The organism is Algoriphagus sp., assembly GCF_029254265.1.
GTDB lineage: Bacteria > Bacteroidota > Bacteroidia > Cytophagales > Cyclobacteriaceae > Algoriphagus.
Genome location: NZ_JAQWXX010000023.1, coordinates 1 through 40,473 on the forward strand (window position 1 = coordinate 1; position 40,473 = coordinate 40,473).

The following is a 40,473-nucleotide window of genomic DNA, read 5'->3' on the forward strand; positions in this document are numbered from 1 at the left end:
TGCCGATAGCTATCGGCACGGCTTACTAACAGGCTTCACCAACTCGCCTGCAAGGGACTTCCACCCTCTGGAATAATTTGGTATCTTCGATACCAGATGCCCATGCTGGGCACACACAAAGCATATAGCTTATGGCGGGAGAACGACTGCCAGCAAGGTTTTCGCTTCGTAGCCAGCTTTGGTTTCATTGGACAGGAAAGTTCTTCGAAACCGCCACAAGCCATATGCAAAACGTTATGGTGCATTTTAATATGACAGACAAAAACACGAAATATCATTTATTTACATTAGGGACAGGGACTCTTTTTTTGACAACCTATTTCCTGCAAGACTACCTTTGGGAAAAAATATGGTTTTTTGCTGTAATTCCTTTAATGCTTTTAGGAATTGCCTTTTTTGTGTTTTTCGTTTTGTCAATAACTTATAAAAATCGAAAGGGCATTCTAATCGGGATTTTAATTTTAGGAATCATTTCGACATCAGAACTGATAAATTCAGAGGTGTTTAAAAGCAAAAAAATATTGGAAGCGACCCTGATGGACGATTTATCTGCAATTCATTTGACACTAAGAGCTGATAAGAAATTTGAAATGGTTTCTTCAAATATGTTTAATGAAGATTTCTATAAAGGGAATTACCATATTATAGACAACAAAATAATCTTTGAAGACAAACGATATAGTAATGATTTCATTCCTGATACATTGACAATCATTGGTGATAAAATCATCGTAAGATTTGATGAAAATGGGAATCCAGTTACAGACTTTGCTACATATTTTGACATTAAGAAAAACAGAATAAAAAACGCACCATAACAACTAGGTTTTCGTTGCGTGCGTAGCACGAACAATGATCCCGATAGCTATGCGGGACGCTGTTGCACTGCCTGTCCCGATAGCGAAGCGTATCGGGAGAACCGGAGAGGTTCTTATGGGGATTGAGTCGGGTTTTAAGTCTTTTATTTATGCAGGAAGTAGGTTTAAAAATGGGATGTTAGATTCCCGGTATCCTCAAAAGTTAGATTTTTTATAATTTATAAATCCTTCCTGAGATGTTTTGGATGTCATTTTTTATCGTTAGGACATAGTTATCCAATCCCCATCCTTTTTATTTTTTAAAAAGTAAGTGAATAGTAAGGAAGAAGTAATCATTTTTTCAGGACACGAATTGCTTCTTACTAAGATCCTTCACCAAGTCAACAGGACCGGATGCCAGAATACTTCGGTTCAGCCTTTTCATCCTCCGGAATTATTTGGTAACTTTAATACGCGATTCCAATATTGGGTACACACAAAACCTAAGAAATATGTCCCTCAGGCTTGATTTCTTAGTGGGAAGGCTAGCCGCAAAGCAGCCTAACATTTGGTTTAGAATTTTTAAAAACATTCGCATAATTTTTAAACATACGGCAATGAAAGATTCAATTATTGCAACCCTGCAAAAACACAAAAATGACTTTAAAAACACGGAAGATTTACAACCCTTAATCCAGGAAATAAAAGACAAAAGGATTGTAATGATTGGCGAGGCTTCACATGGTACGCATGAATATTACAAATGGAGGGCTAGAATTTCGAAAATATTGATGGAGGAACATGGGTTTGACTTCGTAGCCGTGGAAGGAGATTGGCCTCCATGTTATGAACTCAACCGCCACGTAAAAAATTACGCTGATGCCGAAGTAGCGACCGGAAAAGTATTCAAGAAATTTGAAAGATGGCCCTCTTGGATGTGGGCGAACTGGGAGGTGTACGAATGGGCGGAATGGCTTAGGCATTTTAATAAAGGTTTTCCCTTGAATAAACGAAAAGGCTTTTATGGATTAGATGTCTATAGCCTCTGGGAATCACTTGAGGCCATTATGGATTATCTGAAAAAAGAAGATCAAGCCGCTTTTGAGACCGCTACCACAGCAATGCGATGTTTCGAACCTTTTGGAGAAGGAGACGGACAGAAATATGCAATGTCAACAAGATTGGTACCCAAGGGATGTAGTGAAGAAGTAAGCCAACTGCTCTCTCAAATCAGAAGGAATGCGCCAAATTATAATACAGATCGAGAGCATGCTTTTAGCACCCAACAGAATGCGATAGTCATCAAAAATGCCGAAAACTATTACCGGATCATGGCATCTGGGAGTGCGTCTACATGGAACATGCGTGACAAACACATGATGGACACCTTAGACCGGCTGATGGAGTTTCACGGAAAAGCTGCGAAAGGAATCGTTTGGGCGCATAACACGCATATTGGAGATGCTTCCTACACAGACATGGGGGACCAAGGTTTGTATAACATAGGGGAACTTGGCCGTAAGGAATATGGAAAAAATAATGTCTCACTGATTGGCTTTGGAAGTTATCATGGAAGTGTTTTGGCTGGAAGATCTTGGGGAGCACCTGCAGAAAAAATGTACTTACCGATCGCTCCTGAAAACAGTTGGGAAGATTTGTGTCACCAGGCAGGAGAACAATTCCACATAAATTGTGAAGACCTGAAGTCAAATGCTGCACTACAAAGAAGAATTGCCCATCGTGCAGTGGGTGTAGTCTATAATCCAAAGCTTGAACGGTATGGAAACTATGTTCCGACAGTTATTCCGGAGCGATACGATCATTTTCTGTTCCTCAACGAAACGCAGGCATTGCATCAAATTGATATTTCTGTGGAGTCAGCAATGACTCCTGAAACTTTCCCATTTGGGGTTTAATCAAAAGCCTTGTTATGAGAAATAAAGAATATAAAGAAAAACGTGATTTCAGTAAAACAAATGAGCCATTTGGGGATAAGGGAAAAGGCAAAACGAACGAGCCTATTTTCGTGATCCAAAAACACGATGCCAGCCATCTCCATTATGACTTCAGAATTGAAATAGACGGAACACTGAAATCTTGGTCTGTCCCTAAGGGCCCGAGTACAGATCCCCATGAAAAGAGATTAGCTGTTCCCACCGAAGACCATCCTTTGGAATACGCAGACTTTGAAGGGATGATCCCTGAAGGACAATATGGAGGAGGAACGGTGATGATTTGGGATAGGGGAACTTTCGATAACATCGCGGAAGACGAAAAGGGTAAGCCAATCTCGCTCAAAAAATCATACGAAAATGGAACGGTAGAAATTTACCTGAAAGGAGAAAAGCTGAAAGGCGGTTACGCCCTTATCAAAATGAAGAGTGGCAATATGGAAGGAAACTGGCTACTGATAAAAATGGATGACGATAAGGCAGATGCACGTCGAAATCCTGTCAATACGGAAACGAAAAGCGTGAAAACAGGACGTAGCCTGGAAGAAATAAAAAAGGAAAAACCCAAATGAAAATCGAAGAAATTGAAATATCGAATCCAGACAAATTAATTTTTCCGGATAAGAAAATCACCAAGCTGGACATGGTGAAATACTACGATAAGGTCGCTGATAGAATGTTGCCTTTTCTAAAAGACCGACCATTGACACTTCAGCGCTTCCCAGACGGTATTGATAAGGAAGGCTTTTACCAAAAAAACGCCGGGGATTATTTCCCTGATTATGTCGAAACCGTTACAATAAAAACAGAAGAAGGAAGCAATACCCAGGTGATCTGCAATAACAAAAAAACCCTTATTTATTTAGCAAATCTGGGCACAGTGACTTTCCATATCTGGTTGGCGAAAAAGGACGATTTACATAAGCCCGATAAAGTGGTTTTTGATCTAGATCCACCAAAAGATTCTTTTGAAAGCGTAAAGGATGCCGCTGAAAAAATCGGGGAATTTCTTCGTAAAGAGGGCAAAGAACCAAAGTTGATGACGACAGGAAAAATCGGGTTTCATATCTGGTATCCCATAAGGCGCGACAAAAACTTCGATGAGCGCAGGGAAGAAGCGAAAGCACTTGCGGATAAAATGGAAGAAAAATATCCCGATATTCTGACCACCGCTATCCGGAAAAACAAAAGAGAGAATAAAGTTTTCATTGATTACCTCCGAAATGCATATGGTCAGACCTCAGTTTGTCCTTATTCACTTCGCCCCATATCCTCTTGCGGGGTGGCAACGCCTTTGGACTGGGATGAATTGTCAAAAATCAAAAAACCAGATCAGTATACTATTGCAAATCTTTTCAGACGCTTGGAGCATACAGATCAATCCATGTAGTATCTCCAAACTCAAGCGGTTTTTTATTCCGTAAATTCCCCGGAGCAAAAGTAAATTCACTTTATACCGAACAGGCTTCTAAGCCAAACTAATCCAAGCAAGGTAGACTAATCATGCCTTAATCAATATCAGAGACAACAGGTTAATGGAAAATAGTTTATTCAATAATTATCTTTTTGATCTCCTTGATTCTCTGGAACAGAATCTTTCTGCCTTTATAACAGACCAAAATCCCGAAAGTCTCCACCGTATCAGGATAGACCTAAAAAAAATAAAAGCCTTATTTTCCTTTGCTGAGTATATGAATAAAGAAAAATATGATGCTGCTAAGCTTAAGCCTCTATTTGGTGAAGCAGGAGAAATAAGGGAAATGCATCTAAACATTCAACTATTGAGTTCAGCTCCCCAACCTCCCAAAAGACTTATTACTCAGTTGAAGAAGGAAAAAAATATTCTCACTCAAGAGTTTATTGAAAATGGTTCAGGATATATCAAGCTTGTAAAGGATTTTAAAGGGGGAATTTGTTTTCCTGAAATACGGTGGCGAAAAAAAAGAATCATTAAGTACTTTAAAAAGGAGCAGAAAAAAACAAACGAAATACTCCAGAACATAGACAGAGAAGGCCTGCATGAATACCGAAAAAAAATAAAGAAACTGGTTTATGTATATAATGCCTTGCCAAAAAAAATTCAAAATAAAATTGACTTGAATGAAGCGGAAATTACGAAGCTGCAAAAGAGGCTGGGCGATTGGCACGACACTTATTCCGCGATTCATTTTCTTTCTAGAAAACCTTTACCTCTCAAGACAGCTGAATATGTTTTTAAGTTAAAAGAAGAAGAAAAAAGACGTTTTAATAAATTGGTCAAAAGCTTGATAAAGAAGCGGAAATGAAAGAGGCTTTAAGATGTCCTGCATGTATAATAGCGCCACCCCAAAAGCAACGATTCAAGAGAGTTTCTTGTCCTCCTAAATCGCCAACTTCTTGTAGGTATAAAGCAATCTATTTTAATCAAGTAAAATCGTCAAAACATTCAAAAGACTGCTTTTTTATATAGCCTCCCGGTTTCCTAGCCACCAAACTTCCCTTTCAGCATCGCCAGCTTGTCGGCCATCGAGCCTTCAGATTCTTTTGGCTGAGTTTTGACATCTGGCTTTTTTTCCATCTTTTTGCTACGCTCCGCAAATGGATCGGCCTTCATACTCAGCCCAATCCGCTTCCGGGCAATATCTACCTCCATGACGGTAACCTGCACTTTCTGATTTACTGATACGACCTCATTTGGATCTTTAATGAATCGGTCCGCCAAATGACTCAAGTGAACCAATCCGTCCTGATGAACTCCCACATCCACAAATGCACCAAAGGCTGTGATATTGGTAACCACACCAGGAAGCTTCATTCCTACTTTCAAGTCCGACATACTATTGACGCTTTCCTCGAAAGCAAAAACTTCAAAATTCGCTCTAGGATCTCTCCCTGGCTTGGCTAATTCCGCCAGGATATCCTGAAGTGTGGGTAAACCTACCGTATCGGAAACATACTTATTAAGCGAGATTTTATTTCGTAATTCCTCCGAGCTCATCAATTCCTCCACCGAAGCATTGACATCTTTCGCCATTTGGGCCACCAGTGCATAGCGCTCCGGATGCACAGCTGATCGATCTAGAAGTTGTTTGGCATGATTGATTCGAAGGAATCCCGCAGCTTGCTCAAATGCCTTTTCACCCAATCGGGGTACTTTTTTCAATTGAGCGCGGCTGGCAAAAGGTCCATTTTCATTTCTGAAGTCCACTATATTTTGAGCTAAGACTGGTCCAAGTCCAGACACGTAAGTCAGCAATTGTTTTGAAGCAGTATTCAAGTCCACCCCTACTCCATTTACCGCAGAGATCACAGTATCATCCAAGGCATTTTTCAAAGCATTTTGGTCTACATCGTGTTGGTATTGTCCCACACCTATAGATTTTGGGTCAATTTTCACAAGCTCTGCAAGGGGATCCATGAGTCTTCTACCAATCGAAACTGCCCCTCTTACAGTCAGATCCAAATCAGGAAATTCTTCTCTCGCCACATCAGATGCGGAATAAATCGATGCTCCTGCCTCATTCACCATTGTGACGATAACTGACTTAGGCAAATTAAGACGCTTGACAAAAGCCTCAGTTTCCCGACCTGCTGTTCCATTTCCAATTGCAATAGCCTGAATATTAAATTTCTCTGCTAGGCCTTTTACTGTCATTCCAGCCTCAGCTGTTTTTCGTTGAGGTTCATGAGGATAAATCGCCTCATAATGTAGAAACTGTCCCTGAGGACCTAGACAAACTAGCTTACAACCTGTACGGAATCCCGGATCAATTGCCATCACTGACTTTTCTCCCAACGGAGCGCCAAGCAATAACTGCTTGAGGTTCTCTGTAAAAACTTTGATTGCTTCTTCGTCTGCTTTTTTCTTAGTAATAAGCCGAACTTCAGTTTCCATACTTGGCTTGAGTAGTCTCTTGTAAGCATCTTTGATCGCCAATCTAACTTGATCTGCAGAGCTGTTTGAGGAATCTTGTAAGATTTCCTTTTCCATCAAATGGATTGCTGCAGCTTCTTCCGGGACAGTGTCCAATAGTAGAAAAAGCTCCTTCTCCCCTCTTCGCATGGCCAATACCCGATGCGAGGGAGCCGTTTTGATCGGTTCAGTCCATTCGAAATAATCCTTGTATTTGATCGCTTCTGCTTCTTTTCCAGGAATTACTCTGGAAGTAAAATTCCCTTCGGTCAAGAAGAGTTTTCTCATCTTTTCACGCAATTCAGCGTTTTCATTTACCCACTCTGCAATGATATCCCGAGCTCCTTGAAGTGCCTCCTCGATAGAATTGACCTCCTTTTCAGCATCCAAATAATTGCTGGCTTCAGATTCCAGATCAATGGATTTTTGGGAGAAAATTAATTCAGCCAAAGGCTCCAATCCTTTTTCCCGCGCAATCATCCCTTTGGTTCGTCGCTTTGGCTTGTATGGCAAATAGATATCTTCCAGCTTGGACATGGTTTCTGCTCCCTTCACTTTGCCCTCCAGCTCGGGAGTTAGTTTCCCTTGTTCCTGTATAGATTTGAGAATTGCTTCCTTTCGTTTATCCAATTCTCGCAACTGCTCCACCCGATCACGGATTCCCGCCACTTGCACCTCATCCAACTCTCCTGTAGCTTCCTTTCGATATCTGGAGATAAAAGGCACCGTACCTCCACCATCCAATAATTCTAGCGTAGCTTTGACTTGATTTGGGCGAATTTGCAATTCTTGGGCAATCTGTAACTCGTAATTCATGGGTACTATAAAGTAAAATTGAACCGCAAGTTAAGCCTCATTTTGAATCGAAAAACGAGAAATGTACTTCCTGTCACTAAGGCTTTGAAAATGTGCAGGTAAATTTGTGATATTAAAAATTGAAAGATTGTAAGATTTTAAAATTATAAAATTTGAATATCCTCGTTGAAAACGAAGCCTTAGAGATTCCTAGAAACCTAAAAAATTCGCTTTTACCTTGTAAATCGTAAATCACAGATGAAAATAGATTGGAAAAAAGAAATTAAATCTTGGGGCTTGATCCTCAGCTTGTTTGCCTTTTTATATTTCACAGGACTTCTTCCTGTGGTTCAAGGGGCCATCCAATCGGTTTTACTTTCGACAGGATTGATCAAACCAAAGCTGGAGCTTGTGGATTTATCAAATCAAGATTTTAATTATCGAGGTAGATTTTTAGACTTTGACGGAAATGAAATTTTGCTGGAATCTTACCGAGGTAAAACGCTATTTATTAATCTTTGGGCTTCTTGGTGTGGACCTTGCCGTGCAGAGATGCCGCATATTTCCGAATTGTATAAATCATTGGAAAATGAACCGAATATTGAATTTCTCTTGGTAGGATTGGATAATGACATTGAGAAAAGCAGAAATTTCCTCGACGGAAAAAGTTGGACTTTCCCCACTGCTCATGCCAGTTTTGGGTTGAATTCTTCGCTTCAAAGTCAGTCTATCCCCACCACCTTGGTAGTCAGCCCGGAGGGTAAAATCGTTTTTTACCAAGAAGGAATGAGCAATTTCAACTCCGATGAATTTCGGGATTTTTTAAAAAATCTGTAAGCCCTAATTAGATTAAAACTCAAAAAAATGAGCTATTTGGAAATCAAAAACCAAATAACTCATGGAAGATTTAATCCAGCTCAGAGCATTTCTTGAAAAAAATCTTCTAACTCTTTGCCCACCCCTTCAGGTAAGAAAAAACGAAGCTAGGCTTTTCGAGGTGGCAGGAACCAAAGAAACTATGCAAGGAAAACAGCTTGTTTCAGGCTTATACTTTGCGTCCATCATCCCAAAACCAAAGGATGTTCGATTCTATTTTTTTCCGATTTACACGAATCCTGAGGAATTCGAATGGATTTCCCCAGCGATGAAAAAATGCCTCAAAGGCAAAAGTTGTTTCCATTTTAAAAAACTTGATTATGAGCTTCAAAATGAGTTTTTTAAAATGATTAGTCATGGGGTAATGCTTTATGGTGAAAAAGGCTTGATATGAAAAATTGAATTTTTTCAGCTAAATCCGCTAAATTAAAGGGATTCAAAACCCATAGCCATGAAAAATTTACTCGGATTTTCGATTTTGCTACTTGCTAGCTTCACTTCTTTTGCACAAGAAATCCCATCCTCCGCTATCCAGATCAAAACCGCATTGATGGCAGCACCAGATGAAAAGAAAGATGGTGCGATGATTTATGGATATACCTCATCAGGAGAATGGACCGTACTTCGCAAAGGGACTAATGACTTGATATGTATCACAGATGATCCTGCTGGTAAAGGTTTTAGTGTGGCTTGCTATCACGACAGCGCCGAACCATTTATGGAGCGAGGCCGTCAATTGAAAAAAGAAGGAAAAGGCTTTCAGGAAATTTTTAACACTAGAGAGTCGGAAGGAAAAAGTGGAAAGCTAAAACTTCCAAAAGATGGGTCTACTCTTTATGTTTTGACTGCTGAAGCTGAAAATTACAATCCCCAAACAGGAGATGTGAAAGACACTTATTTGAGATATGTAGTCTACATCCCTTGGGCCACTTCCGAATCTACAGGACTTCCACTTAAAGCCTATGCACCTGGGATGCCTTGGATAATGGATCCGGGAACTCACCGCGCACACATCATGATTACTCCTCCTAGAAACTGATTTTAGCTCTTATTTCCCAGTTCGAAAGAAAAAAAAGCCAATCCTCAAGCTATTGGGGGGTTATAACTTCTTTTTTCTTTTAATTTGAACCATCTTTTCAGTCCCTATGAGCGAAAACAACCCAAAGGTAAAGGAAGCTAGTGTAGATAAAAATGAGGTCGTGGATTCCTTTCTGGAAGAATTTCACAGTTTCAATAGCGGTGTGGCAACCCAAAATTCTCCCACACAACTTTACACCTATCTCTGCAGCGATGGCGCAAAATTACTGGATGCTTATTGTCAAACTGGCGAGAAAACCCTAGAAATAGTGGGTTTAAACTCGGAGGTAACAGACCCTGATCTCTACCTGCTTCATTTTTCATTTCCTGATCGGTTCAAGACAGTATTCTTATTAGTACGTGACATCCTGCTTCAACTCAGTATTGCAAAACTTCGTGCTTTGGAAAACTTGGTATCCGAAGCAGAAGTGATTACACACTTTGAAGAGTCAAAACTACTTCTGACCACAGAATCTGAGAAATGCCTGAATTACTTTAGGTTGGAGCGAGAAACCATGCAGGCCAAACCTGAAGTTCTGAAGCGGAAATTAGAATCAGTTAAGCATTTCTCAAATCCCTGGAAAACCTATCAGGCGCAGTTTGAAATGCTTTCGGAACAGCTAAAAGAAATAGACCTCAATGATAATCGGCTTGAACAAACCATCGCGCAATTTCGACAGATCAGCGAACTAGTTATTCAAATGCGAGGCGATGTCCTCAAAATCAATGACCTTTTTGCTAATAAGGTTGAAAAATGCCTAGAATACCTCAAAGGGATTACTGATAAAGAAACCCTTGATCAAACCATTAAATCTTTTGATGAGCTGATCAATTTGGGTATAGGTCAAGAGATCCGTTCTGAAAGTACCATGCGAAATCTCGAAGACTCGGTCAATAAGCTCCCTTCACTTTCTATCCCTGTAAATTCTCAGGAAGGGTTTCTGATTTTGAAAAAAATTGACTTCAGAAAAACTATCCAAAAATGGATGGATTACGAGATCTTGCCCTACTTAATCGATCTTTGGGATGGTCAGGAAGCTACTTTTTCGCATATGATGCATGTGGTTACACAGATCAAAAGCAGTCTTCTCGTGGCTAAAAAAACCCAAAACCATAATGGTTTTAATGCTGAGACCGCCTCTCTAGATTCCATTTTGCAGGAGCAGAACACTGATATTTCGAATAGTAAAGAACTCGTAGCACATATTGAGACTGAACTTGGAAAGAAATTCAAAGTAACTGAAGTCTTTACCCAAGATGAATACCTCAAAGTACCACTTCAAAATAATTTCAACAGATTAACCAATAATAAACAGGGGAATCTAAGTTTGATCACAGCTAAAATCTCTCAGCTGTTCAAAAGTGTGGGCAAACAAGTCAAGGATGTCAAGGAAAAAACACCGCATCAGAAGCTTGAAATCGCATTGGAAATCCTTGAGACCAGAAATGAAAAGGAAACTCCTGATCATTACCATTCCCTTTTCCTAAACAAGAATTTCATCGGTGACCTCTTTTTGGTCAAACGAAGTAGTCAGGAAGAAGCGTTGGAGAAAGTGGTTGACTTTTGGAAAAAAGGCCAAAATAGATCGTTAGTAGTGCTGGGAGATCCGCTGAGTGGTAAATCCACTTTATTGGAATTTGGAACCCACCTTTTCAAGTCCAAGGATGTCCATTATTTGGTGCCGGGTGGAGATATTAGTATTGAAGGAAGAAAACTCAAGACCAGCAAGGATCTGGGAGAAGCTCTAAATTTTGTAAAGCGATCTATCAGCAATACCAAACCTATTCTAGTCATAGATGATCTTCATCTCTGGCGGGACAAGGATTCTTCCCTTATAGCAAATGCTACTGCTCTAATAGATTTTATCAGTTCCAATGCCTCAAAGGTCTTTGTCATTGTCGGGATAACTAATTCTCTTCGATTGCATCTGGACACACGAATGCCATTTTCTCAAGCATTCACCAATATTCTAGATACGAATACAGCCACCCTTGAGGAAATCTACAAAGCAGTCATGCTCAGACACGGTGCATCTCATCGAGCTATTTTTGAAAAAGAGGATACTTTGATGTACGAGCCACAACTTCGAAAAAAAATAGCCTGGCTAGCTAAGAAATTTGACTACAATATTGGAGCGGTGTTGCAAGCTTGGATTTTCTGCACAGATATTGAACCCGACAGTTCAATCCGTTTCACCGAAAAAGAAACACACTTAAATGACTTTCTTTCGACCAAAGAAATGTTGATTCTAAAAAACTGCCTGCTCTTTGGTTATTGCAGTGATCTAGAGCTTAAAAACTTATTTACAGATCGCTATGAGTTGGAGTATAAGCCTACTGTGCGAAAACTACTGAATATTGGCATTTTGGATCGAGATAACAGTGGCTTCCTTATCGTGAAAAACTCCGTCAGGCAGGATATTTATTCAATTTTAAAATACCGTGAATTACTCGCCTAATTGGCTCTATTTGATATGAACAACTGGAATGATCTTTTCGCATTAATTCTAATCGTCTTTGCGATCTACCTTGTCCTTTCCTTTTGTTTTTTCCTGATTACCCGCTACCTCAAGAAAAAACGGATCAATGACCGTTATTTTGCTTTAATCAAAAAAATGAGGCTTTTCTACAAGCCTATCGCTTGGATGATCGTCATAGCCGGATTTATCTCTTTGGATCCCATTACTCATGGCTTGGTGATCTTGCTGATTGCAGGTTTTAGCTATCGGCAATTAGGAAATTACATCAGTGGGCTTTTCATTCGGTCCAGCACAATGGTAGTCGCTGGAACTTTGGTTCAGGCAGGGAAAATCCGAGGGAGAATCAATCGGATCGGAAGTTTAGGAATGGTACTGGGTACCGATCAAGGAGAGCGTTGGGTTTGGTATAGATCATTTGATAGAGCAGGTTTCACATTGATCTCAAATCAGACGAATGTCCAACAGCGTGCGATCTACCTTAAAACCGAACTCAAAAAAGAAAGCCTTCTTAATTTGATTTTTGATCATCCCATATTGGCTTTGGGTAAGGCAAGCAATTTAAAGGCACTTGAAAGTGAAAACACTTATTTGCTGCACTACACTTTGGTAAGAGGTGCGCAGCACGAAGACTTCATCAACTATTTGCATGACAATAAAGTCATGACCAATCAAACTGAAAAATTTGAATCCTAATGGAACTTATATCTTCCTATAATCTGATCATTGAGTTTTCAGTGATCATCATTTTATCCTTCCTTTTCAACGGTCTTTCAAAAAAGACTAATATTCCAGCAGTCCTTATGCTGATCGCATTGGGCTTGATGTTACAGTACATCCTAGAATATTTCACCACTGATTCGATCGATTTTTTCCCAATTTTAGAAGTATTAGGTATTGTTGGATTGATTATGATCGTGCTTGAGGCTGCCCTAGAACTTGAACTAAAACGAGAAAAACTACTTCCTATTCTCAAATCACTTGGTGTAGCATTAATTGGTTTGATGGCGTCTGTTTGGGCGGCAGCCAGTATTCTTTATTATTATATTCCGGAGATGTCTATGCAGTCGGCATGGCTATACGCTACTCCATTATCGATACTCTCGAGTGCGATAATTATTCCAAGTGTATCAGGTTTGAAGGGGAAAAAGAGAGAGTTTCACATCTATGAAAGCACTTTTTCTGATATACTGGGAATTATGCTTTTCTACTTCCTAACCGGAAAACTCAATCCAGCGGAAGACTCAGGCTTGGTAGGTTTTGGTGGAAATCTCTTACTAACTATCGTCATCTCATTGGTAGCGAGTTACGCAATCATTTTGGTTTTTCAGAAAATCAAAAGCAATGTAAAGCTCTTTCTATTGATTGCAGTTTTGCTCCTACTCTATGCATTGGGAAAAAAAATGCACCTCTCCTCTTTGATTATTATTCTAATTTTTGGATTGGTTATCGCCAATATGAAACTATTTTTCAAAGGCAAGCTTTCCAGTTTATTAGATTACGCCAAAGCACATCAAATCTATCATGAACTGCATACGATTACCGCTGAGACGGCCTTTGTGGTGAGAACCCTCTTCTTTGTGATTTTTGGTTTGACAATAGCAATCACCTCCTTATTTGACTTGCAAGTAGCCTTGATCAGTTGTCTTCTGATCGGATCTATTTATGGGATCCGAATTGTTTTGCTATTGATTTTTGAAGGGAAAGACATTATCCCTCAAGCTTTCATTGCCCCAAGAGGATTGATTACCGTGCTGTTATTTTATGCGATACCTGTGGAAGCCCAAGTGAAAAGCTTTGAACCTGGAATTTTGCTATTTGTGATTATTGGAACCAGTGTGATTATGACTTTTGCCATGATCTATGAAAAACGAAGAAGCTCCAAAGCCCTTCAAATAGCAGAAAGTCGTACTGTTGGATCGATTAAATGGAAAGTTCCTAGTGTATTGGATAATGGAGGAAATGGTGAGAAAAAGTAAAAATACCCGTAGATCCAGAAAATAATATCCTAATTCCGCTCGGATGATCTAATGCTTGAAAAATTCTAAAGCTTTCTTTTTACTGCTGACTTTCTATTTAAAAAACTAAATCTGCTTTTGCGCCAAGCTCAAAAGCAGATCTTTAAGTTAATTGGCATTTATAGGATCTTTGAAAAACATATTCGGAAATTCCTTAATTGCTCTTTCTAGATCGAATTACAACAGGGATGGGTTTATCAGATACGCATCTAGGACAAATAACCGCGTTTTCATTTAGCTTCTGTCCTTTCCGAATTGCCTCATGTCCGCTATTAAAGGGACCCAAATAATCCCGGTCATAAGCAGTTGGAATCAATTCACAATCTCTTTCATGAACCTCAAATTTGCCTTCAGAATTGGGAGTAGTTGCCAAGTAATAAAATTTCATTTGGTAAAAAGTATGATGTGCCTGTAAAAGTACCAAGTCAAAACTCTCAAAAAAATACCCATAAATGGGTATTTTTAGAATGTTTTAAATGATTAGTAGGGTAAATTTACTTGATTCCGTCGGTTTTCTTCTTCAATTCAGACTGCCGCATAGGCATGGAATCAATTTGCTTTATCAATTTCTCCAAGGAAAAATCTTTGGATTGCCCCATGGATTTTATCCCTCCATCAAGTCCAATCAAAAAGTATTCAGACCCGTATTTTTCATGCAGTTTTAAGAATTCACTTTGATCTATTTCACCTTTAAAATTCGAGTTTATTAGGTTTCCGGATTCAAAAGCAAAAAACAACAACTTTCTCTCTTTCAGATCAGATGGATTTACTGATTCAAAATAATTTTTGGGAATATCAAAAGTGACAATTAAGCGATTTTCCCATTTAAAATCATTCAATTGTTTTTTGGAAAAAGGTATTGAAATCAGCATAAAAGCAAAAATGATAAAGAGTTTCATACTCTTTCAACTCTTTAATATTCAATTGGTTTATCATTTTCCCAAATAATCATTCAATAGATTTTCCCATTCTTCTTCAAGCGTACCTTGGTAAACAGCCACCCCCGCTCGACGGTACCAATATTCTGCATTCCATTGATCTCCTTCTTTACGATGTAAGTAGGCATGGATTCGGGCTGCATCTTTTCCCTCCAACTGATCTACTTGATCATGTGCTTTTTTCCAATCCCCATTTCCATCATACCATAAGGCAAGTAGTATAGGAGAAGCATTTTCATTTATCAGATCACTATTTAAAAATTCTTCGATCGCTTTCATTGATTTACCCTTTTGTGTTTCAATTCAATAGTAAAGAAAACAACTTCTTGAAAAGGTTTAACCTTCTGTGACTTTTTCGTGATATCCTAAGTCCAAATTTGTCTCAAACAAAACCAATAAAACCATGAAAAAAGTACTTATTCTATTTTATGTTACCTTCTTAGGCTTAGTGAGCTGCTCAGATGATCCCGATCCAATCACAATTGATCCTACAAGACCAACTGGCGCTTTGAATGTATTACGATCAGGAAGCTTTGTAGATCAAAATGGTGCAGGCTCCACTGGAACCGCGGCACTGGGAACAGATTCACAAGGAAAAGAATTTTTGCAGTTTAATCAGGCATTCAATACTGCCTTGGCAACAGGAACTGTTACCGTGTTTCTTTCTACTTCAGCAGCTTTTATGGCAGACCCGGGAAATGGCAACCCAAATCTATTACCTCTTGGACCAGTAAGGAACTCCGGAGAAAACTTCTTTGCAATCCCATCCGGCCAAAGTACATCAAAATACACGCATGTAATTCTATGGTGCGGTTCTGTTGGGATTCCATTTGGTAATGCACAATTGCAATAGTATGGCTGGAATTAAAAAAATTAATAAAAGTTGTTTTTTCACCTCTCTTCCCCTAGCGTTATGCTTGGGGATGAGTCTTTTGCATTCCTCCGTCGCAGTTGGCCAAAGTGGATGGACCAAAGAAAAAAAAGAGGGCTTCTATCAATTAAGTTATCAATCCTTGGTTTCCAAGGATTATTACACATTAGGTGGCGAGCTACTTGAGACCAATCAGTTTTCCCAGCAATCCATAGTTTTTTATGGTGAATATGGGGTGACAGATAAATTCACCATTATCGCCAACCTACCACTTCAAACTTGGAATGGGTTTGAAAACACTCAAAAAGTAAGCGGATTGGGAGATTTAAGGCTGGAGTTTAAGCATGCAATTTTGAAAAAATACTTACCCCTAACTATTTCGGTAGCTCCCGAGTTACCAATTGGAAAAGCTAATAATTTTGCAAAAAGTACAATCAATGACTTTGAGCAGATCAACCTACCCTCCGGAGATGGGGAATTTAATGTCTGGTCCACTATAGCGACTTCTTTTTCACTTCCAAACGCACCATTATACGGAAGTATTTTCGGGGCTTATAATGTTAGAACTGAATACGATGGAATTCAATTTAATGATCAATATGCCTTGGGAGCAGAGGTCGGCTACCAAATCGCTAAAAAAGTCTGGATTAATGCCCGTTTGAATGCTTTGGCAACTGTTGGCGATGTGCTTGTGGCTACTGACTTTGTGCGAGGAGATGGTACTGAATATACCAGCATTAGCTTTGGAGCAAGTGTGCCTGTGTACAAAAAGCTTCACCTCAATCTGAATTATAGAAATTTTAATGACCTGATATTTGACCGTAAAAACCTTTATTCTTCGGGAGTTGTCAGTATCGGAATATACTACGAACGGAAATAAACGATGCAAACCTTAAACTCAAATTGGGAGGCAAGTCAAATCACTTTTCCCAGTTTCAGAAACTATTCTAAGCGAGGAAATATTTATCGTCAAGGCGAAATTTCTGAGGGCTTCTATTTGCTCAAGCATGGCAGTGTCAAACTTCAAAAATCGCTTCCAAACGGAACACAGTATATTCTGAAAATCGTCACACCTGGAGAAATATTCGGAGAGGGGAAATCAAATGAAACTTCGGCTAAAAGAAATAACACCTTTGCTCAAGCATTAGAAGACGGGACTTTAATTCAAAAAATCACGAGCAGAAACCTGTTAGAGCCTAATCTTGGTCCACAATTGTATGATAAAATCTTGTGTTCAAATTTAGAAATTACACAGCGCTTAGAGCGATTAAATTGGATGGATGCTGAAGGTAGGATCAAATTTACTTTGCATGATCTTGCTCAAAAGCTGGGAAAACGGTATGGAGATGAGACCCTATTAAAATTAAATCTCACACATGATGAGTTTGCCATGCTAACGGATTCCAGTCGACAGACAGTAACCAAAACACTTTCTGCTTTAAAAAAAGAAGGGGTAATCACTTACTCAAGAAACCGAATACTATTTAGAAATCTTGCAACCTTTAACTCATAAAAACATGAAATCGAGCATGACTCAAAAGTCATACACTGGAATTATTATAAAATGCGAGATCCCATATATCCTTTAAAAAACAATTGAAATCATATGAAAAATCTACTCAAACTCAGCCTTTCCTTTGTTATTATGCTTTTCTTATCAAGCTGTGACAGTGGCTCAATGAAAGACGCAGACAAGATGAAACCTGCCGACCAAGTCGAAGTGACAGGACCCGTGACCGTTTTAAAAACAGGAACTTTAACCGCTCAAAGTAGCACTAATACCAAAGGAATGGTTCAAGTAGTCACTAATGCAGAAGGGAAATACTTTGTACGACTTACAGAGGATTTCACCACCAAATTCAGCACAGGGACTGTAACAGTATATTTATCCACTTCCGATAGACTTCAGCTTTCCGCTTCAGGATCATTTCAATTAGTATCTATTGTAGGAAAAGCAGGAGAGCATTTCTTTCCGTTGTCCAGCGCCCCTGATGGCAAGTTCACCCATGGAATAATTTGGTGTGGGGCAGCGGCAATTCCTTTTGGTTTTGCTCCATTGAATTAAGCCTTAACATCAATTAAAAAATAAAGGAGCTATTGCAAATTTACAATGGCTCCTTTATTTTTTGGTCGGGGTGACAGGATTTGAACCTGCGACCACACGCCCCCCAGTCGTGTTTTAATACTTTATTGATAGTATAGAAATACTTTGTTTTCCTTCTTAAAGCCACAATTTAAGAATTAAAGATCACTTTTTGATACTTGTTTATTTTGTGATATTTTGTAGTTCTGTATGCAAATTGTAAGCAAATGATTTATCTTGCATACAAAGCACTAAGAATGGAAAAGATTTTTGTTTCAATAACTCTTGATAAAAGGCGAATTAAGAAAAACGGAAAATTCCCCGTTAAGCTTCAAGTGTTCCAGCCAGAACCCAGAAAGCAAAAGCTTTACAGCACTATTTTTGAATTTCAAGAAAAGGAATTTCAGAGCATTTGGGAAACCCGAAAGCCAAGAGAGGATCATAAGCAAGCAAGAAAAAAGCTTGAAGCATTGGAAACAAAAGCCTCTAAAATTGCGGAATCCTTAGAACCCTTCAGCTTTGAAGCCTTTGAAGAAAAGTTCTTCAATACTTCAAAGGGCGACTACAAAAACGCCTTCTATATTTTTGATGAAATTGAAAAACAGAAATTAGAAAATGGGGCTATTTCAACAGCTGAAAAATATAGGCTTGCCAAAACTTCCCTTCAAAATTATCTAAAGCATAAAAAGCAAGATTCAGAGAACTTAACCTTTGATAAAATCACAGTTCAATTTCTTGAATCTTACCAGAGTTATTCGGAGAATATGAAAAACCTTTCCGCTGCGACAATCGGGATTTATTTGCGAAATCTTAGGGCTGTTTATCGAATAGGAATTAAAAATGGAACTGCAAGCCTAGACCGTTACCCATTTTTTAAAGATGGCTACAAAATCCCAACCAGCAAGAAAGTAAATAAGGCTTTGACTGAATCCCAATTGAAGCAGCTTTGGGAGACAGAACCCCTTACACCCGTACAGGCAAGGGCAAAGGATTTTTGGTTTTTTTCCTATTTCACTTTTGGGATGAATACCCGTGATGTATGTGAACTGAAACACAGTTCTATTGACAGCGATTCTATCCAATACATACGCGCAAAGACCAAAAACACCAAAAAGGAACGTAGCATCAAACAAGTACCCTTGACCAATTCAATAAAACAAATAATTGAAAGGCGAAAAAAACCTGAATCCCCATACCTTTTTGGTATTCTGGACGAAAAAGAGAATCCAACCCAAAGGCATGAAAAAATTAGAAACTTCAATAAGGTTATAAACCAACATTTTAGAGCATTTGCCAAAGTCGCTGGAATAGATGCCAGCTTTGCCGATCAGATAGGCACTTACCATGCTAGACACAGTTTCACAACTGTTTCTATTCGAAAGGGGAAATCCATTGCTTTGATTTCTGAAATACTCCACGATGGCAATTTAAAGGTGACAGAAAATTATATCAACAGCTTTCCCAAAGAAGCATTTAAGGAATTAAGCAACGATTTAGAATTTTAATTGGATTCGGAAAATGATACCATACAAAATCAAAACTCTATTTGAATTTATTGAATACCTCAATTCCAATATTGACAACTTTAATCAATATGAATCTGTATTGAATGAAGCCCGTTTTTTGAAAAGGGAAAAAGGCAAGTTAAAGCCAGATCTGAATTTTTCTGACAAAATGAAGTCAGATGAACTTCAGGAAGGGATTATTGAAAAATTTGAAGTAATAAAGGAAAATATCATTATTCCGATAATAAATAAATCCATTGAACTTGATATTTGCGACTTCAACAACGAAAGGGAAAAACTAACTGGGAGTTGGCGAAATAAATATCACAGTGAAATCCATGATTTAAAGAAAAACTTCAATCGTGAAGATTTGTCTGATCTCTTTTCTTTCAAAAAGAAATACCTTGATTTTAGGATAAAAACAAAAGGTGAAACTTACTTGGGTTTGGATTTTTTCTTTGGGGATTTGGACGATGTAACAAAGGATTTATTTGATTTTTTCAAAGTAACTGATTTCAATGAATTTGAAAAATTCGAAGAAAAAGCCATTAAGGCAAGTAATATTCAGGAAGTTGGAAAGCTATTTCAGCAAGGAGCAAAGAAAATAACTTTACCGATTGACTTTCTAAATCCTTCAACTATTCAACAAGAAATCAAAAATGATGCGCTGGAACCTTATTCACTTGAAAAGGAAAAACTGAACGACTTAATTACCCATGTAAAAAGCATTGAAATAGTGAAGGGTATTAAAACCCAATACAAGAACATAAAAGGCAAGCGGTTAAAGTTGTTATTGATGGCTTTGCAGGATCTTAACCTATTACCCAAAGAAAGGATTGCCCAAAAATTTTATAACTGTTGCAAGGAAGAGTTTGGTTGGAATATAGCAAGTTACCCAGCGATGAATGATTATAAATTCAATGATACGATTGATAAAAATGAATTGGAAAGTATGAAAAAGTACATTGAAACATTAACAAGATAAAAGAAACCACTTGCACAAACTTGTATTTACTTGTATTCAAGTTTATACAACTGAATATCAATAAGTTATAACAATAAAGCGTGATAAATTTACAGCGGTAAGTATTTTAAAACTGTTGTAAAAATGTATCAAGAATTAACCTTCGACCAATTACCCAAAGCGGTAACGATGCTAACAAATGAAGTTAGCGAATTGAAACGCCTGTTGTTAGAAAAGCAGGCTGAACCCTCCACCCAGCCCAATGATAAGCCGCTATCCATAAGCGAGGCAGCGGAGTTTCTGAACTTATCAGTCCCAACCCTTTATAGCAAAGTTTCGCGCGGTCAACTGCCCGTAATGAAGCGAGGCAAGCGGTTGTATTTCTCATTGCCCGAATTAAAGGATTATCTGAAGGCTGGGCGTAAAAAGTCTAATGCTGAGATAGAGGCTGAAGCAGATCAGTATTTAATCAAATCAAAAAAAGGCTGAATCATGGAGACGAACCAAAGAAACAGCCTTAAAGTATTTTTGCAAGAGAGACAGGTACAAGGTAAGAAATTTACTATTGCATTAATAGTAAACAGCATAGAAAAAGGGACTGGAATTAGGCTTCCAGAATTAAAGAAAACCTATTCTGAGGACACCCTTTTTCAAATTTCACTACATCATGTTACCACCACAAAGAAAGCCCTTTGTACTGCTTTAAATATCCCCGTGGAGGCAGGTTGCAGGTATAAAAGAAGCTTAGAAAAGGAAGGGAAACTAGTTCAGTCAATTGATGAATTCATTTGCCCAATTACCAAGCATCCTGCACATCTAATTAGCACAAATCCGAATGAATTTGAAAGCCTATTAAAATCTAATTCCAACCAATTAAATCTATTTCGGAATGGGAGCTAAAAAATTAAATCCAGTATTTAAAAGCTTAAACCCTGAAGAAATTTTAAATCACAATAAAGAGCTTGAAAATCATTTGAAATCATTTGGGCTTTTCGATGTGAAAAATGGAAATGAATGGATTGAGCAGGCAAAAGGCAGACCTGTTCCAAAGATGCTTTTTAGTGAATTTTGGCATGAAAACGAACTTTGCATTCTGTTTGCAGATACCAATTTGGGAAAGTCAATTCTTGCCGTACAGATTGCAGACAGCATAAGTAAGGGCGAAGCGATCCAAGGTTTCAAGCTTGAAGGTGAAGCGCAAAAGGTTCTATACTTTGATTTTGAACTTTCGGACAAACAGTTTGAAAACAGGTATTCAGAGAATTTTGAAAACCATTACCAATGGAAGGGAAATTTTTTGAGGGTTGAGATTAACCCAAATGCAGAATTACCGGAACACCAACCGTTTGAAGATTACCTGAATGAATCTTTAGAAAAGACAATAATTCAAACAGGCGCTAAGATTTTAATCATTGACAATCTTACCTATTTGAAAAACGAGACCGAAAAGGCAAAAGACGCGCTGCCATTAATGAAGCACCTGAAGGCATTAAAAAGTAAATACGGACTTTCAATTTTAGCCCTTGCTCACACACCTAAACGCGACCTGACAAAACCGATAACCAGAAACGATTTATCAGGTAGTAAGATGCTGATAAATTTCATTGACAGTTCTTTTTCAATTGGTGAAAGTCACAGCGATAAGCATTTGAGATACATTAAGCAGATCAAAGAAAGGCATACTGAAAAGATATACGATTCAGAAAATGTAATTGTCTGCCAAGTTCATAAGCCTTTCAATTTCCTTCAGTTTGAATTTGTTGGCTATGGAACTGAACGAGAACACTTGAAGGAACTCACAGAAAAAGACAGGGAAAGCCGAATTTCAGAGGCATTGGAACTCAAAAAACAAAACGTCTCCAATGTTCAAATTGCCAAGCAGTTAGGTGTTTCTGAAGGAGCAATTCGAAAGTGGATTAAAAAAGGTATTGAAAATGGAAAATAAAAATGTAAGCCTCGTACCAATCGTACCAATCGTACACAGTACGAACAGTACGAGACGTACGAGAGAATTCAGATACCATTTCGACAAAAGCAGTAAAAAAATCCTTTGTCCTGACTGCCAGAAAAAAACCTTTGTCCGGTATGTGGATTCAGAAAAGAACTACCTGCCAGAGCAGTACGGGCGCTGCGACCGTGAAAGCAATTGCGGGTATTACCAAAAGCCTCCACTTGAAACCAAATGCCTGTTTGTTTCTTTTGAATCAATTTCTGAAAAGAGCAATAAGGCTTTCCAGATCCAACAAGATTCAAAGACTTACTACCTGCCAGAAAAAACGGTTTTCGAGATCCAACCTGCGGGCGCGTATGTGGCAGAATATTTCCTTCAGAATAATGCAAGCGCCCCAAATCACCTTGGAACGGATTGCAAATATTTCACACCCGAAGGAAAAGCAACAGCGGTTCTGCTCAAGCCAAAAGACCAGAAAAAACCAGAACAGGTATTTATTCCAATGGAGGTTTTTGAACAGACCTTGCAGCTGGAGCGGTACGAATTGAACGTGTTTCTTCAAAGCCTACTTTCCCGCGTGCCTTATCCTTTGGATCCTTCAGAAGTGGAAAGAATTGTTTCCCTATACTATTTGGGAACCATTGCCAGAGGTGAACGGATTGGCGCGGTAACGTTCCCGTTTATTGATTCAGTCGGTAATGTGCGAGCGGTTCAGGTGAAGCAATTTGATGAAATGAATCACACCGTTTCAACTGATTTTCTTCACTCGATTATTTCCCGCAATGCCTCCACCAAGCCAGATTGGTTGGAAGCTTACCAGAACCAAGAAACAAAGGTTTCCTGCCTGTTTGGTGAACACCTATTGCCAATATACCACAACAATCCTGTTGCCCTTGTAGAGGCACCAAAAACAGCTATTTACGGGGCGTTGTATTTCGGGCTGCCAGAATCCCAGACAGATTGGCTTTGGTTGGCAGTCTATAATTTGAGCAGCTTGAATTTAGAGCGATGCAGGGTTTTGAAAGGCAGATCCGTTTTTCTATTTCCTGACCTTTCTAAGGATGGCAAAGCCTTTCAGTCTTGGAGCGATAAGGCAGAGCAATTTGAACACCTGTTGCCAAATACGCGATTTATTGTTTCCGATTTATTGGAGCGTGCAGCAACAGAACAACAGCGATTGGCAGGGCTTGACCTTGCAGACTATTTAATCCAACAGGATTGGCGAAAATTTAGAAACCAGACTTCAGAAGAAAATGAAATCGAACGAATTGAACGACTTAAAAAGGAGATTAGAGAAACGGAAAGCGCAACTTTTGAGATTTGGAGAAAAATTGGATTGGTACGAAACCAAATTAGAAATCACCAAATTCCAGAAGCAGAGGAACGCGGAAATACAGAACTTCTTAGAGAATATCGGAAAGTTCACGGGTACCCTTAATTGAAAAAATAGACCAATACGCGCGCGAAAGAAACCAGATAATAAGATGAAAACACAAAATCCAATCCTTACCAACTCATTAAGAGATACCTTGAAAGAAGTAATGCAGACAGAGATTCAGAAGCTGCCAGAACTGTTGGAAAAGTTACCACCAAGCGAACGCCTGAACGTACTATGCAAATTGATGCCCTTTGTATTTCCAAAGGTGGAGGCAGTACACTCAAAAGAAGGTGAGCCTTTGACATGGGATTAATAGAAGTTTGTTAATTATTTAGGTTTCACAAGAAGAAATTAACCATGCCAAAACCTCATACATTCCCAACCCTATACGATGAAGCGTTTCAAATCAGTATTGCCAAACTCAAAGAATGGGGCTACCTCCACCCCTATCTTATTAAAAGTGGTACAATTACTTGGAGCAGGAACGGAAACAAAACAGGTAGTATTTCAATAAGAGTAAACACCTACAAAGAGGAGCATTACATTGAACTAGATTACAAATACAATGATACACCTCGAACTTATAAAGTAAGATTGGTTTCTATACCATCGAATTTAGGCAAAGGGGTTAATTGGTATTTTCTTTGCCCTGAAACACACAAACGTTGCCGTAAATTGTATTCAATAGGCGGTTACTTTCTACACCGTGAAGCGTTCAAGGGTTGTATGTATGAAACACAAACCCAAAGTAAGAGGCAAAGACAACTGGGTAAAACATTAGGGGTATATTTCAAGACAGATGACCTTTACAGCCAACTATTCCAAAAGCACTTTAAAAAAACTTATGCAGGAAAGCTTACTAAAAGGTATTTGAAGCTATCCAAAGAAATAAGGGAGGCTGAAAAGATCAATTTTCGAGATATTGAAAAACTTTGCTTTTAAAACATTCTAAGTTTGTACTTTTAATTAATCAAACTAATAAACCATGTCTTTTTTTGGAAAAATATTAGGCTACTTAAACCCAAAAAATCAACCAAACGGTATAATAGCATTACCTGAGGATTTCCCTCAATTCAATTACCAAATAGAGTTTTTAAAAAGGCTAAATAAAACACCTTCATCTAAATTATTTGGAGAAAACACCTATTGGGAAGGGAGATTTACTGAATTATTGGGAGATTTAACTGTAATTATCAAGAAATTTCATAAAGAAAACCTTCTTGAAATTTCTTTAAAAGAAGAAAGTCTGACCATTAAACAATTAAAGGAAATTCTAAGAGAGAACAACCTTCCTTTGGCAGGAAATAAAGAAATTTTGGCATTAAGAGTAAAAGACCAAGTACAAAATAAGTCCTACCTAAAAGGAATTGATTCGTTTTTTAAGGTAACTCGTCTAGGAGAAAATCAAATCAATTCCTACTTAGAAAAATTTGAAAGTGATTATGTCGATTTTTTAAAAAATCAAGCTGATATATTTACTTCTGGAAATTTCAGCAAGCTTGAAAAAAACCATTTTTTGCTAGATCAAGCTCATCCAGACCAAAGAAGCTTAGGCGCTAATTTTGATGAATTTACAACACGAACCAAAAGTATTTTAAATCAAATAGCATCTAGGTCGAATTTCTATTTTGATTGGAAAATGACAGATCAAGAAAGGCAGAAAATCAAAGCAGCGTTAGCAATTAGAGCAATTATTTTTTCAAACAATGAAAGATTCATTTCAAAGTATTTGGGAATCATTGACTTTTCTGAATTCAAAAAATTTTTAAATCAGTCAAACTTAGATTCAGATAGCTTATCCGAGTTTGAAATCATTGATTACTTTTTAAAATATGAATTCCAATTCCTTTGGAACAATTGTAAAATCAAAGAATTAAAAAAATTATTGGAAAAAGAACCTTCGATAAGGAGTATTGCAGGAATACAAATCATCAATGAGGGATGCAAATGCCAAGAAACATTTGGAGAAGAAAAGTTTAAAAGATTGGAAAATAATATAATTCCAAAATTACCTAGACACGCAACATGTACTTGTTTTTATAATGGGTTTTATGAGGAATAAATCATTTTATACGCAAATTGTATGCAAGTGAAAAAGGAGTTACAATTTTTTATATCATAACTCCTTAATAATCAAGTAGGGGTGACAGGATTTGAACCTGCGGCCACACGCCCCCCAGACGTGTACGCTACCGGGCTGCGCTACACCCCGATATTAATTTGAAAACCAAATTTATTAATTGGTAAATTATTCAAAAATGAAATGGTGAAAAATTTAAAAAAACGATTTCAAAAGTCCATGAAAATCTAATTGGCCAATTCAAACTCAAACTCAGTAAAGCTCTTAGAATCTGAATGAATCTTGATTTCACTTCCGTGAATTTCCAGAATATGCTTGACGATAGCCAATCCCAATCCTGAGCCTTGTACACCTTGTTGATTTTTATCGATCATGTAATACCGATCAAATAGGGATTGTAATTCCCCTTGGGGGATTCCATTTCCGGAGTTTCGGATTTTTATACAAACTCCCCCATTTGGCACTTCGCAAGCATCGATAAGAATCTCTCCTTGATTAGGTGTGTATTTTACTGCATTGTCCAGTAGATTCTGGATCACCCGATCGATCAAGGATAAATCTGCTTTGACTATTGGTAAATTCTGACAAATCTGAGATTTAATCTCTATGCCTTTGGTTTGTGCGAGAAGCTCATATTTCAAGGCAGAATCAAAAAGGAGCTCCTGTACCTTGAGTCGCTCCAACTTTACATGCATTTGACCAGATTCAAGTTTGGAAAGATCAAAAAGATCAGCAACTAATTTGGTCAATCGATCAGTAGAGTCACTGATAATTTTTAGATATTTTTCTTTTTCTTCCTTAGAAAGATTTTCTCCTTTGATTTGAAGTGTTTCTATATAGCCATTAATAATTGCAAGTGGATTTCTTAAGTCATGGGAGACATTTGCAATTAACTCTCTTCTTAGACTATCTACTTTCTTGAGTTCCTCTATATTATTCAAGATTGTATCTGCCATATGGTTAAAAGTATTCCCTAAGACGGCTAATTCTGATTTAGAATTAGATTCCGAAACTCTTGCTTTCAAATCTCCATCCTTAAATTTCTCTACGGTTCGTACAATCTCCCTCAAGTGTCTGGTAAGCCAACTGATCAAAACCAACCCGATCAAAAAGGCTACAACCAGAGTAATTAAAATGGAATTAAAGGTCAATTGCATCCAGAAACTCCCGAGCAGGCTACTAGCTATTGTTTCATATTTTTCACTTGCCAATGTAATATACACATAGCCCAAAAGCTGATTATCCTCAAAAACTGAAGTTGCGGAAAAGACAGATTCTTGTCCCGGATTTCTAGGGTCATCTCCAAGTATAAAATTATTTCCTCCCTCAGAAATAAACTTTTGAATCGGTTCAAGCTCAACCCGTTTCAATTTCACTTTTTGATCCAATACCACAAACGAAATGATCTCGCCATCAGGATCCAATAAGTAAACCTCTATCCCTGGGTTAACTGCCATCATCGAATGCATGATAATACCGAGTGCTTCTTCATTGACTTTTCCGTCTTGGAATGGATTTACCTCCTTAATTAGGTAGTCCGCTACTGATGCGTTGAGTCGTTGAGTCGTTTCCTGAAAATACCGCTGAGCAGTAGTAGCTGTAATGAATATATAGGAGAAACCAACAATTAATAGCACCACAAAGAAACTGAGGGAGATTCTCCAATAAAGACTTTTCATAAAATATCGTTAAAGTTCGTCGTTAAATCGGTAGCCTACTCCCCAAGTGGTAAGGATGTAAGTCGGTGAATTAGGGTCCTTCTCCACTTTAGAACGCAGCCGGTTGATATGTGCATTTACAGTATGCTCGTATCCACTAAAATCATAGCCCCAGATAAGTTCGAGTAATTCTCCCCTAGAATAACTTCGCCCGGGATTTCTTGCCAAGAGCATCAAAAGATCAAATTCCTTTGGAGTAAGCTCAACCCGTTTTTGATCTAGAATTACTTTTCGTTTTTTTTCATCAATTTCCAAAGAGCTAAAACGAAGCGATCCTACATCTTTTTCTACCAAAAGTGCGAATTGATCCTGTCTTCGGATAATGGCTTTGACACGGGCAATAAACTCTCTGATTTTAAATGGTTTGGTGATGTAATCGTCCGCTCCAGATTCCAACCCGATCACCTTGTCAATTTCCTCGGATTTAGCAGTGATCATCAATATAGGAGTGTAATTATCCAAAGCTCTTAAACGTTGACAGATTGCTATCCCATCCATCTCTGGAAGCATTATGTCAAGAATAATCAAATCAAACTGATTCTTTTGGGCTTCCTCAAAACCTTTCTTTCCATTATTTTGAACTTGAATTTCATAACCCAAATCCTTCAAATGAATTTGAATCAAATCTGAGATATTAGAATCATCCTCTACAACAAGTACTTTTTTCATGAGACAATTAAAAGTGATTCTGAAATTTAGTCTCTAGATCTCACGAAACTATCACAAACTAGATTTGAGCACGAAAAGTAATCACTTAAACAAAATTTAATTTTGAATGATTTTTTAATAATTCCGGAAAAATCTGGTCAAAAATTCAATTGAAATTACGGTCTGCTTAATAATCGAAACTAAAAAGGCACAATTACTTGAAATTCTGCATTATTGATACAAGTTGGCTGCTTGCTTAGAAATTCTATCTTTGCGCAATTATTATTTAAAAAAATCAAAGGAATAATATAATTGTATGGAACAGTTTCTGATTTACGGAGTCCCGATGCTGGGAATCCTTGGTTTGATTGCAATGGCAATCAAGTCTGCTTGGGTAACTAAGCAGCCCACCGGCGATGAGAAAATGAATGAATTGGCAGGGTACATCGCAGACGGTGCCATGGCATTTTTGAAAGCAGAGTGGAAAGTACTTTCTTACTTTGCAATCATCGCGGTAATTCTTTTGGCTTGGTCAGGAATGTCTGTAGAGACTTCAAGCCCTGTGATTGCAATCTCATTTCTAATCGGAGCATTTTTCTCTGCCTTGGCTGGTTATATGGGAATGAATATCGCTACCAAAGCGAACGTTCGAACTACCCAAGCTGCAAGAACAAGCTTAAAAGCTGCATTAAAAGTATCATTCACAGGAGGATCTGTAATGGGTCTTGGTGTGGCTGGATTAGCGGTATTGGGACTTGGCTCTTTGTTTATCATCTTTTACCAAGTGTATGTACAAAGTGTAGGTGCAGGTGTAAATGGTGTTGAAATGGAAAAAGCGCTTGAAGTTTTAGCTGGTTTCTCTCTTGGAGCTGAATCAATCGCACTTTTTGCAAGAGTAGGTGGCGGTATTTATACCAAAGCTGCTGATGTAGGAGCTGATCTAGTAGGAAAAGTAGAAGCTGGAATTCCTGAGGATGATGTAAGAAACCCTGCGACTATCGCAGATAACGTTGGTGACAACGTAGGTGATGTGGCTGGTATGGGAGCTGACTTGTTCGGATCCTATGTAGCTACAATTTTGGCCACCATGGTTTTGGGTAGAGAAATTGTTTCAGTGGATAATTTTGGGGGCATTGCTCCTATCCTACTTCCAATGGTTTTGGCAGGTTTAGGAATTGTATTCTCCATTATGGGAATGGCATTCGTGACGATCAAAGATGAAAAAGGTGATGTTCAAAAAGCCCTAAATATGGGTAACTGGTCTTCAATCGTATTCACTGGAATCGCATCGTTTTTTATCGTGCAATATATGATGCCAGAGACGCTATCCATCAGAGGATATGAATTCACCAATATGGACGTGTTCTATGCAATCATCTTAGGATTAGTCGTAGGTACTTTGATGTCTATCATCACAGAATATTACACTGCAATGGGCAAGCGCCCAGTAATGTCAATTATTAAGCAGTCTGCTACAGGTCACGCAACCAATATTATCGGTGGTCTTTCAGTCGGAATGGAATCTACCGTACTTCCAACATTGGTTTTGGCAGGCGGTATTTATGGAGCATATGAGTTTGCCGGTCTATACGGTGTAGCAATTGCTGCAGCAGGTATGATGGCTACTACTGCGATGCAATTGGCAATTGATGCTTTCGGCCCAATTGCAGATAATGCTGGCGGAATCGCTGAGATGAGCCAGCTACCTGAAGAAGTAAGAGGAAGAACTGATATTTTGGATGCGGTAGGTAATACTACAGCTGCTACCGGAAAAGGATTTGCAATTGCTTCTGCAGCATTAACTTCATTAGCATTATTTGCAGCATTCGTAGGAATTGCAGGAATCGATGCAATTGATATTTACAAAGCAGATGTCCTTGCAGGTCTATTCGTGGGAGGTATGATTCCATTTATTTTCTCTTCGCTTGCAATTGCTGCCGTAGGACGTGCTGCGATGGACATGGTGAATGAGGTAAGACGTCAATTCAGAGAGATTCCAGGAATCATGGAATACAAAGCAAAGCCTGAATATGAGAAGTGTGTTGAAATCTCTACAAAAGCTTCCATCCGAGAGATGATTGCTCCAGGTGCAATTGCATTGATTACTCCTATTATTGTAGGATTTGCATTCGGCCCTGAAGTTTTGGGAGGTTTGCTGGCAGGTGTTACCGTTTCAGGAGTATTGATGGGTATGTTCCAATCCAATGCCGGTGGTGCATGGGATAATGCCAAGAAATCTTTTGAAAAAGGTGTAGAAATCGATGGCCAGATCTATTACAAAAAATCAGAGCCTCATAAAGCCTCTGTTACAGGTGATACTGTAGGAGATCCTTTCAAAGATACTTCAGGACCATCCATGAATATTTTGATCAAATTGATGTCAATTGTAGCTCTTGTGATAGCTCCTCATATTTCTGAAGGACCCCACGGTGAGCCAATGGCTGAGAAAGTAGAGATCAAAAAAGAAATCCGATATGAGGATGGAAAGAAAATCACCACTGAAACAAAAACAGTAACTAAGTAAAAAACTGTTTTTCCCATAATAGGAGCTGCAACGAAAGTCGCAGCTCTTTTTTTTTTGCCAATTCTCTTAAATTTGCAAATTGTTGCATTTTTAAAAACAAAATACCGCAAAATTCAGCATTAACGAATAATATTTTTTATTAACATAAAATTTAGATTTTTGATGAAAAAAAATACAATTTATTTAAAGAATTGAACCTTTCTTACTAATTTAAGCAACAGGTATAAGAATAATTTGCTGATTGTCCGGTTTTGGGATGTTTTTTTTAGCTTCTACTGATGAGATTGATTTTGTTTATTTAAAAGTATCTAAAGGGTTCTTGATCAATGATCTAAAGGTAATTCTCGAAAAATAATGCAGAATCCATACTAGATTTAGGAAAAGCTGAAAAAACAAGCAATGATTTAACTACCTGAAAAAAACTAAAACCAATTCAATAATCTAAACTAAAATCACATGAAGAAAAGCTACGCTTTATCATTGCTTTTCCTTTTAGGTTTTCTGGTCAGCGTTCCAACTTACGCTCAACAGAATATAAAAGGGAAAGTCACGGCCGAGGAGGATGGGAATCCTCTTCCGGGAGTGAGTATCGTTATCCAAGGCACCACAACTGGAGCAGTGACGGATTTGGACGGGAACTATTCCATTTCTGTTCCCGGCCCACAGTCCGTTTTAGTATATTCCTTTATAGGATTTTCAACTAAAAGTGTGACTGTTGGGAATTCATCTACTATCGATGTGGTATTGGCTACAGAAGCATCCGAATTGGATGAATTTATAGTCACCGCTTTTGGTATTTCTCAAGAGAAAAAATCATTGGGATATGCAGCCCAAAGTATTGATTCTGAAGCAATCACTACCTCTAAACAACAAAATGTGGTAAATGCACTTCAGGGTCAAGTGGCCGGTGTACAAGTCACAAATTCAGGGGGCGCTCCTGGTCAATCTGCTAGAATTATTTTCCGTGGGATAAACTCTCTGGATCCATCTGCTGATAATCAACCTCTCTTTGTAGTGGATGGTGTACCGGTGGATAATTCTACCATCGAATCAAATGGAACGCCAAGAGGAATGACAAATAGAATAGCAGATATCAACCCAAATGATATCGAAACCATGTCTGTCCTAAAAGGCGCTGCAGCAACAGCTCTTTACGGGGTTCGTGCTGCGAATGGTGCAGTGATTATCACCACTAAAAAAGGTAAATCAGGAGTAGTTCAAATAAACTTCAATAGTTCTCTTGGTTTTGACAACTTGGTAAAGCTCCCAAAGCTTCAAGATCAATATGGTCAAGGGTTTAGCGGTGAAAGAGATGATTCCAGTTTCTGGCCATCTTGGGGAGCTAGTATTGCAGAAGAAAATGACCCAAACTATGTGTACCAAGATAATTGGAATAGGGCATTTGATACCGGCGTACAGTTTGACAATAGTTTAAGTGTATCTGGAGGAAATGAAAAAGCAACTTTCTACGGATCATTTGGTCGATTAGAACAAGATGGTATAATCCCTTTTTCATCATGGAATAGAACTACAGCTAAGCTTTCCGGAACGGTGACTGCCAGCGAGAAATTTAATTTTTCAGGATCCATTAATTTCACCAATTCAGGAGGTAATCGTGTCCCACATGATCGATTCTTGGAGCGAATGATGTATTGGTCTGAGACCACAGATGTACGAGATTACATCAATGAGGATGGCACCATGAAAACCTATGGGAATACAAATCCTATCTATGATGCAAGATTTGCTACCTATGAAGATGACGTAAATCGTGTGATTGGAAATATTAATTTCAATTATAGCCCTACTGATTGGTTGATGCTCTCTTATAGATTAGGTACTGATTTTTACAGTGACAGCAGAGAAGAAATTACCCCTGGTCCGATGGGGATTGATGGTGAAGTTGCTTTAAGTTCTACTGGATTTATAGAGGAAACCAGAATCAACAGCCGCGACCTGACCTCAAACTTCTACATCACGCTAAAAAAACAGTGGAACGAAAACTGGAACACTCAGCTAAGATTAGGAAATGATGTCTTCGAGAGAAGGTTTGATCGAATCACTGCAACAGGATCTAACTTTGTGATTCCTGGCTTTTATAACTTGAGTAATACGACTCAGATTTTTGCCAGTCAGGGTAAATCAATCCGACGATTGGTTGGTTTTTATGGTGATTTGATGGTCGATTACAAAAACTTCCTTTTCCTGAACGTAACTGGTAGAAATGACATCTCTTCCACTCTTCCTACCAACAATAACTCATTCTTCTACCCTTCGGTGAATTTGGGTTATGTGTTTAGTGAAAATTTTGAATTGCCTAGTTGGATTACTTTCGGAAAACTTAGAGCCTCTTGGGCGCAGGTAGGTAAGGATACCAATCCGCATATCTTGGGAGCCACGTTTGTTTCCCCTGCAGTTTTTCCACTGAATGGCCAAGTAGGATTCTCTAAAAACTCAGTATTTGGTGATCCAAACTTGAAACCTGAATTGACGACTTCGATTGAATTTGGTACTCAGTTCGCTTTCTTTAACAACAGAGCAAATCTGGATGTAACTTATTACAAGTCAAACTCAAAAGATCAAATCATTCCAGTTCCGATTTCTGATGCAACAGGTTTCTCCTCTTACATCACTAATGCAGGTGAAATCGAAAACAGAGGTTGGGAAATCGTCGTTGGAGGCACTCCTATAGAGAGTGGGGATTTCCGATGGGATGTAAGTGCAAACATTACAACAAACAGGAATGAAGTAAAAGGAATTCGTGAGGGTATCGATCAGATTGTGGTAGGTTCTCAATTTGGATATGCCGGCTCCACAGTTACTATGATTCTAAAAGAAGGTCAAGCATATGGAAATATTTATGGTAGTTCTTATGTAAGACCAGGGGCCCCAGAAGGTACTGAGACTCTAGACAGAGATCTGCCTCAGTTAATTGGTGCCAATGGATTTCCTGTGAGAACTGGCAGTCAATTGATTCTTGGAAATGCAGTCCCTAAATTATTTGGAGGTATCCGAAACCAATTCAGCTATAAAGGAATTGAATTTTCATTCCTGATTGACTTCCGCTCCGGACTACAGCAGTATGATCAGTTTGGCAACTTCCTTTCTGCTTTTGGTAAGCAGGAAGACTCCAATAGAAGAAATGATACGGTTGTATTCCCTGGGGTTTTGGCTGATGGCTTACAAAATGCAAAGCCAGTATGGCTTGGCCAAGGCGTAGGCCCTGACGGGGTGAATTACGGAGCGGGCTATTGGAGAAACTCTTACAGAGGTATATCTGAAAACTTTGTAAATGATGCAAGCTTTATCAAACTGAGAAATATAACCCTTGCCTACAATTTAAGCCCAACTGTATTGGAGCGAACTCCATTCAGAACAGCAAGATTCTCCGTGGCAGCGAATAATATCATCCTTTCTACTCCATGGGATGGGTTTGATCCTGAGTCGTTCTCAGCAGGTGCAGGCGGAAACGCTGTAGGATTTACCGGACTTGGATTCCCAGGTGTGCAGAGCTTCTTCTTCACCTTGAATTTAGGACTATAAACCTCTAAAAATCAGAAACATGAAATTACATAATAAGATAAGAGCAATAATGGGTGCCTCCTTGATCCTTTCAGCTTCAGCTTGTGAAAGCTTTCTGGATGTCAACGAAAACCCAAACAATCCGGAAGATGCACCTATCTCTGGCTTGATGACTAACATCACGTACGAGACCTCTCTTAACGTCTTCAGATCAGGAAGTGCGGTAAGTAACTATGTGCAATACCTTGCCTCTCCAAATCCAGACAGTGGTTCGGACACCATGGAACCATTAGATTTTAGCGGGACTTGGTTCAGCTTGTACAATGTCATGACAGACTTAAATGAAATGAATAAAAAAGCTGAAGAAGCTGGTTCACTTCATTACCTAGGTGCAGGCCAGGTGTTAATGGCTTTGAATTTAGGAATGACAGTGGATTTATTTGGTGACGTCCCTTTTTCAGAAAGTTTCAACTTTACAACTGTAACGCCTAAATATGATGATGATCAAACCCTTTATGGAAATATCATCAGTTTACTCGATCAAGGAATAGCAAACCTTCAAGGCACTACTTCGATTTCGATTGGAAATGACGACTTTATCTATGGTGGAGATGTGGCCACTTGGATCAAATTTGCAAATACCTTAAAAGCAAGATATCTGATTCATTCCAGAGGTGGCTCGGGCTTCAGTGCTGCAGAAGTTTTAGCAGCCACAACAGCAGGTTTTTCCTCCAATGCCGACAATGCTGAAGTGATTTTCTTTGAACAACGCTTTAACCCTTGGGCTCAAGTGGCAATCAACAACTCTAACTTGTTGCTTGGCGGATGGATTTCCGAGCAATTTATAGAAGCACTTGACGGTACATCTTATCCCGCAGTGGATCCAAGATTGGCTCTAATGGTGGGAACTACCGACGATGGAGAGTTTGTCGGGACTGTAAATGGAGCAGGTCGTGGAAACGCACCTGAACAAGGTGCAAGATCTACTTTGATCCCTGGACAGTATTATACCTCAACATTATCCCCTGTCTTAATAGCAACATATGCTGAGTTAAAGTTTATTGAAGCTGAGGCCGCATTCGATACAGATAAGGCTAGAGCTTTCGATGCATATATGGAAGGAATCGAGGCGCATATGGATATGTTAGGTGTAGCTGCCGCTGATAAAGCCACTTACCTTTCTGATCCAAGCGTCAACGTAGGTGCGGCAGATTTGACTTTAGATTTGATTTTCAAGGAGAAATGGGTAGCCATGTTCCTTCATCCGGAAAGCTGGAATGATGCCAGAAGATTTGATTATAATTATAAAAACTTTAGTCCGCCAGCTAACCTAAATCCTAATTTGGGAGGGAATCTAATCAGGCGTCTCGCCTATCCGGATAGTGAAATCAGTAGAAATGGACAGAATGTTCCTTCGGTGACACTGCTAGATCGAATCTGGTGGGATCAGTAAAATTTCTTTCATCCTTAAAGTCTCCTGCCCTAAAGCAGGAGACTTTTTTTATATTAATCGAATGAAAAACATTCTTCTCGGGCTTGCCATACTACTGAGTTCCTGTACAGTCCAAAAAATCAATAAATCATTTACCAAAACCGATGTATTTGAACAAGGTCATTTGGGTTTTATGCTTTTGGATCCGGATAAAGGAAAAGTTTTGGTAGATATCAATTCAGATAAATATTTTATTCCCGCCTCTAACACAAAACTTTTTACTTTCTATACCGCCTATACCGTTCTGGGAGATGAGTTAGTGAATGGCTTGAATTACCTCGAAAGAGGTGATTCATTGATTTTTTGGGGAACAGGAGATCCTAGCTTTTTACACCCTGATTTAAGAAATGAAGTCGCTTTGGACTTCCTCAAAAACTCCGGAAAACAGCTTTTCCTCTTGGATAATTTTGAGCAGGTAGCCGCATTTGGTCCTGGTTGGTCTTGGGATTGGTACAATTATTATTTTGCAACTGAGCGATCCGCATTTCCAATCTATGGCAATGTCGTCCGATTTGATAAAAAAGAAGAAAATTCAATTTTTGAGATAATTCCATCTCGCTTCAAGAACCGATTAAAAGCAGAAAAACCAGAAAACTGGAAAGGATACAATTTCCGGAGAGATCGATTTGACAACCTTTTTACCTATCAGATTCCCGATAAATGGGAAGGGACATTTGAGACAGACATCCCTTTTGTGACCTCAGCTGAGCTTGCCTCCCTCATGCTTTCTGAAGAGCTCGAGAAAAAGGTGACTCTTATCCACAATCAAAATTACTTCAATTCAGACCCTAAAAAACTCCAAACTGCCCCTGCCGATAGCATCTATGCGCAGATGATGAAAATCAGCGATAATTTTCTAGCGGAGCAATTACTGCTTCTGGTATCCGATCAATTAAATAACAAATTGAGTACTTCTGATGCCATTTCATACGCCAAAGAAAATCTATTGGCAGACCTTCCTGACGAGCCAGTTTGGTATGATGGCTCAGGACTTTCAGCGCGCAACATGTTCACTCCAAGAAGTATAATCGGTCTTTTGGGAAAAATCAGAACAGAAGTTCCGCTCGAAAAGATAAAGGCCTATTTCCCTGCTGGAGGTGAATCAGGAACAATCCGGAATTGGTACAAAGCTGATGAAGGCCAACCTGCCTATATCTATGCCAAAACAGGTACGCTCTCGATGAGCAATGCGCTCAGCGGATATCTAATCACCAAAAGCGGAAAAGTCCTCCACTTCTCCTGTATGATGAATAACTATGCAAAACCTTCGAGTGAATTGAAAAAGGAATTAGAAAAGATCCTTTATCTGATCCATGATCGCTTTTAACATGAATCCAATCGCACAAAATCCTGAATATGATTCGCTGAAGTCTCAAATTTCAGAATTACTTCTGATAGGAAGAACTCAGGCCAGCCAAGCCATAAATAATATCCTAGTCCAAACCTATTGGCAGATTGGGAGACATATCGTCGAATTTGAGCAAAAGGGGAAAGAAAAAGCAGATTATGGAACTGCTATTCTAGACAGCCTTTCAAAGGACTTAAGCTTAGAATATGGAAAAGGATTTTCAAGATCAAATTTATTTCAAATACGATCCTTCTTTTTGAAATTTCAAAAAGTCCAGACACTGTCTGGACAATTGTCTTGGAGTCATTACTGTGAAATAATTAAATCCGATAATGATTTGGAAATCAGCTTTTATACAAAAGAATGTGAAAAAGAAAAATGGTCGGTCCGTGAGTTGAAACGTCAGATGAAGAGTATGCTTTTTCATCGTTTGGCACTAAGTAAGGACAAAGAATCCGTTTTAAAATTAGCTGAAAAAGGAAGTGAAATCCATAAACCTCAGGACATCCTCAAAGACCCTTATGTATTTGAATTTCTCGGTCTAAAAAATCCTAATACTTATTCAGAAAATGAATTAGAAACAAGCCTTATTGAAAATCTCCAAAACTTCTTACTAGAGCTTGGGAAAGGTTTTGCATTCATTGGAAGACAATATCGTATTTCGCTGGGCAACAGACATTTTTTCGTGGATTTGGTATTTTATCATCGCATTCTAAAATGCTTTGTCCTTATTGACTTGAAACGCGGGGAGATTGATCATCAGGACATAGGTCAGATGAATTTATACCTCAATTATTTTCGAAAAGAAGAATCCACAGAAGGTGATAATCCGCCAATTGGGATAATACTTGGTGCATATAAAGATCAAATTCTTGTAGAATATGCTACTGAAAACATTAGTAATCAACTCTTTGTAAGTAAATATCAATTCTATCTTCCCGATAAAGCTGAACTTGCTCACGAACTCGAAAAACTTTTAACCTCCAACTAAAACCTATGCAACGAACTCTTTCACTTCTATTCATTTTACTGCTTCCGATCGTACTTTACGCACAGTCCTTTACGATGGAGCAAGTAGCAAAATTCAGCTTTCCTTCTGAGTTGACTTCTTCCCTAACGGGCGAAAAAATCGCTTGGGCAATGAATGAACAAGGAAAACGGAACATCTATTTGGCAGAAGCACCTGACTTTGAGCCTAAAAAACTAACTCCATTTATCAAGGATGATGGGCAAGAAATCAGCAGTTTACAATTTAGCCCAGATGGAAACTGGTTAGTTTTTGTCAGAGGCGGCGATCATGGCGGCGGAAATGCATCCTCGACTGTAAACGCAGAAAATCTGCTTGAACTCCCAAAAGTAGAAATCTGGAAAATGAATTTATCGACCAAGCTTTTACTTCCGGTAATGGAAGCTGATTCCCCTCAATTTGGGTTTCCTGCTCGATTGATCTTTTTGAAAGGTGGACAAATCTGGGAAACGGATTTAAATAGCACTGAAAAGCCTAAGCAATTATTTGAAGTAAAAGGCTCAGTAAACGGAATGCAATTTTCTCCCGATGGAAAACAATTAGCCTTCACAGTAAACCGGGGAAGCCATTCAATTATGGGGATTTATCAAGACTCCAATACTCCTATCCGATGGATTGAACCTTCATTTCACCGAGATACGAACCCTCAGTGGTCTCCGGATGGAAAATCCATCGCATTTATCCGCACATTGGGTGGCAAAGGCGCCGCATTTCCACTTTTAGAACCTCGACACAACCCTTGGGAGATCTGGGTTGCAGATGCAGCATCTGGAAAGGGCAAAAAGCTTTGGAAAGCACCGGAGACACTTCGAGGATCCTATCCTTATCCCTTTTTCGCTTTTGCCAATAATGACATAATCGTGTATCAATCCTATGAGGATGGTTGGCAGCACTTGTATTCACTTTCTGTTTCAGATCAAAAATCAACTCTGCTCACCCCAGGGAATTACATGGTTGAACAAATCAAGTTGAGTCCAGATGGACAAAAGTTGATTTTTTCTGCAAATACCGGTGAATCACCTGAGGATTTGGATCGAAGACATATCGGTTCTGTTGATCTTTCCAGTAACAAATTAACTTGGGAAACCTCCGGAACAGGAATAGAGGCTTACCCGGTTTGGATTGGAAATTCTGGTAAAATGGCCTTTTTCAGTGCCACCCCCCTGCGTTCTCATTTAATCGCCATTAAGGATGAGGCTTCTATCAAACTCTTGCAGGAGAATATAATCCCTGCTGATTTTCCCCAGAATAGTTTGGTAACCCCAAAGCAAGTAAGCTTCAAAGCGCTCGATGGGACCACAGTCTATGGGCAGTTATTTGAAAAAGAAGGAGGTGCTTCGAAAAAACCAGGCGTGATCTTCGCTCATGGAGGTCCTCAGCGTCAGATGCTTTTAGGATGGAGCTACATGGATTATTATTCAAATACCTACGCCATCAATCAGTACTTGGCAGAGTTAGGTTTTGTAGTACTTTCAGTTAATTACCGATTAGGGATAGGTTATGGATATGAGTTTCACAGACCTGCAAACGGCTATTACCAAGGTGCGGTGGAGTATCAAGATATCAAGGCAGGAGGAGAATTTCTTGCCAACTTAACTCAGGTTGATGGGGATAAAATCGGGATTTATGGTGGCAGCTACGGGGGATTTTTAACTGCACTTGCCTTGGCCAGAGATTCGGATTTATTCAAAGTCGGAGTGGATATTCATGGAGTGCATGATTTGGATGGACGATACGACTTGCCCGAAACTTACGAAGTGGCACCAGACTATGAAAAAGCGAAGAAAGTCGCTTGGGACTCCTCACCCATTTCGGATTTAGCTACTTGGACATCGCCGGTTTTGTTCATCCACTCAGATGATGATCGTAATGTCAATGTAAGCCAAACAGCAGATTTGATCCGGAGATTTGAGGAACTCAAAAAACCATACGAATCCATACTAATTCCTGGAGATACCCATCATTGGATGAAGTGGGAAAATATGGTTCGTGTAGATCAGGCTACAGCAGATTTTCTCAAAAAACATCTGATGAATTGATGCTGAAGCTACAAGACCTCCATCATATTGCGATTATCTGTTCGGACTACGAACGGTCAAAAAAATTCTATACCGATATTCTAGGCTTGGAAATAATTCAGGAAGTTTTTCGGGAAAAGCGTGATTCTTATAAGCTTGATTTGGCATTGAACGGGAAATATATGATTGAACTATTTTCTTTCCCTAATCCACCCCAACGAGTCTCAAGACCTGAAGCTGCTGGTTTGAGGCATTTGGCATTTTCAGTAGAGAACCTAGAATCTGTCATTCATTCCCTTCAAAATCAAGGAATATGGTCGGAGCCTATTCGAGTGGACGAGTTTACCGGAAAGCGGTTTACTTTCATCGCAGATCCTGATGATCTCCCGATTGAGTTTTATGAAATATGTATATCCGCAATCTTGCCAGTATGATTAAATCGAAGCAATGATGAGTCTGTCAAAGAGTTTTTGACCGAAGTATCTTCTGTTGAGCTTGTAACAAAACTCGTCCAGGTAATTC

37 protein-coding genes and 1 tRNA gene are annotated in these 40,473 nt (G+C 38.9%); 31 read left to right on the plus strand and 7 right to left on the minus strand.

Annotated features, from left to right (window positions below; genetic code table 11):
• Positions 1 to 131 precede the first annotated feature (131 nt).
• The 5 genes from P8O16_RS02220 (at position 132) to P8O16_RS02240 (ending at position 5,034) form a co-directional block, all read left to right on the plus strand.
• Positions 132 to 818 carry a hypothetical protein gene (locus tag P8O16_RS02220; protein WP_300310413.1) on the plus strand — a complete coding sequence of 229 codons (687 nt, stop codon included), beginning with the start codon at positions 132 to 134 and terminating at the stop codon, positions 816 to 818.
• Between the two features lie 596 nt (positions 819 to 1,414).
• Positions 1,415 to 2,713, plus strand: a complete 1,299-nt coding sequence (locus P8O16_RS02225) for an erythromycin esterase family protein (RefSeq protein WP_300310415.1) — start codon at positions 1,415 to 1,417, stop codon at positions 2,711 to 2,713.
• 14 nt (positions 2,714 to 2,727) lie between these two features.
• Positions 2,728 to 3,321 carry a DNA polymerase ligase N-terminal domain-containing protein gene (locus P8O16_RS02230; protein WP_300310417.1) on the plus strand — a complete coding sequence of 198 codons (594 nt, stop codon included), beginning with the start codon at positions 2,728 to 2,730 and terminating at the stop codon, positions 3,319 to 3,321.
• Positions 3,318 to 4,139 (plus strand): non-homologous end-joining DNA ligase, encoded by an 822-nt coding sequence (gene ligD, locus P8O16_RS02235; protein ID WP_300310420.1) that lies wholly within the window; start codon positions 3,318 to 3,320, stop codon positions 4,137 to 4,139. The genes P8O16_RS02230 and ligD overlap by 4 nt, the downstream gene beginning before the upstream one ends.
• A gap of 145 nt (positions 4,140 to 4,284) precedes the next feature.
• Complete coding sequence (locus tag P8O16_RS02240; protein WP_300310422.1) at positions 4,285 to 5,034, plus strand: CHAD domain-containing protein; 750 nt, start codon at positions 4,285 to 4,287, stop codon at positions 5,032 to 5,034.
• A gap of 176 nt (positions 5,035 to 5,210) precedes the next feature.
• On the opposite strand, the gene P8O16_RS02245 is transcribed toward P8O16_RS02240, so the two are convergent.
• Positions 5,211 to 7,457 (minus strand): Tex family protein, encoded by a 2,247-nt coding sequence (locus P8O16_RS02245; protein WP_300310425.1) that lies wholly within the window; start codon positions 7,455 to 7,457, stop codon positions 5,211 to 5,213.
• Between the two features lie 243 nt (positions 7,458 to 7,700).
• Between P8O16_RS02245 and P8O16_RS02250 the strand changes: the two genes are divergently transcribed.
• The 6 genes from P8O16_RS02250 to P8O16_RS02275 all read left to right on the plus strand — a co-directional run bounded on the left by P8O16_RS02250 (position 7,701) and on the right by P8O16_RS02275 (position 13,845).
• Positions 7,701 to 8,273, plus strand: coding sequence for a TlpA disulfide reductase family protein (locus P8O16_RS02250; protein ID WP_300310487.1), 573 nt, complete (start codon positions 7,701 to 7,703; stop codon positions 8,271 to 8,273).
• Between the two features lie 61 nt (positions 8,274 to 8,334).
• The gene (locus tag P8O16_RS02255; RefSeq protein ID WP_300310427.1) at positions 8,335 to 8,706 is read left to right on the plus strand and encodes a hypothetical protein; all 372 of its coding nucleotides are present in this window, start codon (positions 8,335 to 8,337) and stop codon (positions 8,704 to 8,706) included.
• A 57-nt stretch (positions 8,707 to 8,763) separates the two neighbouring features.
• Positions 8,764 to 9,351 carry a hypothetical protein gene (locus tag P8O16_RS02260; protein ID WP_300310429.1) on the plus strand — a complete coding sequence of 196 codons (588 nt, stop codon included), beginning with the start codon at positions 8,764 to 8,766 and terminating at the stop codon, positions 9,349 to 9,351.
• A gap of 106 nt (positions 9,352 to 9,457) precedes the next feature.
• Complete coding sequence (locus tag P8O16_RS02265; RefSeq protein ID WP_300310431.1) at positions 9,458 to 11,848, plus strand: hypothetical protein; 2,391 nt, start codon at positions 9,458 to 9,460, stop codon at positions 11,846 to 11,848.
• Between the two features lie 15 nt (positions 11,849 to 11,863).
• Positions 11,864 to 12,562 (plus strand): hypothetical protein, encoded by a 699-nt coding sequence (locus tag P8O16_RS02270; protein ID WP_300310434.1) that lies wholly within the window; start codon positions 11,864 to 11,866, stop codon positions 12,560 to 12,562.
• Positions 12,562 to 13,845, plus strand: coding sequence for a cation:proton antiporter (locus tag P8O16_RS02275; protein ID WP_300310436.1), 1,284 nt, complete (start codon positions 12,562 to 12,564; stop codon positions 13,843 to 13,845). Before P8O16_RS02270 ends, P8O16_RS02275 begins: the two co-directional genes overlap by 1 nt.
• A 193-nt stretch (positions 13,846 to 14,038) precedes the next feature.
• On the opposite strand, the gene P8O16_RS02280 is transcribed toward P8O16_RS02275, so the two are convergent.
• From P8O16_RS02280 to P8O16_RS02290, 3 genes are all read right to left on the minus strand, one after another.
• On the minus strand, positions 14,039 to 14,272 hold the full coding sequence (locus tag P8O16_RS02280; protein ID WP_300310439.1) for a hypothetical protein: 234 nt from the start codon (positions 14,270 to 14,272) through the stop codon (positions 14,039 to 14,041).
• A gap of 106 nt (positions 14,273 to 14,378) precedes the next feature.
• Positions 14,379 to 14,783 carry a DUF4174 domain-containing protein gene (locus P8O16_RS02285; RefSeq protein ID WP_300310441.1) on the minus strand — a complete coding sequence of 135 codons (405 nt, stop codon included), beginning with the start codon at positions 14,781 to 14,783 and terminating at the stop codon, positions 14,379 to 14,381.
• A 33-nt stretch (positions 14,784 to 14,816) separates the two neighbouring features.
• A complete protein-coding gene (locus tag P8O16_RS02290) occupies positions 14,817 to 15,101 on the minus strand; it encodes a hypothetical protein (protein ID WP_300310443.1) in 285 nt (94 codons plus the stop codon).
• A 124-nt stretch (positions 15,102 to 15,225) separates the two neighbouring features.
• Here P8O16_RS02290 and P8O16_RS02295 point away from each other — a divergent pair, with 124 nt between their 5' ends.
• The 13 genes from P8O16_RS02295 (at position 15,226) to P8O16_RS02355 (ending at position 25,636) form a co-directional block, all read left to right on the plus strand.
• A complete protein-coding gene (locus tag P8O16_RS02295) occupies positions 15,226 to 15,675 on the plus strand; it encodes a DM13 domain-containing protein (RefSeq protein ID WP_300310445.1) in 450 nt (149 codons plus the stop codon).
• Between the two features lies 1 nt (position 15,676).
• Entirely contained in the window at positions 15,677 to 16,573 is an 897-nt protein-coding gene (locus P8O16_RS02300; RefSeq protein ID WP_300310447.1) for a hypothetical protein, read from the plus strand.
• Between the two features lie 3 nt (positions 16,574 to 16,576).
• Positions 16,577 to 17,206 carry a Crp/Fnr family transcriptional regulator gene (locus tag P8O16_RS02305; RefSeq protein WP_300310449.1) on the plus strand — a complete coding sequence of 210 codons (630 nt, stop codon included), beginning with the start codon at positions 16,577 to 16,579 and terminating at the stop codon, positions 17,204 to 17,206.
• A gap of 93 nt (positions 17,207 to 17,299) precedes the next feature.
• Positions 17,300 to 17,758 carry a hypothetical protein gene (locus tag P8O16_RS02310; protein ID WP_300310451.1) on the plus strand — a complete coding sequence of 153 codons (459 nt, stop codon included), beginning with the start codon at positions 17,300 to 17,302 and terminating at the stop codon, positions 17,756 to 17,758.
• A 245-nt stretch (positions 17,759 to 18,003) separates the two neighbouring features.
• Positions 18,004 to 19,281, plus strand: coding sequence for a site-specific integrase (locus P8O16_RS02315; RefSeq protein ID WP_300310453.1), 1,278 nt, complete (start codon positions 18,004 to 18,006; stop codon positions 19,279 to 19,281).
• Between the two features lie 13 nt (positions 19,282 to 19,294).
• Positions 19,295 to 20,266, plus strand: coding sequence for a hypothetical protein (locus P8O16_RS02320; protein ID WP_300310455.1), 972 nt, complete (start codon positions 19,295 to 19,297; stop codon positions 20,264 to 20,266).
• A gap of 123 nt (positions 20,267 to 20,389) precedes the next feature.
• Positions 20,390 to 20,734, plus strand: a complete 345-nt coding sequence (locus P8O16_RS02325) for a helix-turn-helix domain-containing protein (protein ID WP_300310457.1) — start codon at positions 20,390 to 20,392, stop codon at positions 20,732 to 20,734.
• Positions 20,735 to 20,737: 3 nt separating this feature from the next.
• Positions 20,738 to 21,145, plus strand: a complete 408-nt coding sequence (locus tag P8O16_RS02330) for a hypothetical protein (protein WP_300310459.1) — start codon at positions 20,738 to 20,740, stop codon at positions 21,143 to 21,145.
• The gene (locus P8O16_RS02335) at positions 21,135 to 22,190 is read left to right on the plus strand and encodes an AAA family ATPase (RefSeq protein ID WP_300310461.1); all 1,056 of its coding nucleotides are present in this window, start codon (positions 21,135 to 21,137) and stop codon (positions 22,188 to 22,190) included. Before P8O16_RS02330 ends, P8O16_RS02335 begins: the two co-directional genes overlap by 11 nt.
• The gene (locus P8O16_RS02340; RefSeq protein ID WP_300310463.1) at positions 22,180 to 23,634 is read left to right on the plus strand and encodes a DUF6371 domain-containing protein; all 1,455 of its coding nucleotides are present in this window, start codon (positions 22,180 to 22,182) and stop codon (positions 23,632 to 23,634) included. Before P8O16_RS02335 ends, P8O16_RS02340 begins: the two co-directional genes overlap by 11 nt.
• A 46-nt stretch (positions 23,635 to 23,680) precedes the next feature.
• Complete coding sequence (locus P8O16_RS02345) at positions 23,681 to 23,887, plus strand: hypothetical protein (RefSeq protein ID WP_300310465.1); 207 nt, start codon at positions 23,681 to 23,683, stop codon at positions 23,885 to 23,887.
• A 44-nt stretch (positions 23,888 to 23,931) separates the two neighbouring features.
• Positions 23,932 to 24,516, plus strand: coding sequence for a hypothetical protein (locus tag P8O16_RS02350; RefSeq protein WP_300310466.1), 585 nt, complete (start codon positions 23,932 to 23,934; stop codon positions 24,514 to 24,516).
• A 43-nt stretch (positions 24,517 to 24,559) separates the two neighbouring features.
• Positions 24,560 to 25,636 (plus strand): SAP domain-containing protein, encoded by a 1,077-nt coding sequence (locus tag P8O16_RS02355; protein WP_300310467.1) that lies wholly within the window; start codon positions 24,560 to 24,562, stop codon positions 25,634 to 25,636.
• A 76-nt stretch (positions 25,637 to 25,712) separates the two neighbouring features.
• Here P8O16_RS02355 and P8O16_RS02360 read toward each other — a convergent pair.
• The 3 genes from P8O16_RS02360 to P8O16_RS02370 all read right to left on the minus strand — a co-directional run bounded on the left by P8O16_RS02360 (position 25,713) and on the right by P8O16_RS02370 (position 28,041).
• Positions 25,713 to 25,786 (minus strand) — tRNA-Pro (locus tag P8O16_RS02360).
• A gap of 95 nt (positions 25,787 to 25,881) precedes the next feature.
• The gene (locus tag P8O16_RS02365) at positions 25,882 to 27,333 is read right to left on the minus strand and encodes a HAMP domain-containing sensor histidine kinase (RefSeq protein ID WP_300310468.1); all 1,452 of its coding nucleotides are present in this window, start codon (positions 27,331 to 27,333) and stop codon (positions 25,882 to 25,884) included.
• 9 nt (positions 27,334 to 27,342) lie between these two features.
• The gene (locus tag P8O16_RS02370) at positions 27,343 to 28,041 is read right to left on the minus strand and encodes a response regulator transcription factor (protein ID WP_300310470.1); all 699 of its coding nucleotides are present in this window, start codon (positions 28,039 to 28,041) and stop codon (positions 27,343 to 27,345) included.
• Positions 28,042 to 28,336: 295 nt separating this feature from the next.
• Between P8O16_RS02370 and P8O16_RS02375 the strand changes: the two genes are divergently transcribed.
• The 7 genes from P8O16_RS02375 to P8O16_RS02405 all read left to right on the plus strand — a co-directional run bounded on the left by P8O16_RS02375 (position 28,337) and on the right by P8O16_RS02405 (position 40,385).
• On the plus strand, positions 28,337 to 30,544 hold the full coding sequence (locus P8O16_RS02375) for a sodium-translocating pyrophosphatase (RefSeq protein ID WP_300310472.1): 2,208 nt from the start codon (positions 28,337 to 28,339) through the stop codon (positions 30,542 to 30,544).
• Positions 30,545 to 31,000: 456 nt separating this feature from the next.
• The gene (locus P8O16_RS02380; RefSeq protein WP_300310474.1) at positions 31,001 to 34,087 is read left to right on the plus strand and encodes a SusC/RagA family TonB-linked outer membrane protein; all 3,087 of its coding nucleotides are present in this window, start codon (positions 31,001 to 31,003) and stop codon (positions 34,085 to 34,087) included.
• Positions 34,088 to 34,106: 19 nt separating this feature from the next.
• The gene (locus P8O16_RS02385; protein WP_300310476.1) at positions 34,107 to 35,519 is read left to right on the plus strand and encodes a SusD/RagB family nutrient-binding outer membrane lipoprotein; all 1,413 of its coding nucleotides are present in this window, start codon (positions 34,107 to 34,109) and stop codon (positions 35,517 to 35,519) included.
• A gap of 61 nt (positions 35,520 to 35,580) precedes the next feature.
• On the plus strand, positions 35,581 to 36,885 hold the full coding sequence (locus P8O16_RS02390; RefSeq protein ID WP_300310479.1) for a D-alanyl-D-alanine carboxypeptidase: 1,305 nt from the start codon (positions 35,581 to 35,583) through the stop codon (positions 36,883 to 36,885).
• 1 nt (position 36,886) lies between these two features.
• Positions 36,887 to 37,897, plus strand: a complete 1,011-nt coding sequence (locus tag P8O16_RS02395; RefSeq protein WP_300310481.1) for a PDDEXK nuclease domain-containing protein — start codon at positions 36,887 to 36,889, stop codon at positions 37,895 to 37,897.
• A gap of 5 nt (positions 37,898 to 37,902) precedes the next feature.
• Complete coding sequence (locus P8O16_RS02400) at positions 37,903 to 39,972, plus strand: prolyl oligopeptidase family serine peptidase (protein ID WP_300310483.1); 2,070 nt, start codon at positions 37,903 to 37,905, stop codon at positions 39,970 to 39,972.
• Positions 39,972 to 40,385: a VOC family protein gene (locus P8O16_RS02405; protein ID WP_300310485.1), complete on the plus strand. Its 414-nt coding sequence runs from the start codon at positions 39,972 to 39,974 to the stop codon at positions 40,383 to 40,385. Before P8O16_RS02400 ends, P8O16_RS02405 begins: the two co-directional genes overlap by 1 nt.
• Positions 40,386 to 40,473 lie beyond the last annotated feature (88 nt).

Coding starts and splice junctions, on each gene's coding strand:
- P8O16_RS02220 (WP_300310413.1), top strand. CDS start 132: ATGGCGGGAGAACGACTGCCAGCAAGGTTTTCGCTTCGTAGCCAGCTT.
- P8O16_RS02225 (WP_300310415.1), top strand. CDS start 1,415: ATGAAAGATTCAATTATTGCAACCCTGCAAAAACACAAAAATGACTTT.
- P8O16_RS02230 (WP_300310417.1), top strand. CDS start 2,728: ATGAGAAATAAAGAATATAAAGAAAAACGTGATTTCAGTAAAACAAAT.
- ligD (WP_300310420.1), top strand. CDS start 3,318: ATGAAAATCGAAGAAATTGAAATATCGAATCCAGACAAATTAATTTTT.
- P8O16_RS02240 (WP_300310422.1), top strand. CDS start 4,285: ATGGAAAATAGTTTATTCAATAATTATCTTTTTGATCTCCTTGATTCT.
- P8O16_RS02245 (WP_300310425.1), bottom strand. CDS start 7,457: ATGAATTACGAGTTACAGATTGCCCAAGAATTGCAAATTCGCCCAAAT.
- P8O16_RS02255 (WP_300310427.1), top strand. CDS start 8,335: ATGGAAGATTTAATCCAGCTCAGAGCATTTCTTGAAAAAAATCTTCTA.
- P8O16_RS02260 (WP_300310429.1), top strand. CDS start 8,764: ATGAAAAATTTACTCGGATTTTCGATTTTGCTACTTGCTAGCTTCACT.
- P8O16_RS02265 (WP_300310431.1), top strand. CDS start 9,458: ATGAGCGAAAACAACCCAAAGGTAAAGGAAGCTAGTGTAGATAAAAAT.
- P8O16_RS02270 (WP_300310434.1), top strand. CDS start 11,864: ATGAACAACTGGAATGATCTTTTCGCATTAATTCTAATCGTCTTTGCG.
- P8O16_RS02275 (WP_300310436.1), top strand. CDS start 12,562: ATGGAACTTATATCTTCCTATAATCTGATCATTGAGTTTTCAGTGATC.
- P8O16_RS02280 (WP_300310439.1), bottom strand. CDS start 14,272: ATGAAATTTTATTACTTGGCAACTACTCCCAATTCTGAAGGCAAATTT.
- P8O16_RS02285 (WP_300310441.1), bottom strand. CDS start 14,783: ATGAAACTCTTTATCATTTTTGCTTTTATGCTGATTTCAATACCTTTT.
- P8O16_RS02290 (WP_300310443.1), bottom strand. CDS start 15,101: ATGAAAGCGATCGAAGAATTTTTAAATAGTGATCTGATAAATGAAAAT.
- P8O16_RS02295 (WP_300310445.1), top strand. CDS start 15,226: ATGAAAAAAGTACTTATTCTATTTTATGTTACCTTCTTAGGCTTAGTG.
- P8O16_RS02300 (WP_300310447.1), top strand. CDS start 15,677: ATGGCTGGAATTAAAAAAATTAATAAAAGTTGTTTTTTCACCTCTCTT.
- P8O16_RS02305 (WP_300310449.1), top strand. CDS start 16,577: ATGCAAACCTTAAACTCAAATTGGGAGGCAAGTCAAATCACTTTTCCC.
- P8O16_RS02310 (WP_300310451.1), top strand. CDS start 17,300: ATGAAAAATCTACTCAAACTCAGCCTTTCCTTTGTTATTATGCTTTTC.
- P8O16_RS02315 (WP_300310453.1), top strand. CDS start 18,004: ATGATTTATCTTGCATACAAAGCACTAAGAATGGAAAAGATTTTTGTT.
- P8O16_RS02320 (WP_300310455.1), top strand. CDS start 19,295: ATGATACCATACAAAATCAAAACTCTATTTGAATTTATTGAATACCTC.
- P8O16_RS02325 (WP_300310457.1), top strand. CDS start 20,390: ATGTATCAAGAATTAACCTTCGACCAATTACCCAAAGCGGTAACGATG.
- P8O16_RS02330 (WP_300310459.1), top strand. CDS start 20,738: ATGGAGACGAACCAAAGAAACAGCCTTAAAGTATTTTTGCAAGAGAGA.
- P8O16_RS02335 (WP_300310461.1), top strand. CDS start 21,135: ATGGGAGCTAAAAAATTAAATCCAGTATTTAAAAGCTTAAACCCTGAA.
- P8O16_RS02340 (WP_300310463.1), top strand. CDS start 22,180: ATGGAAAATAAAAATGTAAGCCTCGTACCAATCGTACCAATCGTACAC.
- P8O16_RS02345 (WP_300310465.1), top strand. CDS start 23,681: ATGAAAACACAAAATCCAATCCTTACCAACTCATTAAGAGATACCTTG.
- P8O16_RS02350 (WP_300310466.1), top strand. CDS start 23,932: ATGCCAAAACCTCATACATTCCCAACCCTATACGATGAAGCGTTTCAA.
- P8O16_RS02355 (WP_300310467.1), top strand. CDS start 24,560: ATGTCTTTTTTTGGAAAAATATTAGGCTACTTAAACCCAAAAAATCAA.
- P8O16_RS02365 (WP_300310468.1), bottom strand. CDS start 27,333: ATGAAAAGTCTTTATTGGAGAATCTCCCTCAGTTTCTTTGTGGTGCTA.
- P8O16_RS02370 (WP_300310470.1), bottom strand. CDS start 28,041: ATGAAAAAAGTACTTGTTGTAGAGGATGATTCTAATATCTCAGATTTG.
- P8O16_RS02375 (WP_300310472.1), top strand. CDS start 28,337: ATGGAACAGTTTCTGATTTACGGAGTCCCGATGCTGGGAATCCTTGGT.
- P8O16_RS02380 (WP_300310474.1), top strand. CDS start 31,001: ATGAAGAAAAGCTACGCTTTATCATTGCTTTTCCTTTTAGGTTTTCTG.
- P8O16_RS02385 (WP_300310476.1), top strand. CDS start 34,107: ATGAAATTACATAATAAGATAAGAGCAATAATGGGTGCCTCCTTGATC.
- P8O16_RS02390 (WP_300310479.1), top strand. CDS start 35,581: ATGAAAAACATTCTTCTCGGGCTTGCCATACTACTGAGTTCCTGTACA.
- P8O16_RS02395 (WP_300310481.1), top strand. CDS start 36,887: ATGAATCCAATCGCACAAAATCCTGAATATGATTCGCTGAAGTCTCAA.
- P8O16_RS02400 (WP_300310483.1), top strand. CDS start 37,903: ATGCAACGAACTCTTTCACTTCTATTCATTTTACTGCTTCCGATCGTA.
- P8O16_RS02405 (WP_300310485.1), top strand. CDS start 39,972: ATGCTGAAGCTACAAGACCTCCATCATATTGCGATTATCTGTTCGGAC.